Raw genomic sequence first — 55862 nt, 5'->3', positions numbered from 1 at the left:
CCAGGCGTTCCAGCAGGGCCGCGACGCGCTCGACGCTGTCGGGGTCGTCGGTGTCGGCGAGGCCGAGGAGAGTGCGGACGTGGTCCAAGTCCGTCTGGGCGGCTTTGAGGCTGTCGTACCCAGCGCGGCTGAAGGAGCGGCGGGTGCCGTCCTCGCGGGGCGGGAGTTCCTGACGTACGGAGTAGGAGCCGTGCTTGCGGCTCGCGAGCTTGGGGCAGTTGCTGCCGAGCGGTCGGCCGGTTTCGGCGTCGCGGCAGTAGCAGCGGCGGTGAGTCGAGCCCTTCATGGTGCTTCCCCCAGCAGGTTCAGAGACCGTCTGCCGGGGCGTCCTTCCAGACGATGTTGCCCTCGGCATCCATTGACCAGGTCCGTTGCGGTGCGGCTCTGCGCTCGCGCAGTTGGGGGCTGGGGCCGTCGTAGTCGTACGACTCGCCGGTGAACCACTGGAGTGCCGTGAAGGTGTCGGTCGGTTCCTCGTCGGGGAGGGCCTGCACGCGGTCCACGACGCCGACCGGATAGATCAGGCAGATCGGTGCCACGTGCAGGGCCTTGGCGAGCACCATGACCTCGACCAGGGGGAGTTGGGCACGGCGGCCGGATTCCATGTTGGCGATGACGTTGCGCGGGACGGCGTATCCGAGGTCCGCGCAGGCGCGGGCCAGGTCTTCGCCGCTCATGCCGAGCTCCTGGCGGCGGCGACGGACCTCGGCCGCCACCGTCGCCGTGACCTGGTCGGCCCACTCGGGGGCGTTGTCTTCATTCCGCCCAGCATCAGCACCGCGTTGTGTCATGGCGACACAATAGCTTGGTGCACCCTCCTGACCTGGGCTTGGAGACGGATGCGAGACCGCGTTCGCCGAGAGCTGTATGTGTGAGGAGGCAGGTATGCGTGAGAGCCGCACGACCCGGCCGGTGGTCAAGGGGATGGCCAAGGACGAGCTGCTGGCGCTGCCGACGGCGGTGGACCTGGAGACGGCGAACCGGGCACTGGGGCTGGGGCGGAGCAAGGGCTATGAGTTGGCCAAGCGCGGCCAGTACCCGTGCCGCGTTCTGCGGTTGGGCAATTCGTACCGGGTGGTGACGGCCGAGCTGCAGGCCCTGCTCGGGCTCGCGGCGTGACGTCCGTGGTCCTCGTACGCGCGCACGTTCGGCGCCGTCAAAGATCCCGTGGACTGCGGCAAACGTTCGTCGTACTGTCCGTGGTCGCTCGCGCGGCGCCAATCGCCGAGAACGAACGAGCCCCCGACGCGCCAACGCCGGAGGCTCACAACTCCCCTGTACGCCAGAAACGTTCAACCCAGGTGGGGTAGGCCGGCCAGCCTGCATCCACCGGTCGAGGAGCTACGCATGCAGCCTATGACAGCTGCTGTCCGGGACGCACCCCTTGTGGCGGCCTGGCCGCCAGTCACCGTACCCGGTCAGCCGGACCGTACAACGCGGCAGCCGCTCGCGGAACTGACCGCTGAGCCGAAGCCGTCCGCCGCCCGGTCGGCTGCGGTGACCGGGCCTCCTCCGGTCACTGACCGGCTGACGGGAACGCCCGGTCGCCTGACCGCGGTCACTGACCGAGAGCCGGTCACCGCGGTCGGTCAGCCGACCGGGCCGGTCGGTCCGCCACCGGGCGACGCGCTCTCGGAAGGCGCTGACCTGCTGACCGAGCTGCGGTCAGCGGTTGCCCGGTACGTGGTCATGCCGAGCGGCGAGGCCCTGGACGCAGTCACCTTGTGGATCGCGGCCACTCATCTGCAACCGGCGTGGCAGCACGCGCCGCGCCTGGCGGTGGTCGGCCCCGCGAAGCGGTGCGGGAAGTCCCGGCTGCTGGACGTGCTGCACGACACCGTCCACGACCCCTTCATCACGGTCAACTCGACCCCGGCGGCGATCTTCCGGTCGATCACCGAGCAGCCGCCGACGCTGCTGGTGGACGAGGCCGACACCATCTTCGGTAGCGCGAAGGTCGCGGAGAAGAACGAGGAGATGGGCGGGCTCCTCAACTCCGGGCATCAGCGCAACCGCCCCACCACGCGGGTCATCGGACCGGAGCACAAGCCGACCAAGTTCCGCACGTTCGCCATGGCGGCGCTGGCCGGGATCGGGGATCTGCCGGACACGATCATGGATCGTGCGGTGGTGGTCCGGATGAGGAGGCGGGGGCCGGGGGAGACGGTGCTGCCCTTCCGCTCCCGCCGTGACACCCCGCAGCTGCACGATCTGCGGGACCGGTTGGCGGGGTGGCTGGTGCCGCTGACCGACGCGGCGGCGTCGATGGAGCCGGTGATGCCGGTCGAGGACCGGGCGGCGGACACGTGGGAGCCGCTGGTGGCCGTCGCCGACCTCGCCGGAGGCGGGTGGCCGCAGCGCGCCAGGCAGGCGTGCCGTGTGCTGACGGCTCACGAAGAAGGCAACGATCGGGAGGCGGCGCTCGCGATCCGCATCCTGGCCGACATTCGCGCGGTGTTCGCCGCGTGCGGCGACCCGACGCTGCTGTCGACCGAGCAGCTGCTTGCCGCCCTGCACGCCGACAGCGAGGCTCCCTGGCGCGAGCACGGGTCGCACGGCCTGACCGCTCGGGGCCTGCAACTGCTGCTGAAGGACTTCGGCATCGGCGCAGCCAACCGCCGCTTCCCTGACCGCAGCCAGCGCCGTGGCTTCGCCCGAAACCAGTTCGCCGACGCCTGGGCTCGCTACTGCCCCCGGCCGGAGACGGCCCCAGGCGGCGAGCGCTGACCCGCATCCACCCGCCCCACCCGTCCCCGTGCAGGTCAGCACGGGGACGGGTCGTTTCCCCGCAACGGGTCGACCCGCATCAGGATTCCACCCGTACCTGCGCTGACCAGGAACGCAACGGGTGGGATGGGTGCGCATGATCCCGGCCGACGTCGCAGCCCACGGAAGTGAAGGACGCCGGACCAGGCGAGTGGTCAACGAGGCGGGGAGGCGGCGAGCAAGTTGTGGGGTAAGCAGCGCTTACCCAGGAAGAGCAAGTTGTGGGGTAAGGACTCCTTACCCCGGGCGGAGCAAGTTTTCGCGTACGACGGTCCTACGGCCCGTCTTACGCACGTGCCCGGTCTGGGGGACGGGGATACGAGTACCCGAGCGAGGGCGCCCGGGTCCGGGGGGAGACGACGCGACCTCTGCCCGTCCGCGTGTCGGCCGCAGGCCGCAGGCGCGAGGCACCCGAGCTGGGCTCCGCGTCAGGCCTCGGCGCGGACCAGGAGCGTGCCAATGTGGTCAGGCTCGGGGGCGTCCAGGACGCGGGCCTCGGCGGTGGCGAAGCCTGCGCGGGTGAGCAGGCGTTCCCATACGGGCGGGCGGTAGCTGTAGCGGTAGGTGAACATGGCCTTCCCGGCGAAGCCGCCCTTGTACATGCCCTGTGGGCCGTAGGCGCCCGGGATCGCGGGTGGCTGGGAGAAGACGAAGGTCCCGCCGGGATTGAGTCGGCGGCGGACGAGCGGGAAGAGCTTCGACGGGTCCGTGAACCAGGCCGCGCCGAAGATCGAGTACACCGCGTCGTAGGTCTCGGCGGTGGAGCCGAGGTAGTCCAGCACTTCGGCGCAGTGGAACTGCGCTCCTGACGGCGTCCAACGCTCAGTGATCTTCTCGACCATCACAGGAGACAGGTCCACGCCTGTGGCCTTCACGTCGTTCTGCGCCAGGTGGGCGAGAGCGCGTCCGGTGCCGCAGCCGATCTCCAGGACGCTGCCCGGGTCGCCCAGGAGCTCAGGGCCGGGGCCGTGGCCGGCGTACTGCGTCCAGCGGAAGACCGGCTCGGCTTCGTCTTTGAAGGCGGTGCGGGCGTAGGTGTCCCACAGTTCGGTCTCTGCGACGATGTCGTGTTGCGCAGGCATATATGTCCTCTGCTTGCCGAAGAAGGCGGCGCCCCGCCCCATGATGCCCGCAGGCACCGGAGGAGCGGGGCACCGTTCGGTTCAGTGGCTGTCGGGAACCTTGTTGTCGCACGGCGAGCAGTCCGTGCCGTCAATCGCCCACAGCTCGGTGTCGATGTCGAAGCCGATCGAGGCGAGGAAGTCGGCCGTGCGCAGGCACAGGCCGTCGCTGCGGCGCTCGATGAACGGGGCGTGGTGCTTGTACCGGCCGCTGTTGTACACGTCGCACAGGGCGAACCAGACGGGCGTGTCGAGGATGAGCTGGTGGACGCCGATGTCGACGAGTTTGCCGACGCCCAGGTGCACCTCGGGGTGCTCGATGCAGGCGAGGGTGTACATCACGGCGTTGCCGAGGATGCGTTCGGCCATGTCGCGGACCATGGTGTGGTCTCGCAGCAGGAGGGCGATCTCGCGGTCCCAGAGGGTCATGCCGCTGTCGAGGATGTTGACGGTCAGGTGCGCGATGTGGGGCTGGACGGCGTTGAGGAGTTCCTTCGGGTCCCGGGTGCGTAGTCCGATACCGGTGTCGATCTGGACGGCTGTGGTCATGGTGCTGTCCTCCTATTCTGGTAGTTCTGGTCCGCCAGCCAGTTGCTGGGGACCCGCACGGCGCCCTGAGAGCGTGACGTCGTGCAGTCCGGGCTCAGGGCGACCGGCAACATCCACCGGCGCCTGGGCTCGCTAGGGGCGCTCGCACAGCCGCGCCAGCGGGGAGGGGCCAGGGCGGCGGGGGCGCCGGTTAGGTGCGGTCTCCCGGGCCCGCGGTTGGCGAGCGTTGCTGGGCTGACGGGTGGTGGGTGGCCCAGTCCTCGCGGGCGGCGATGAGTGCGGGGCGTACTTTCTCGTCGAGGAAGTCGGCGTGGGTACGGAGTTTCGCGGCGATCTCGGCGAGGCCGTGAGGGTCCAGGCCGAGGATCCAGCGGCCTACGCAGACCTGGAGGTTGACGACCGGCACACGGAGGCCGGGATCCGGGTCGTAGGGATTGCAGTCGATGCTGCCTTCGAAGACCGCGTCCTCCTCCACCGCTGCCCACACATCCGGGGCGGTGATGGGCATCATCAGGCCTTCGAAGAAGTTCCGGTGGTTGATGCCGGCCAGCCGTTCCGGCAGCTGGTCCTGGGGCACATTGGTCTCGGTCGGGTCGTCCTCGGCCCAGGCGGGGAGGTAGCCGGACGTGGCCGGTCCGCTGTCTGTGGTGATCGTCCACTTACCCGGGGTGTTCCAGGGAGGAGGCGTCCTGTCGGACGGTCCGAGTTCGAACCAGACGACTTTCCCGGCGGGGTCGGGGGCGCTTCCCCAGGCGGTGGCAAGGGATTCGACCAGGAGCAGGCCGCGTCCGCCCTCCGCCTCCGGTGAGCTGTGGCGTCGGTGCGGGCGGGCAGGACTTACGTCCGTGACCTCGACCCGGACCCGTACGCCGGTCCAGCGCACGGCCACCGCGCAGGAGGAATCGGTGTGCCGGACGGCGTTCGTGATCAGCTCGGTGGACAGCAACTCCAGGTCGCCCAGGGTGTCTTCCGGCAGCGGCACGCCCCAGCCCCGCACCAACGCGACGATTTTCCGCCGGGCTTCGGGCACCGCCTCGGACTCGGCTTCGACACGGAATCCGAATAGGCTCGCGCGATGGCTGGCCATCATGTGCGGCCCTGCACGTGAAGTCGGCCGCGATGACGCGGAAGTACGGTGCTGGGCATGGTGCTTGACCTTTCAGGAGTACGGCGGACGGATTGGCAACGCACCGTTGCGTCACCAGGAGCAGCGGAGCACCCTCAGTAGACGACTGCGTGCTGCACGCAAGAGACTCCAGCGCGTGACCCCAAGTTGGAGTCAGGGGGCGGATGCGGGCCGTAGCCTCGGATCAGGCTGGTACGGAAGAAGGTGCTCGTGGCCGCTGCGGAGCGCGAACCGCGCGAGATCGTCGCGGGACTCCTCGCCGATCGTCGGCTGCTCGCCGCCTGCGCGGAGCGGGACATGGGCACGCTGTTCCGCCTGCTCAACCACCGTGGCATCAGCACGCGGCGCATCGCCGCGGCCGTCGACATCACCCAAGGCCGGCTCTACGACTACATGAACGGCAAGAGCCGGGTCGAGAAGCTGGCCATCTTCGAGCAGATCGCCGACGCCTTCCAGATTCCCGGTCACCTGCTCGGTCTGGCGAAGCGCCCTTGGGAACCTGCTGCCCCTTCATCGCCTGCTGCTGTCAGCGAGCCGCTTCCTGACGGCGACGACATGGCAGCCATGGACGCCTTCCGCACCGCCGACCGTCAGGCAGGAGGTGGGCGTCTCTACAGCGCTGTGCTCCGGCACTTACGGGACAACATCGGTCCGAGGCTGGTCGATGCCGACAGTACGGCGCAGGTGTTCGCCGTGGCCGCCGTACTTACCGAAATGGCGGGGTGGATGGCCCACGACTCGGGCCAGGACGCAGTGGCCGGGCGCCACTTCACCCGTGCCCTTCCCCTTGCTCATGCCTCCGGCGACACACCGCTCGCGGCCAGCATCGCGGCGAGCACCAGTCATCTCGCTCTCCAGACCGGCGACCCGGCCGCAGCCGTGCACTGGGCGAAGACCGGTCTCGACCTGGCGGAAGCCGGGCCGATCGTCCCGACCCTGATCGCTCGCCTCCACACCATGTCCGCCCGTGCTCTGGCTGCCGCCGGCCAGCCCACTCCGGCGCTGCGGGCACTCGGCCGCGCCGAGGAAGTTCTCGACAGCGCTTCGGAGGCGGAACGACCCTGGCTCAGCCCCTTCGACGCTGCCGCGCTGGCGCTCGAATCCGCTCTCGTACTGAGCGACCTCCGACGTCACGATGACGCTCGAACTCGTGCCGAACACGCCATCCGCCTGCGGGAGTCGAGCCGGGCGCGGTCGCTGGCCTTGAGCCGAATCACCCTGGCGGAGCTGCATCTACGGTGCGACGACGTCGAAGCTGCCGTGGCGGTCAGCCACGACGTCCTCACAGCGGACCCCAACCTCGGCTCGATCCGCGTGCTCTGCCAACTCGACGGTCTCCACACGGTGCTCGCCGTCCACCGCAGTCTTCCGCCAGTCCGCGCTCTGCTGCAGCGTTTTGACGAAACGCGTCGGGCGAGAATGCTCTTACTCGCCGACATCGTTCCCCCGCCCAGCAAAGGCGCCACCCCATGAGGCCCACCCCCGCCGACCCCGAAGCCTGGAACGCCTACCTCGCCGAAGGCAACGCCACCCAGGCCCGCAAACGCGTCTCCGCCGACGTCCTCCTCCGCGACGACCAGGGCCGCGTCCTCCTGGTGAAGCCCACCTACAAACCCGGCTGGGACCTCCCCGGCGGCATGGCCGAGGCCAACGAAGCCCCCGATGACGCGGCCCGCCGCGAACTCAATGAAGAACTGGGCCTCGACATCACCCTCCACGGCCTCCTGGTCGTCGACTGGGTCCCACCCCACGGCCCCTGGGATGACCAGCTCGCCTTCATCTTCAACGGCGGAGTTCTCACCCGGGACCAAATCGCTGAGCTCCGCCCCCACGACGGCGAACTGTCCGACACCGCCTTCGTGTCACTTCCCGAGGCCACACAGCACGTGAGTAGCCGCCTAGCCAGGAGACTTCGAGCAGCACTGGCGGCCCCGCCCATGCAACGGCCCGAATTGCTTCGCGACGGTGTGGGGGCGGTGGGGCCTTGACTGCGTCTATCGGGGCCAGTAATTCGGAGGCGACTTCGCCGGGTCGGTCAGGTCGAAACGGTGCTTGTTTGCCGGATTGAGGCCCTTGATATGCACTAACCGCTGTGCTTCTGCATCCTCCAGTTCGTGAACTATCAGCGGCATGGCGGCAATCACGGCTCCCATGGCTAGGCCAAGTCCCGCCATTCCCCTGTGGCCGTGACTGAACCGGATATGGTGCATTCCAGACTTCTTGATCGCAGCGACTTCCGACGGAATCTCCAGTTGGCGCCCGTCCTTGGTGAGGAACGCGTGAAAACCTTTGCGTGCGGCGTCGGGCAGCAGTGCGAGGTCTTTCTTGCCCGCCCATTTGATCTCGCTGACGTGACGAACCTCGTGATCAGGGAGGAGTCGCCTGAGCATTTCGAGCATCTGCACTGGGACGTTCTCGTCGATGAGAATTCGCATCAGGCAGCGCGTTGACCAGGGCTGTAGCTGTCAACGTAGAGGGCGAACGACATCGCATCGCGTGCCGCTTCTGGTGTTACCCCCGGGTAGTATTCGCCGATCTTTTCGGGCGGGACTCCGTCCTCCACCAGTTCTGCCACGGCGTCAAAGGGAACCCGGGTTCCAGTGATGACCGGTTGTCCGCCCTGCGTTTCGGGATCGACGCTGACGTTCTGCTTGGGCTGCAGCAGGTGGGGCACCACCACTCCAGGACGAGGCGCGAACTCTTGCAGAATGTCCGCCATGGTGGCGATGACTCGTTGGCCGGGATGTTTTACGAGGTCCGTCGCATGGTCTTCTCCTACGAGGACGATCGAGTCGCCGTCGGCCACGAGGGAGTAGCTCGAAAGGTGTCCGACCTCGCCGAATTTCTTCAGCGTTGCCAGGGCCTTGCGGATCTTCTGAAGAGACACGTCTTGGCGAAGGTGAGCGAAGGCGCGGAGTGCCAGCACGTCGCGGAACGAGTAAAGGGCCGGCTTGGTGGTCAGCTCTGGACGGAGTATCGGCCCGTTGCCACGGTCCTGGCGCCAGGACCGAAGCTGGCCCATGGTCGCACCGGACAGGGCTGCAGCCATGCGCGTCGAGTAAGCCATGAGGTCACGCCTCCCTTCGGTCCTTCGGCTCAGGTCTACTACCTCTTCCAAGCATCTCAGCTCAGCCTCACGCGCCGCTACCGAGCAGACGAAGCAGGTGCCTGGTACGCCCGTACGGGTGAAGGGGCGGCCAATTAACGGGCCGCTGGGAGGCACTGCGAGGGCTGGGAAGCTGTGTGCGATGGCGCCGAAAGGCTGGCCAGGCGATCCCCGTGCCATCGTGGTGCTGGGCTCTGGCTCTGATGTCCCCCGCCGTGGGCCAGGTTCAATAGCCCGTGAGCCAGCCGGGACCTGAAGGTTACTTCCGGACCCACGATCTGCTCCGGGTCGCCCGTCACGTCGAGGTCGCAGCTGCTGAATGCGTGAGCGATGCGTGAGCGGACGTGCACGCATCCAACGCTCGACGCTGGACGCGGCGGCAAGCCGGTGCCTGCTGACCCGCGGGTTTCGGATGGCTGCTTACTGCACCCCACCGCCCGGCATGCCCCGAGCAGGTCTTTTAATCCATTGGTTGTGGGTTCAAGTCCCACAGGGCCTACTGTTCAGCCCCAGGTCAGGAACACTTTGACCTGGGGCTGAGGCCGTTTTGACCCGTTTACGCCCGTGTGCTCGTGCCGCGCTCGCACGGCGCTGGCGGTCGGCCTCGGCGGTGAGGCGCTCTCACTCGTCGGCGGGGTGCTGCGCGGCCCAGTCCTCGCGGGCGGCGACGAGCGCGGGGCGTACCTTCGTGTCGAGGAGGTCGGCGTGCGCCCGTAACTTCGCGGCGACCTCGGCGAGCCCCTGGGGGTCCAGGGCCGGAATCCAACGTCCTACGGCGACATGAAGGTTGACCACCGGCATGCGGAGGCGGGCGTCCTCGTCGTACGGATTACAGTCGATGCTCCCTTCGAAAACCGCGTCTTCCTCCACTCCGTCCCATACGTCCGGAGCGGCCAGCGGCATCATGGGGCCTTCGAAGAGGCTCCGGTGGTTGATCTGCGTCAGCAGCGACGGGAGCAGATCCGGCGGCACGCCGACCTCGGTGGGGTCGTCCTCGGCCCATTCGGGAAGGTATCCGGACACCACAGCGCCGCCGTCGGTGGCGATGGTCCACGTCCCTGGCGCGGCCCACGGCGCTGGCTGTCGCCCGGCAGAGGCGTCAGGGCCGCCCACGGCGTGAGGCGATGCGGAGGAGTGCGGCTCGGTCACGGCCGCACCCTCAGGCGGCCAGGCGTCGGCCATGGTGAACGAAACGGCCGTTCCGCCGTACTGACTTGGCCGCACCTGCCAGGAATCCGACAGGGCGTCCACCAACCACAGGCCGCGGCCATGCTCCGAGTCCTCCAGAACCTCCGGGCGCTTGAGCATCTGCACCTTGAAGGGCGATCCCGGGTTGTGCACCTCGACGCGAAGGTCTGCCGTCTCGCGCCACCACTCGATTCACACGCCATGTGTCTTCTGACTCGCCGTAGAGGACCGCGTTGGTGATCAGCTCCGAGATCATCAGAACGCAGTCGTCGACGGAACACGCGAGTCCGTGGGGTTCAACGAAGTGCCGGAACCAACGACGCGCCCGGCCCACGGACTCCGGGATCGGAAAGAGCGTCATCGTCCCGTTCGGCTCCGGGCTCGTGTCGGAGCCGTGGGGATCGGCTGTGACGTCATTCATCGGGTGTACTCCTTTTGCGCATGCCGATTCGGCCAAGGCGGCGCTCGGCGCGAGTTCCGCACAAGTGGCCTTAGCCACTTAGTGGATAGTGGCATTAGCCACTTGCGGTGCGCAAGCGGTTCGGCACACACGGTGTCGTACGTCAGGTCAGTTCGTAGCCCTGCTCGAACGCCCACCGGTCCGGAGGGTATGTGGCCTCGGCGAACTCCAAGGGCCGGTCCTGCGCGTCATAGACGACGTGATGTACGACGAGAACCGCCGTCGCCGTCTCCAGCCCCAGGTCCGCGGCCTCCTCCTCTGTCGCCGCGCGGGCGCACATCCGGTCCTCCGCGTAGCTTCCCCGTCGACCCGTGGCGCGCTCGACGTACAGGAGCGTTCCTTCCCGGATGCGTTCCGGATTCAGGAGCTTCGGGGCCTGCTGTCCGACGTCGGCCGCGAACCAGGATGTGGACAGCGTGATCGGCCCGGTCTCGTTGTTGGTCACGCGCCGACGCTGGACGACTCTGTGGTCGTTCGCCAGTCCCAGTGCCGTCGCGACATGCTCCTGGGCCTGCGACCACGCGGCCAAGGTGATCACGGCGTATTCGCCGGGTGTGTAGATGTGCCCGGTCTGGCGCGCCCGTCCGTACAACTCCCTTGCTCGCCGGTTGACTTCGAGACCCCGCACGTACGTGCCCGAACCCTGCCGCTTCTCGACCAGGCCCTGGCTGCTCAGCGCCTCCAGTGAGCGGGCGGCTGTTGGGCGAGACACGTTCCACGAGGCCGCGAGCTGCCGTTCCGAGGGCACCTCGTCGCCGGGCCGCAAGTCGCCGCGCAATATCTGATCGCGGATATGGTGCGCGATCTGGAGGTACTTCGGCTGAGCCTCCTCGATCTGCGGCATCAGGTCTCCTCTTGTCCACAAGTGGCTATTACCTCTGGCCACTATAGGTGAGTGGCCAACCCTGAGGCTCGTACGCTGGCCGCATGACGCGGTTGATCGTGGCAGCCGGCGGCGGGGGCGACGCGGTCGCCGCCGCGGTGGTGGACGCCGCTCTCTACGGCGGTGACGAGCCTGCCGTGATCCTCACGTACGCGTGGGACCGCCTGATCGTCGATCCCGTGCCGGGGCCCCGCGGGGCGGCGGATTTCAGGGACCTTCGGCGGCTTACGCACAGCGTCTGGGCGGTTCCCGCCGACGCGAGGCCCGTCGCGCCCGCCGGTTCCACGCTACCGCGGCTCGCGGCGGAGCTGACCTACACGTTCGCTCTCATGGACCCGCATCGCGGCGCCGAAGGCATGACACGTCAACTGGACGAACTGATCGCGGAGTTCTCCCCGTCGACCGTCGATCTCCTGGACGTCGGGGGCGACATCCTCGCGCGCGGTGACGAGCCGGGGCTGAAGAGTCCACTCGGGGACGCGCTCTCTCTCGCGGCCTGTGCTCGGGTCGACGTGCCGATCCGCCTGCTGGTGGCCGGACCCGGTCTCGACGGGGAGATCCCGGCCGATGTCCTCCGCGACCGCCTGGGCTCCCGCGTTCTTACGCTTACGGCCGAGCAGGTCGAGCCCGTCAGCGCCGTACTGGAATGGCATCCCTCCGAGGCCACCGCCATGCTGGCCGCCACGGCCCGAGGCATTCGCGGCCTCTGCGAAGTCCGGGACTCCGGGCTGCCCGTCCCGCTCACCGACGAGGGACCGGCCGTCTACGAGGTCGACTTGGGGGAGGCGGTCGAGCGCAACGAACTGGCTCGCGCGGTCCGCGCCACGACGAGCCTGGCTGAAGCCGAGCGGCACAGCCGCGAGGTCTGCGGCTTCTCGGAGATCGACTACGAGCGTGCCAAGGTCCAACGGCTTTCCGACCGGACGTCCGTGGCGTTCGACGATGCCGCCGTCCTGGCCCGCGTCGCCCACATCGCGGCAGCGGCCCGTGCCCAGGGCGTCACTTATACGACCTTCCGCCGCCTCACCGAAGCCCTCGGACTGCCCGGCACCCAGCGCCGCGACCTCCGCGCACTCCTGATCTCCTCCCACCCGGAGGGCTACACGCCACCCCTGTGGCACTTCGGACCCCAGGGGTAAGCAACAGTCGCCGACCTCACTCGCGCCCTGCGGAGGTGACCGTCCCCATGAAGCCCAGCCCCGCCGACCCCGAAGCCTGGAACGCCTACCTCGCCGAGGGCAACGCCACGTAGGCCCGTAAACGGGTCTCCGCCGACGTCCTCCTCCGCGATGAGGAAGGCCGGGTCCTGCTCGTGAAGCCCACCTGCAAACCTGGCCGGGACCTCCCCGGCGGCATGGCCGAGGCGAACGAAGCCCCGGATGATGCGGCACGCCGCGAACTGAGGGAGGAACTGGGCCTCGACGTCACGTTCCACGGCCTTCTCGTCGTCGACTGGGTTCCCCCGCACGGCCCTTGGGACGATCACCTCGCTTCATCTTCGACGGCGGCCCACACGACGCCGATCACTCGGCCGTCCTCGGTGAAGGGCGGGGCTCGGGGCCTCGCGCCTCGGGGACTAGCGGCGGAAGGGGGAGAAGGGGATGGGGCTGCTGGACGTCGTCCCAGGGGCGGATGGAGGCAGTGGAGGGGAGGGCGCGGAGGCGTTCAGGGGCCACGTCGGGGCCGGGTCACCTGGCGGCCGGAGGCGCGTATCGCGTCGAACAGGACCGTGGAGTCGACGGGGGAAGGGTGCCCCGAGCCCGCTCCGGTACGGGGACGGGTGCGGGGTCAGGGGCCCTTGACGGAAACCGTGGGGAATCGGTAGCCGTACGGGAAGCGTCACATACCAGGCGCCCCGCCGCCCACGGCGCGGTAGCGGGCGAACGCCTCGCGCCCGTCGGGCACGAACTCCGGCCGCTGGACGAGGACTTCGAGCTCGGAGGCGGTCAGCCAGGTGTGCCAGGGGACTTCGTACGGGTCCGGCCGGATCGCCGTGGTGACGACGGTCTCGTGGAGGCCGAGCCAGTAGGGGCTGATGGCCCCCGCGCAGAGGAACTTGAGGACGAGGCGCGGCGCGGACCGCACGCCCAGCTCTTCCAACAACTCGCGGGCCGCCGCCTGTTCGTACGACTCGCCGACGTCGGCGGCGCCGCCGAGGAGCCAGTTGTACTGGCCGGGGAAGCGGGAAGAGCCGTGCGGGCGGCGGTGCACGAGGAACCGTCCGTCCGGGTCGCGGCACACGATGGTGGCGACGCGGTGCAGCCAGCCCTCACGGATCGCCTCCGCCCGGTCGACGACTGCCAGGACGCGGTCCTGTTCGTCGACCCGGTCGACCAGTTCACTCATACGACGTCACGCATACGACTTTCACGCATACGACGGCCCGCACGCGGCACGCGCTCAGCGGAGGGTGAAGACGGCCACGTCGTAGCGCTCGTCGACCGGGGCCGGGTCGTCGTACGGCTCGCGGTCGGCCGCCGCGGCGAGGCGGTCGAGGCCGGAGGAGAACTGAGCTGGCGTCAAGAGGTCGAATTTCGACTGGGGTTGGGTCGTCATACGGGCGTGGTAGTCGCGCAGGCTCCGGGTCACGGGCTGGGTGAAGGAGCGGATCTCGCGCACGTCGAAGCCGGCGGCGGTGAATGCGGCCGTGACGTCGTCCATGGCCGGGAAGCGGAGGGCGTCGGTGGCGCGCAGGGGAGGCCAGTAGTCGTAGACGACGGCGTCCAGGCGCTCCTTGAACGTGGTGCGGACGACGACCGTGCCGCCGGGGCGCAGGACGCGGGCGAGTTCGCGGGCGGCGGCGGCGCGGTCGGGGAAGTGGTGGATCACCCGGGAGAGCAGGGCGAGGTCGAAGGCGTCGTCGGCGGCGGGCAGCGATTCGGCGGTCCCGTGCGCGTACCGCACCGCCGGGTGCGGATGGTGCCGCCGGGCCTCGGACAGCATGGCCTCGGAGGCGTCCACGCCCAAGACGTTCGCGCCGTCGATCCATTGGGCCATCGCCGCCGCGAACATCCCGGTCCCTGAACCGACTTCGAGCACGTCGGGCGCGGGGCGGTCGCCGGAGGCGGAGGCGCCGGAGGCGGCGGCGGAGCCGACGTAGGAACCGATCAGGCCGACCCATGCGCGCAGGGCCTCGTCGGGCATCTCGTTGCCCGACTCGTAGGAGCGGGCGAGCCGTTCGTCGTCGTAAGCACGCTTCATGCGGAACCGTCCTCAGAGTTGGCGGGCCGCGTCGTCGTACGCGGCCTGACTCCGCTCGATCGCCGGGTTGTTGTCGACGGCCCACTCGGCCAGGGCCACGGCGGGGGCGATGAGCGTGCGGCCCCGGGGGGTCAGCTCGTACTCGACGCGGGGCGGGACCTCGGGGTAGACGGTGCGGGAGACGAGACCGTCGCGTTCGAGGTGGCGCAGGGTGCGGGTGAGCATGCGCTGGGAGATGCCGGGGACGCGCTGCTGGAGCGCGGTGAAGCGCAGGCGCTCGCCGTCGAGGGTGGCGACGACCAGCAGCGTCCACTTGTCGCCGACGCGGTCGAGGATGCCCCGGATCGCCCGGCCGCCGTCGCCGCGGATGAGGCAGGAGTGACGGTACTTCGACACCGGCGCCCTCCGTCGCGTGTCCGTGTCCGTGTCCGTGTGCGTGTGCGTGCGCATGTCCGTGTGCGTGTCCGTGTGCGTAAGGCACACCCGTGTGCCTTTTGTAAGCGTCTCCATGGTCACCGATCATGTGCTTACTTACAAGTCGTAACCATCGTAACCATCGTAACCATCGTAACCATCGTGACCATCGTGACCATGACGGAGGACGCACCCATGGAGACCGCCTACTGGATCCTCGCCGGACTGCTCGCGGCCTTCTACCTCTACGCGGGCGGCAAGAAGACCGCGCAGAGCAAGGAGCGGCTCGCGCCCATGATGGGCTGGGTCGACACCGTCCCGATGCCCGCGGTCCGCGCCATCGGCGCCGTCGAGATCCTGGGCGCCGCCGGGCTGCTGCTCCCGCCGCTCACCGGCGTCGCCCCCGTCCTCGCGCTGGTCGCCGCGCTCGGCTTCCTCGTCCTCCAGGTGCTGGCCACCGCCCTCCACCTCTCCCGCGGCGAGGCGAGGGTCACCGGCCTCAACATCGCCCTCATCGCCCTCGCGGCCGTCACCGCCTGGCTCGCCACCGCCTGGTGACCCTGGGGGCGTGCCACCGTCCCGGCCGGTGATGTTGGCGAGTTGAAGCGGGTGGGAAATGTGGGCGTCATAGTCCGGGGTTAAGGTGCGCTCACACATGATCGGGGAAAGGCGCGCGGCCTGGGGGTTCCAGGGCCGTCGGCGGCTTGCGCCCGCATGGTCGGACGGCGGGCTCCGGGGGTTCGCGCGGAGGGCGAAGGAGTATCGCGATAGCACTTCGGATATGGCTCAGCAGCGCGGGGGTGGCCACGACCCAGGTGATGGGGATGCTGCGCGACAACCCGGACGCGGTGGACGTACGGATCTACGGGACCAATGTGCTGCGGGACGCGCCGGCGCTCGCGGCGTGCGATGTGGGGGAGTCGGAGCCGCGGTACGTCGGTGACGACGAATACGCCGCCTTCGCGGTCGAGTTCTGCCGACGGCACGCGATCGACGTCCTCATCCCGCCCAGACGGCTGGCGGCGCTCGCCGGGCGGGCGGAGGAATTCGCGGCGGTCGGTACGCGGTTGATGTGTTCGCCGCCCGAGGCGGTCGACGTGCTGACGAGCAAGGGCCGTACGTACGAGGCCGCGCGGGCGGCCGGGGTGCCGGTGCCGCCGTGGCGCGTGGTGTCGGACGCCGAGGGATTCAGGTCGGCGGTAGGGGAGTTGGGGGAGACCGGGGAGCGGATTTGCGTCAAACCCGCCGGTGAGTTCTCGGCGTTCGGCTTCCGCATCCTGGAGGACCGGCCGCTGCGGCTGAAGGACCTGCTGGCCGCGCCCGTACCGCTGGCGTCGGTCGCCTCGGTGGCGGGCGCGCTGAAGCGGGCGGCGGACGAGGGCGAGACCGTACCCGAGTTCCTGGTGATGCCGTATCTGGACGGGCCCGAGGTCAGCGTGGACTGCCTGTCGGCTCCCGGCGGCGCCATGCTCACCGGCATCGCCCGCTCCAAGCAGGGGCGTTACCGGCTGCTGCTGGACGATCCCGCGCCTGTCGCCATCGCGCGGCGGCTGGTCGGGCACTTCCGGCTCGCGTATCTCTCCAACGTCCAACTCCGGTACCGCAAGGGCCGACCGGTGCTCCTTGAGGCCAACCCCCGTGCTTCGGCGGGCATTTTCCAGACCGCCTTCACCGGGGTGAACCTGCCGTGGTCGGCGGTACGGCTGCTGCTGCGCGGCGACGCGGGCGCGCTTCCGGCGCCACGGCTCGGCGGCCGGATCGCGATCACGGAGAGCGCGACGGAGATGGCGGCGGCCGTCCAACTCCCGGAGCCCGCACCGCCACTCCCAGAACCCGCGCCGCTGAACGAACCCGCATCGCTCCCAGAACCCGCGCCGCTCCCCGAGCCCGTACGCGTCCTCACCGGCATCGACGGCGCCCGCAGCGCCGCCCTGCGCACCGCCGCACGGGACACCGCCCAACCCCCGCCGCTCCTCGGCGAAACGGCCACCGCGGCCAGCTAGAACGACACCTGAGGCGTCGTCAGTCGATCGTCCCGCCCGACCCGTCCGACCGCCACAGCACACCAGGCGCCGTCTCCTTCGGCTCCTCGTACCACCCTTCCGGCCGCTGCGGCCGGGGAATCTCGCCGCCCCGCCGCAGCATCCGCCCGTCCCGTACGTGCCGCCCGAGCAGGGCGCCGCCGAAGACGACGAAGCCGACGCCGACCAGCCAGGTGACGACGGTGAGCACGGTCCCGACGGGGCCGTACGTCACGGCGTTGGAGACGATCATCGGGGCGAAGAAGAGGTGCGAGAAGAGCCGGAGGCCCGCGAGGCCGAGCATGGTGAACACGGCGCCGGGCAGCGCGGTACGGACGTCCACGCCGCCGCCGAGCAGGAAGCGCTGGCCCCAGGCGAAGAAGACGACGCCGAGGACGAAGGTGAGGACGATGCGTACGCCGCCGCGCAGCAGCCCGCTGCCCATGAGCGCGGCGCTCTGCGACTCGCAGAACAGATAGCCGGTGAGCACCGCGAGCCACACCGCGCGCCGCACGTCGCGGTGCCAGGGCCCGGACGGCAGGTCCCAGATCTTGCGGTAGCCGGTCTCGACGCTCGCCACGAAGGTGAGGCCGAAGTAGGCGAGCGAGGCCAGGCTCCACGCGCTGGTGGCGCTCAGGACGTTGCGCGGCGCCGCGAACAGGCTGCGGACGCTGTGCGAACCGTCCGCGTTCAGGCCCATGCCGTCGACGACCCACTGCGCGAAGCCGGGCCGGTTCTCCCACGGCGTCGCGGCGGCGACCACGACCAGCAGCGGCATCAGCGTGACGAAGCCGAGCGCGGCGAAGCCCATCGAACGGTGCATCAACTCTATGTGGGTGGCCTGCTTCCACAGCCGTCCCGGCGCGGACCGCTTCCAGGCAGCCGTCAGTCCAGCCATGGCCATGGTGTCACCTTCCCCCGCAGCATCACCGCTTGTGGATACCTGGCGGAGCACCCCGCGCGCAACTCGGGCCCCACAAAGCGCCGTTACGGGACACCGAATCGGGACAAGTGGCAGGGGCGGGCCCGGGGGGCGGGACCGCCGGGAGCTATTCCGGGACCGCGTCCGCCGCCACCGCGTCGTCGATGGCCTGGTGCACCTTCGACACCAGGGTGTCCGTGTCCAGCGCCGGATTCGCGGTGGCCAGCGCCTGCGCCAGGGTGTTGACGGTGGCGGTGAGCGCGCTCAGCCGCGTGATCAGCGTCCTGACGTCGGCGTTGGTGCCGCGCAGATAGCTGTACGCGTCGTGCGGGTCGACCTTGCCGTTGAGCTGGCCCTTGTAGGCCCACAAGTCCTTGGGGTCGGGCATGTCGTCCTCCGGGGTGCCGCTCGCCCACGCGCGCAGGGCGGCGGGGGAGAGATAGGCGAGATTACGGTCGATGGGGGTGCTGGTGAACTGCCAGAACAGCGGGTGCAGTCCGGACGGCGACGGCTGCGGGCGCTTCTCCGCGTCGGCGTACGACATGGCGCCCGCCGGATACGCCGGGTACCACAGGAAAGCCGAATTCGCGGGCAGGTGCTTGGCCGCGATGTCGTCGGCGGAGGTGTAGACGCCGACGCGCTGTCCGGGGAACGCCTTCTGTACGGCGGTGATCCAGGTCTGCGCGTAGGCGCGGATCTGGGCCGCGGTACGGCCCGAGTAGTTGGCGCCGTCCGAGCGGCGCTCCAGGTCCAGGACGTGCAGGAAACCGCTTCTGGCATGGGACTTCACGGCGGCGACGTAATTGGCCGCCTCCGTGGCCGCGTTCTGGTTCGGCCAGCCGAAGTGGTAGGCGCCCGGCACGAGTCCGGCGCCGATGATGCCCGCGATGTGCGTGGCGAATCTGCTGTCCTTGGTGTGCTCGCCCTCGCTCGCTTTGGCGAAGGCGAAGGTGATGCCGCTCCTGGCCAGGGACTTCCAGTCCTGATTGCCCTGGTACGACGAGACGTCGAGACCGCGAGACGTCGGCATGAGCCCTCCGGGTGGTCGTGGCGGGGCAGGCGTACAGTCCACCGTCACTCGCGGTGTCCGCGCAAGCGGAACGGGAAATGCCGCCGGACCAGAAGGCGTACGGCGCAAGGGCTCGCGCCGGGCGCACTCCGCCGGTGACGTCGCTCACCGCCCGTCACACCACACGCCTCACGTCACGTCTTGCCTCATACGTCACAGGTATGCGCGCGTCAGCCGCCCGGCCGCTCCAACAGCCCGCGCGCCGTAGCCAGTCCGTACGCCGACAGCGTGTAACCGTCCGAGATCGCGCCGTCCACCAGCATGGCGTGGAACGCCTCGGGGGTCAGCGCCAGCCGCCGGGCGATGCCCTCCTCCAGCGCGCCCTCGTCCGGCTCCTCGCTGAAGTCGTCCGCCTCGACGCGCGCGAGGTACAACTGGTCGGCGACCGCGCTCAGTCCGGAGTCCGAGGCGAAGGAGCCGAGGTGCACGACCTCGCGCACCTCGCAGCCCAGCTCCTCGCGGGCCTCGCGCCGCGCGGTCGCCTCGCCGCCCTCGCCCGCTTCGCCGAAGCCGCGCGGGATCTCCCAGTGCCAGGCGCGGGTCGCGTGCCGGAAGTGGTGCAGCAGGACGATCCGCCCGTCGCTGAGCACGGGCAGCGCGGCGGCCCCGCCGATCGCGGTGTCGCCCACCGCGCGGATGTACGTACCGAGCCGCCCGCTCCTGAACCGGACCGCGTCGCGCACCAGCCGCAGATACGGGTCCCGGTAGACCACGCCGATGTCCCCGACGTCCTCCGACAGGCCGAAGGCGACCGCCGACTCGGCCGTCTGCCGGGTCACTTCGTCCTGGTCCGCGCCGTCGAGCAGGATCTCGACGGCCGCGCCGGGCGGATTCTCGAACAACTCGGGCCGCATGGACCGCAGTTCGTCGTACGCCGCCAGCCGGGCGCGGCGCCGCTCCCGGACCCGGTCGGCCTCCCGGGCGGCGGCCCCCTCCGTACCCCCGGAAGCACCGCCGGAGCCACCCCGGGAACCGCTGCCGGAACCACCCCCGGAACCACCGCTGTCCGAGCCGCTGCCGCCCGACGTCCCGTCCTCGGCGATGCCCATCCCCGTCTCCTGCCCCGTCGTCGGTGATCGTCGCTGTGTCGGTCGTCGGCTTGTCGCCCGTCGCCCGTCGCCCGGCCCGATCATAGGTTCACAAGTACAGCGCCAGCGGCAGGCGTTCGACGCGCGCGGCGAGCCCGTCGTACGACTCGATGTCCTCCCGGTAGTGCCGGTGCAGGGTCTCGACGACGTCGAAGACGCCGGTTCCGGCCGGCCCCGGGCCCAGCACGCGGCGGCTCTCGCGCAGCAGGGCGCGCACGGTGGCGACCATCGTGGTGTCGAGGACCTTCCACAGCGGAACGCCGATCGCGCCCGCGCCGCTGACCATCAGCGACCGCATGAAGCCCAGCACGTCGCCGCCGTCCGAGCGCATGCCCTGGCCCGCGAGGCACGCGCCGAGCACGGTCAGCTTGTTGCGCGGCAGGCTCAGGTGCAGGGCGAGGTCGAACTGCGTGAGGACGTCCTCCTGGCCGAGGTTGAGCAGCGGCCCCGCGCCCTCGGCGGTGTCCACGTACGTGCCGTGCCCGGCGTAGACGAAGAACTCGGGCTTGCACTCCACGAGCGCCGCCACCCCCGACCAGTCGGCCGGGTGCCGCTGCGCGGGCCCCGGGGCCGTGGCGGGGTCGGGGAAGCCGCCGAAGACGTCACCGGCCAGCACGATGTGCTCCGGCGGCCATCCGGTGCCGACGACCTCGCGGCCCGTCGCGTGCGCGTCGGTCACCAGCAGCGCCGCCAGATCGTCGTCCCGCTCCGCCAACTGCCTTTTGAGCAGGTGCCGTCCACGGGTCACGAAGGCCGCGACGCTCACCGAGTGCGACAGCGGTACGCGCGCCGCCAGCGGCCGGTCGTCGCCGCGCTCGGCCGCGACATGCAGCGGCATCGCGAAGAGGTCGTCGGTCGGGATGAGCGTGAGATGCGTCAACGGGCCTCCGCGCGTGGCGTGTTCCCAGACCGGCGCGATCAGCAGGTCCCAGATCCGGTGGCAGGTCTCGGCGCCGGGCGCGCCCGCCTCCAGGTCGGCGGTCACCTCCCGCGCCAGCGCGGTCACGTCGTCGTACGGGACGGCGGGCAGCAGCGTCAGCAGGCCCTCGCGGCACACCATGACCCCGAGCCGGTCCCCGACGGCGGCGCCCGCACCGCCGTCGCGGCGCACCCCGTCCGGCGCCGCGTAGCTGAAGTACCGCACCACGCACGACCCTTGGTGGTTGAGGGTGTACTGCACGAGCTGGTGGGCGATGTCCTCGTCGTGCGTGGCCGAGGTGAGCGGATGCTGGAGGAACCACTCCTCGTACTCCTGCTCGCGCCGCACGATCAGCGTCCGCAGCCGCTCCGCCTCCTCGTCCGCCAGGGTGCCGGGAGCGGCCCGCCGTCCCGTACCCGGCGGCGGCTCCGATCCGGACTCCCTTGTCTCGGCGCCCGCCTGACGGGCCGTCGGCGGCGCCAGCAACGGCGGCCGGGAGGAGCCGAGCAGGTCGAGCAGTTCGCGCCCCGAGGACTCCTCGACCAGCGACAGGATCTGCTCCAGATTCTCCCGCGACCCGTCGCCCGTCTCGACCCGCGCCGCGACGGCCTGGAGGTACGCGGGCCGCATGTGCCGCGCGTAGGCCCGCTTGTAGACCGGCAGCGCGACGGCGCCGCGTACGGTCCTGGCCATGGTCAGGCGGCGGTCCAGGACGTCGGCGGGACGGCTGTCCTCGGGGAGCCGCCCGGCCACCCGCGCGTAGCCGCGCACCGTGTACGCGTAGAAGTCGACGTCCATCCCGGTCTGGCGGCCGATGCCGCTGTCGTCCCGCTCCAACTCGTCGAGCATCGACGCCAGTTCGGCCAGCCCTTCGGGGCCGCCCCTCCTGATCGCGAGATTCTGCCGGGCGATCCGGGCGCCGCGCGCCCAGGGCTGGTCGAGCAGGTCCTCGTAGTACGCGACGGCGTTCGCGGGATCGCACTGCGCGCTCAGATTCGCCGACTGGGCGACCCGGTAGGAGTCGCCGAGGGCCCGGCTGACCGCCAGCGACTCGCCGATGACGTCCAGCGCCCGGCCCGCGTCGCCGTCCTGCCGCACCGCCGTCGCCAGATTGTGCAGGGCGTTCGCGTAGCCGCGCAGGAACTCCCGGTGCCGGGGCGGCGCGTCGGGCGAGGCGGGCAGCGCGATCCCGAACTCCCGTATCCCGGCGCGGATATCGGCGCACAACGCCTCCAACTCCGGTACGAGGCCGTGCGCGTCGGTTCCTCCCTGGCGGTCGCGCGCGGTCTGGCTGCGCTCCTCGAAGGCGGCGCGCGCCTGATTGCTCCGCAGGTCGGGCAGTACCCACCACAGCCCGGCCGCCGCAGCCGCGCGCACAGCCGTACCGAAGGCGATCCTGGCCGGGGTGAAGTCGCCCAGCCGGTACCGGATACGGCCGGCGCCGTCGTACCAGCGGGCCACCGCGTAGGAGGCGAATTCGTCCGGCGCCTGCTCCAGGCGCGCCAGCAGCCCTTCCGCGTCGGCCCTGGACGCGTCGATGAACTGGAGGCCGGTCAGCGGCTCGTACGCCATGTCCGCCCGGACGATCTCGCACCAGTACGCGCCGACGCGCCGCGCGGTCGTCCGCGGGCCGCCGCCGGGGGCCGGGCTGTGCGCGTCCGCGAGCCGCAGCATGCCGACGGCGTCGGACTGGCGCATGGGGATGTCGAAGTCGACGTCGAAGCGGGCGATCAGATCCTCGACGTCCAGCGTCTCGACGAAGGCCCGGATGGCGGAGGAGGCGGATTCCCCGCCGGGGGCCGACGCGGCCTCGGGGCCGGGCTCCCGCCCTAAGGCGCCTTCTGGGGAGGGTGCTGCGGATGTCATGGGAAACCTCGGTGCCGTCGGGTGAGCCAGCGGGATGCGCCGTACGCGATCAGCCCCGACACCACGGCGCAGGGCAGTGTCACGGCGACGGGGAGCGGTCCGAGGTCGAGGTGGCGGCGGACCAGGACGGTCACCAGCCAGCACAGGGACGCGCCGACCAGCCCGGCCGCCCAACTGACCAGCCACGCGTAGGAGGTGGTCGCCCTGACGCCCGCCCAGCGCAGCACGGTCAGCGGCAGCGCCAGGGCGAGCGCGGTGAGCACGGCGATGGCGGGCGACTGGAGGAAGCGGGAGAGCGGTACGTGGTACGAGAACGACTGGACGGCGGCGAGCGCGGTGGCCGCAGCGCCCAGCACCGAGCCCTGGATGAGCGTCAGCTTCCCGCGCCGGTCGTCGAAGGCGCGGTCCACGATGGTGGTCGCCAACGCCCGTGCCGCCTCGGCGCGTTCACGGGTCGTCTCCAGATACACCTGGTCGCTCTCGGCCTGTTCGATCAGCGCGCCGGCCGCCGCGAGGTCGGCCTCGGGCCAGGACGGGCCGGGGCCCTGGCGGTGGACGACGGGCGCGTGGATACGCATGTTGGCGGCGGCGATGGCGACCGTACGGCTCAACTGCCGCAAGCCCGTGATCGTCCACGTCATGCCCTGCGCGCCGAGCTGCGTCCCGTCCAGCAGCGCCGCCGCGCGCAGCACCCGGCCGAGCGCGATCGGCTGCCCGGCGGCTGCGGGCTCCAACTCCCGCAGCAGCTCGCGCGTGTGACGGTCACTCACCTCGACTCGTACATGCACCGGCTCGTCGGCCGCGTACTGCCGTGCCTCGTACCGCAGTTTCGAGGCGTGCAGCAGATAGCGGGTCAGCGGTCGCAGTCCGCTCTCACCGTCCACGGCCCACGCCCAGGCGTCCAACTCGGCCTCCAGCGCGGCCGGGGCGAGCACGTAGAGGTGGGAGACGGCGTCGTGCGCCGGGTCCTCGTCGGGCCGCCATACGTCGAAGCCGTGGTCGGTACGGTCGAAGCCGCGCCACCAGGCGCCGTCGCCGTCGCCGCCGGAGCCCGAGGCCGTACCGCCGGAGCCTGAGCCCGTACCGCCGGAGCCCGGTCCCGGCACCGGCGGACCGTACCGGCGTATCTCCTCGCACACCGTCCGGTCGTTCACGCCGACGGTGCGCCGGCGCAATGCCTCGAAGACGCGGAATTCGCCGAGGATTCCGTCCGGCGGGGGCCCGGCGCGCGGCCGTCCGGTGCTCGCGACCGCCGTGTTCCATTCGGTCAGCAGGTCATTCCACTGTTCGAGGCCGGAATGGGTGTCATTCGGGGCGAGGAGCGCGATCAGACCGACGGTGTCGTGTTCCGCGAAGACGAAGGCGGAGTGAACGGAGGTGCCACCGCCGCGTTCGGCCGCCGCGAGGATTTCCAGGTCCTTCGTATGGCCGGGAACGGCCGGTAAACGGCCCGCCGGAAACGGAAGTCCGGTAATCGGCGATGTCATGCCGAGCGCTTGGCATGCCTTCCAGAGATCGTTGAGATAGGCGTGGGCGGATTCGTCGTCGGCGGGGCCGGCGGGGGCGAAGCAGGCGATGAGCAGGGCCGGTTTGACGATGCCGCGCATCAGGTTGCGGGTCCTGTCGCGGACGGCCCGCCGCCGGGCGAGGGGCCAGCCGAGGGCTCAGCCGAGGAGCCGGCCGAGGAGCCCGTCGAAGGGCCGGCCGCCGGGCCCCGGTCCTCCCTGCTCAGGTCAAGCGTGAGCCGCCGCACCAGGATGTTGCGCTGCTCGCGCTGCCGCTGCGGGATGAAGGACTTCACCGGGCCGGGACGCGCCAGCGCGCGCCGCGACTCCTCCAGCGCCTGGAGCGCGCCGAGCGCGTCGCGTACGCCCTCCTCGCTCCCGTCCGCCAGCGCCGTGCTCAACCCGTCCAGCGCGGCCCCCACCGCACGCCATTCCTCCGAGGTCAGCAGCCAGTCCTCAATGGCCTCGACCCGCCCGAGAACGCTCCGCACACTGAGCCGGTCCGTGATGGCCCTCCCCCTGCCCCGGGAATGCGAAAGCCCGGAAAGCCCCCCGGCACGCGCATCCGTTTCGGCGGAAGCGTATACCGGAGGGCTGACGGCGCACCCGGGAAATACCCCGAACGCGTAGGGAGTTCAGTGCCGCGCCGCCAACGCCCGATTGAGGTCGAGGACATTGACGTGCTTCTGGCCGAGAAAGCCCAGCTCGCGCCCCGACACATGGCCGGCGACCAACTCGCGTACCGCGTCGGCGGAGAGCCCCCGGGCCTTGGCGACCCGGTTCACCTGCTCGTACGCGTACGCGGGCGAGATGTCCGGGTCCAGGCCCGAGCCCGAGGCGGTCACCGCGTCGACCGGGACCGAGGCCGGATCGACCCCGTCGAAGGCGGCGACGTCCTTGCGGCGCTGCTCGATCGTCTTGACCAGGTCCGGGTTGTTGGGCCCGAGGTTGGACGCGCCGGAGGCCAGCGGGTCGTAGCCGCCGGCCGACGGCCGCGGCTGGAACCACCGGGGGTCCGGGCGGGCCGCCTCGTCGGCGTCGTCGGGGTTCTTCTTCGGCAGGTCGAAGCTCTGCCCGAGCTGCCGGGACCCGACGACGTGGCCGTTCTGCGTGACCTCGGAGCCGTTCGCCCTGCCGCTGAAGGCGACTTGGGCGACGCCCGTGACGGCCAGCGGGTAGACGACCCCCGCGATCACGGTCATCAGCAGCAGAATGCGGAGCGCCGAGAGGTGTCTGCGGACCGCGCTGGAGTGGAACGTGAACATCGTGTCGCACCGTCCTTTCGTGAAGAGATGTCGCTCGCCCGGAGGCGGCGGTCAGCGCAGTCCGGGGATGAACTGGATGATCAGGTCGATGAGTTTGATGCCGACGAACGGCAGGGCGAGGCCGCCGAGTCCGTAGACCCAGATGTTGCGGTTGAGCAGGGCGGCGGCGGACGACGGCCGGTAGCGGACACCGCGCAGCGCGAGCGGGATCAGCGCGATGATGATCAGCGCGTTGAAGATGATCGCGGAGGCGATGGCCGACTGCGGGCTGTGCAGGCCCATGACGTTGAGCTTGTCCAGGCCCGGATAGGCGACGGTGAACATCGCGGGGATGATCGCGAAGTACTTCGCCACGTCGTTGGCGATCGAGAAGGTCGTCAACGCGCCACGGGTGATGAGCAGTTGCTTGCCGATCTCGACGATCTCGATCAGCTTGGTGGGGTTGGAGTCCAGGTCCACCATGTTCCCGGCCTCCTTGGCGGCCGAGGTGCCGGTGTTCATGGCCACGCCGACGTCGGCCTGAGCCAGCGCGGGCGCGTCGTTCGTCCCGTCGCCGGTCATCGCGACGAGCTTGCCGCCCGCCTGCTCCCGTTTGATGAGCGCCATCTTGTCCTCGGGGGTGGCCTCGGCGAGGAAGTCGTCCACGCCCGCCTCCTCCGCGATGGCCTTGGCCGTCATCGGGTTGTCGCCGGTGATCATGACCGTGCGGATGCCCATCGTCCGCAGCTCCGCGAAGCGTTCGCGCATCCCGGCCTTGACGACGTCCTTGAGGTGGATCACCCCGAGCACGGTCGCGGTCGTCGTCTCGCCACCCGTCCCGCCACCCGTCCCGCCGTCGCGGCGCACGATCTCGCCGACGACCAGCGGGGTGCCGCCGCTCGCCGAGATGCCGTCCACGATCTCGCCGACCTCGGGGGTCGGCTGTCCGCCCGCGTCGCGGATCCACCGGATGACGGCGGAGGCCGCGCCCTTGCGCAACGACCGCTGGCCGCCGTCCTCGACGAGGTCGACGCCGCTCATCCGGGTCTGCGCCGTGAACGGCACGAACTCCGCGTGCGGCAGCTCCCCTTCGGCCCGCGCGCGCAGCGCGTACCGCTCCTTGGCGAGCACGACGATCGACCGGCCCTCGGGCGTCTCGTCCGACAGCGACGAGAGCTGCGCCGCGTCGGCCAGCCGGCCGATGTCGGCGCCGCCCAGCGGCAGGAACTCGGCGGCCTGCCGGTTGCCGAGGGTGATGGTGCCGGTCTTGTCGAGCAGCAGGGTGTTGACGTCGCCCGCCGCCTCGACGGCCCTGCCCGACATGGCCAGCACATTGCGCTGCACCAGCCGGTCCATGCCCGCGATGCCGATCGCCGACAGCAGCGCCCCGATGGTGGTCGGGATGAGCGCCACGACCAGCGCGACGAGGATCACGATGGACTGCTCGGCGCCCGCGTAGATCGCCATCGGCTGGAGCGTGACGACGGCCAGCAGGAACACGACGGTGAGCGAGGCCAGCAGGATGTTCAGCGCGATCTCGTTCGGCGTCTTCTGCCGTGACGCGCCCTCGACCAGGGCGATCATCCGGTCGATGAACGTCTCGCCCGGCTTGGAGGTGATCTTGACGACGATACGGTCGGACAGCACGCGGGTGCCGCCCGTCACCGCCGACCGGTCACCGCCCGACTCCCGGATGACGGGGGCCGATTCACCGGTGATCGCGGACTCGTCCACCGACGCGATGCCCTCGACGACGTCACCGTCGCCGGGGATGATCTGCCCGGCCTCGACCACCACGTGGTCCCCGAGCCGGAGTTCGGCGGCGGGCACGGGCTCCTCGGCGACGGCCCCCGTGGACCCACCGGCGGAAGTGGCCTGGCTTTCAGCGGAAGTGCCCTGCCCATGGCTCCAGTTGACCAGCCGGCGCGCCACCGTCTCGGTCTTCGTACGCCGCAGGGTCTCCGCCTGCGCCTTGCCGCGGCCCTCGGCGACGGCCTCCGCCAGATTGGCGAAGACCGCGGTCAGCCAGAGCCACGCGGTGATCACCCAGGCGAAGATGCTCGGGTCCTTGATCGCGGAGAGCGTGGTCAGCACCGCGCCCGCCTCGACCACGAACATGACCGGGTTCCTGGCCATGACGCGCGGGTCGAGCTTGCGGCACGCGTCGGGCAGCGAGATCAGCAACTGCCGGGGATCGAGCAGCCCGCCGGAGATCCGGTGCGACGGCTGCGCCGCCGCGGCGCCCCGGCCCCCCGAGGGGGACGGCGGCGTGTCAGTGGTGACGGACATCAGTGCAGACCTTCCGCGAGCGGACCCAGCGAGAGTGCGGGGAAGTAGGTGAGGCCGACGACCACGATGATCACGGCCGTGAGCAGGCCGACGAACTGCGGCCGATGGGTGGGCAGCGTGCCCGCGGTGACGGGCACCGGCTGCTGTCTCGCCAGCGAACCGGCCAGCGCCAGCACGAAGATCATCGGCAGGAAGCGGCCGAAGAGCATCGCCAGACCGAGCGCGGTGTTGTACCACTCGGTGTTGACGCTGAGGCCCGCGAACGCCGAGCCGTTGTTGTTGGCGGCGGAGGTGAAGGCGTACAGCACCTCGGAGAAGCCGTGCGGACCGGAGTTGAGCATCGCGGCGCGCTCGCCGGGCAGCGCCATCGCCGTACCGGTGCCGATCAGGACGACGGCGGGCGTGGCCAGGATGTACAGCGACGCGAATTTCATCTCGCGCGCCCCGAGCTTCTTGCCCAGGTACTCCGGCGTGCGGCCGACCATCAGCCCGGCCACGAACACCGCGATGATCGCGAGGACCAGGATGCCGTAGAGACCGGAGCCGGTACCGCCGGGCGCGATCTCGCCGAGCATCATGTTGAAGATCGTCATGCCGCCGCCGCCCGGCGAGAACGAGTCGTGGAAGGAGTTGACGGCGCCGGTCGAGGTCAGCGTGGTCGAGGCCGCGAAGAGCGTGGACGCCCAGATCCCGAACCGCTGTTCCTTGCCCTCCATCATCCCGCCGGCCGCGTGACCGGCCGAACTGCTCACGCTGTGCAGCTCGTTGACGGTGATGAGCGCGACCGACGCGGCCCAGATCAGGCCCATGACGGCGAGGATCGCGTACCCCTGGCGGTGGTCGCCGATCATCTTGCCGAAGGTGCGCGGCAGCGAGAAGGAGATCACCAACAGCAGGTAGATCTCCAGGATGTTGGAGATCCCGTTGGGGTTCTCGAAGGGGTGGGCGGAGTTGGCGTTGTAGAACCCGCCGCCGTTGGTGCCCAGTTCCTTGATGACCTCCTGCGAGGCCACCGGGCCGCCGGTGACCGACTGCTTGTCGCCGATCAGCGTGGTGATCTCGTGGATGCCGTGCAGATTCTGCACCGCGCCCGCCGCGACCAGCACGATCGCGAAGACGAACGCCATCGGCACCAGCAGCCGTACGACGATCCGCGTCAGGTCCACCCAGAAGTTGCCGACGCGGTCCGTCCTGCGGCGGGTGAAACCGCGGATGAGGGCGGCGACCACGGCGATGCCGACGGCGGCCGACACGAAATTCTGCACCGCCAGACCCGCCATCTGGACCAGGTGACCCATCGTCACCTCGGCGGAGTACGACTGCCAGTTGGTGTTCGTCACGAACGAGGCGGCGGTGTTGAACGCCTGGTCGGCCTTGACCGGCGCGAAGCCCAGCGACAGCAGCAGGTGGTTCTGGAGCCGCTGGAAGGCGTAGAGGAAGAGCACGGACACCACGGAGAACGCCAGCACGCCCCGCAGATACGCCGACCACTTCTGGTCCGCGTCGCCGTCGACGCCGCCGAGCCGGTAGATGCCGCGCTCGACGCGCAGGTGTTTGGTGGTGGTGAGGATGCGGGCCATGTAGTCGCCCAGCGGGCGGTAGGTCAGCGCCAGTGCCGCGATCAGGACGGTGATCTGGAGCCAGCCCGCGAGAGTGTCGTTCACTAGAACTTCTCCGGGAAGATCAGGGCGAGCACGAGGTAGACGAGCAGGCAGGCAGCCACGACGAGGCCGACGACGTTCTCGGCGCTCACAGCTTCTCGACCCCCTTGACCACCAGGGCGAGCACGGCGAACACCGCGATCGTCACGAGGACGAAGACAACATCGGACATGGGCGAGAACCCCGGATCGTGTGGAGAGGCGAACGGAAGGACATCGCTCATGAGACGGCCTGACCGGGGCCCGTCCTGCGCTGTTAACGCTTCCCTGGCGCGGCGGACGGCCACGTTGACACCGTCTTGACGGCGCGGGCCGTGTCCTGCCGGGTTCTGCCGGGGTGTACGGCCGCGCCGCAGGTCAGCGGGGCGGCGCGCGAACGATTACGGCAGCCGGGTGAGCCGCGGCGGTCCGGCGCCGGGGTCGTGGGGGCCCGGAGGCACGGCGGTCCGGAGGCCCGGAGGCCCCGCGTCAGCGTCGCGTCAAGACCGTGGACGGGGGCGTCAGGGCCACGTCAACGCCGGCCGCGGGGCCGCAGGGCGTCCGTAGCGTCGGAGACATGGGACACGGCGAGGCGGTCCGGACGGTGCGGTCGGGGGCTTCCCCGATGTCGGCCGGACACGTGCCCGCGGCCGGACACGTGCCCGCGGCCGGATACGGGCCCGGTTCGGCGTACGGCCGGCTGCCCGGCCATGTGCGCGTCCACCGGCCCGCGACGGCGTACGACCACGGGTGGCGCGCCGGATTCCGGGTCGCCCTCGGGCTGGCGGGCGGCCTGCTCGCGGCGCTGACCGCGGCGGACTGGGCGCTGGGCACCCTGGACCCCGTACGGGCCGCGTTCTGGACCGCGCTGGCCGCCGCCGTCTTCGGCGCCCTGTGTCCGCCCCTGGTCACCGCGGGTGACGGCTGGCTCCGGGTACGGGGCGTGCTGCGCGGCCACCGGGTCCGTACCGACCGCCTGGTCCGTATCCACCTCTTCCCCGGCCGCACCCCCCGGCTCGTCTTCATCGACGCCGACGGCGGGCGCGCCGCCTTCGCCCCGCGCGTGCTCGCGGCCAACCCTGATCTGTGGCGGCTGCTGGAGGCGGGCGGGCGGCGGTCGTACGACAGGGGGCTGCTGGTGGCGGGGCTGCCGGTGCTGGACGGCCTGGCGGCCGAGGCCGTAGGGGGCGCGGGGCGGGAGCCGGACTGGGAGCCCGGCCGGTCGGGTCGCGGCTGATCCGGGTCGCGGCTGATCTGGGGTGCGGACCCGGGACATGCGGGGCAGGCTGGTGTCATGGACACTCCGCCGATCACCGTGCACCCGCCGGGCCCCGGCGGCGGGCGGCGGGTCACCATCCGTGGCACCGACGTGGGCCGCGCCCACCGCATAGCCGACCTCGTCGAATTCCTCCGCCGCGCCGGTCTCGACGACATAGAGGTCGAGGAGACCGACCTGATCTCGTGGGTCGGCGGCGACGCGGATACGTGGTCGTAGCCGTACGGACAGTGGCGGCCGGGTAGGTTCGGACCCGGCGTAACGCCCAACGGGGGCGTCGGCGACATCCTGGAGGACCGGGCCGGTGTCAGAGCGAGTCGAGCGCAATCAGTTAATCATCGACCAATTCCGTTCCAACGGAGGCCAGTTGGGCGGCGGCGGTCTCCCGCTGCTGCTCCTCACCACCACCGGCGCCCGCACCGGCCGCCGCCTCACCTCCCCGATGGCGTACGCCACCGACGGCCCCCACCTCGTCGTCTTCGCCGCCAACGGCGGCCGCCCCACGCACCCCAACTGGCTCCACAACCTCCGCGCCCACCCCGCCGCCCACGTCGAGGTCGGCACCGAGTCCTTCGACGTCACGGCCACCATCACCGAGGGCGCGGAGCGCGACCGCCTCTGGGCGCAGCAGGTGCGCGCCGCGCCGTTCTTCGCGGACTTCCAGCAGCGCGCGGGCCGTACGATCCCGGTCATCACGCTCGCGCGCGTGCAGGCGCCCTGACGCGTCGGGGCTCACCACGGTGCGGGCCCGACGTGAGCCCAGACGAATTTCCCCACGGCGCCCGCGCCCTCCCTGTGCGCGCGGGGGAGGACGCCCCACCGGCCGTCCGTCAGCGCCTCGACCAGGTGCAGTCCCCGGCCCGACTCGTCCTGCGCGGACGCCTGGCGCACGACCGGGACCCGGTCGTCGGCGTCGTGCACCTCGATCCGCAGACCGCCGTCCGGCGTCGGCTGATAACGGGTCTCGATCAGCCGGTCGGCGCCGCGCGCGTGCCGTACGGCGTTGGTGACCAGCTCGGAGACGACCAACTCGGCCGCGTCCGCCAGGTCGCGCAGTTCCCATCGGTCGAGCACATCCCGCAGATGATGCCGCGCGGCCTGCGCCGACCTGGACGTCTTCGGCCACCGCTGCGCCGCCACCGGGACGGAAGGGGGTGCGTTCCTCATGGTGCTCGCTCCGTGATCGAGTGCTGACTTTCCGCCTCCAACACTCGGGGTGACGCTCTACGCTCGATAGAGGACAGCGCGTGACAATGCAGAAGGCACACAAGGGAGTTGCCCCATGGCCATGGCATACGGTGAATGGCTCCGCGAGCAGCGGAAGAAGGCAGCTCTCACCCAACAGGACCTGGCAGGCGTGGCGGTGATGACCCGTTCGCACATCGCTCACATCGAAGCGGGCCGACGGTGGCCGTCGGAGGACGACGCGAAGCGGCTGGACAGGGCCCTGAACACCGGTGACGTGCTCGCCAGCTTTCTGCCGGACAAGGACGGCAGGCCGGTGGGAAGCCACTTCGAGGCGGCGAAGGAGCTCGAACAACAGGCGTCTGTCATCCGCGAGTTCGCGCTGTCGTATGTACCGGGCTTCCTTCAGACGGAGGCATACGCCCACGCGGTGCTGCGTGCTGCGGCATACCCGCCGTTGAGCCGTGAGGAACGTGACAAGGCCGTCGTCACCCGGACCGAGAGGTCGCATCTGCTGGACGATCCCGTCGCGCCGGTCGTGTGGGCGCTGCTGGACGAGGCGGTCATTCGCCGTCCGATCGGCGGTCCCGACGTCATGGCTGCGCAACTCGTTCATCTCGCGGACCTGGTGGACAGTGACCGCATTCGCGTGCATGTGATGCCGTTCGGGGTGGGCGTGCACCCGCTCCTGCAAAGCATGGTGACCCTTATGTGGTTCGAGGATCAGCCGCCGATCGCCTACGTCGAGGGACTGCACACGGGCGTCGTGCACGATTCGCCGGCGATGGTCGAACGCTTCCAGGGCGCATACGATCTTGCCCTGGGCGACGCGCTGCCGTCGAGGGAGTCACTCGCCCTTCTGCGGTCTACAGCGAAGGACTACGGACATGAAGAGCACTGAAGCCATAATCCCGACCGCGTCCGCGCTCACCGGCTGGCGCAAGTCGAGCTACAGCGGTGGTGACGAGGGCAGTTGCGTCGAGGTGGCCGACGGTCACCCCCTCGTCCCGGTCCGGGACTCCAAGGACCCCCACGGCCCCGCTCTCCTCTTCCCGGCGGACGCCTGGTCGGCCTTCGTGGCCGAGGTGAAGTCCGGCCGCTTCCCGGTCTGAGCGCCGCCACGAGCCTGCGGGGCGGGTGCCTGCGCCACGCGGGCCACCCACGAACAGGCACGCCCTAGGCGTGTGATGCCCCGAACGTGCCGCCGTTCGCCGACTTGGTCGGCGCCTGCACCCGCTCGGCCGTGCATCCGGAGATGCGGGACTCCTACGCCGTGGATTACGAGAGGCGGCCGTGGCTCGACCGCGTCGCCGGGACCGTCGCCCGAGGCGTCGTCGTGCGCCGGGCCCGTATCGACGGGTTGGGCTGGCTGATGGGTTCCGCGCCGGAGGCGTCAGGCGGCGTTGACCAGGGCGAGGTAGCGGGGCCAGTCCCAGTTGGCGCCGGGGTCGGTGTGGTCGGTGCCCGGGACCTGGTAGTGGCCGATGATGTGGTCGCGGTCCTTGGGGATGCCGTACCGGTCGCATATCGCGGCGGTGAGGGCGGCCGAGGCGGAGTACATGGCGGAGGTGAAGTAGGCGGGCTGTCCCACCCAGCCCTCGTGCTCTATGCCGATGCTGCGGGTGTTGTAGCCCCAGTTGCCCGCGTGCCAGGCGATGTCGTGCTCGCGTACGCACTGGGCGATCTCGCCGTCTCCGGAGCGGACGACGTAGTGGGCGGAGACCGCGTGGGACGGGCTCTGGAAGATGCCGATGGCGTTGGTGAAACTCGCCTGCGTGACGTGGATCACCACGAGGTCGATCGGATACGACGAAGTGCGCCGGGACGCCGTGTAGTTGTGCGAGGTGGCCGGGGTCCAGACGGCGGAGGGGTGGTCGACGGCGCCGGTCGACGCGCGGCCGGTGGAAGAGGTCAGCTCCGCCGTGAGGCCGACGGCGACGGCGGCACCGAAGGCGAGGCCGCCGCGCAGCAGTCGGCGGCGGGTGCGCGCGCCCCCGTCCACGTCCACGTCCCCGACCGCGTCCACGTCCCCGCTCACGTCCCCGCCACCGTCGCCGTTCCCACCGTCGCCGGAGGCGACATCGCGCCCAAGCTGGCCGGATTCACCGACCCCGTCCAACGGCCCCGACGGGTCAGGGGTTCCGAGGTCGTCGGCGCGTGTCATCGAGGGCTCCCTTGGACGAGGTCAAGGGGGAGGACGCGGGAAGTCGGCACGGGGTTCCTTCGGTCCGGTCCGGACCGCGTGACCTGCCTCGGCGGCGCCTCGGCCACGCCGCCGGGGTCCGTTTCCGGCCGACCCGCATCACGCCATGGTCGACGCCGTACACACGTGAGCGACGCCCCGCCCTGACAGTACGTAATCGAACCGTCCCCCTGTGCATAACAACTGACACACACTCACATCACTACCCGGCCACATCCGGTGCCGGATTTACCCGTATCGCGCACCCCGTGACCGTTTGGTTCCTGACGTCAACTCTTTGATTCGGCTTGGAAAACGACCCCGGCTCTATTAACGTTCGATAACGCAGCGCGGTTGTCACCACCGCCACAGAGGCGGCACCGCGCGCTTGCCGAATCCCGTTCGCGGGAACCGGGGACCCGCCCTCTCGCTCGCCGCACCCTGGCGTACGGGAGGGGTCCAATGGGGTGAATCGGGCAGCGTTCAGGCCCGTAGGAGACCTTCCTGCTCCGAACCCGTCAGCTAACCCGGTAGGCGACAAGGAAGGAAAGGAGTGCGCCCGCGTGGCGTCCAACCAGCCTGCCTACGCTCCCGCCCCGGCGGCCCCAGCGGCCGATCCCCCCGGCGAGTGGGACGACTGGAATTCCCCCGAGGATTCCGCCGCCTCTGCCGCCGAGGGCTCGCCGGGCTCCCAGGGCCCGGCCGCGAACCGCCACCGGCTTCCGCGCCAGCGCTCCGTCGGTTCCGTGGCCCGTGGCTCGACCGTCCTCGGCGTTGCCGCGATGGCCGCTGTAGGGGCCGGGGGCGTGGCCGTCGCGGCCGACGCCGTACCCGCGCCGATAGCCGTCCCGGACGTACCGGAACTGCCCGACTCCCTTGACCTGCAAGCGAGTTCGACCGGTGTCTCGCCCGCAGGCTCCCCCGGCGTCTCGGCCCTGCCGACGGTCGGCGACTACTTCGGCGGCGCGGCGGTACGGGACGCGTCGGCTCCCGCGACCGTGGTCAGCGCCGCTGCGGATACGGCGACGGCTGCGGATACGGCGACGGCTACGGACGTGGCTCCGGCCGCCCCCGCCTCCGCACCTACCCCCGCCTCCGCACCTGCTTCCGTGCCCGCGCCCGTGCCCACCGACCCCGGCGAGGCCCTGCGCGCCCGTATCGTCCACGAGGCGACCCGGCAGCGGGACGCCGCCGCGCAGGCCGAACGCGAGGCGGCCGAGAAGGCCGCTGCCCAGCAGGCAGCCCGCGAGGCCGCCGCGCAGAAGGTACGCGAGCAGGCCGCCGCCGCGAAGGCCGCAGCCGAAGCGCGGGCCAAGGCCGATGCCGAGGCCGCCGCCAAGGCCGAGTCCGAGCGGCTGGCCCTCCTCGCGGTCTCGTACCTCAAGCCGCTCGCCTCTTACACGCTCACCGACAGCTTCGGCGAGGCCAGTTCCCTGTGGGCCAACACCCACTCCGGCCAGGACTTCGCCGCCCCCACCGGCACCCCGGTGCACGTCATCCACACCGGTACGGTCACCTCGGCCGGGTGGGCGGGCTCGTACGGCTACCGCGTGATCCTCACCCTCGATGACGGCACCGAGCTGTGGTACTGCCACCTCTCCACGATGGTCGCCACCTCGGGCAAGGTCACCACGGGCGACACCATCGGGCGCGTCGGCGCCACCGGCAACGTCACCAGCCCCCACCTCCACCTGGAGGTCCGTCCCGCCGCCGGGGCCGCCCCCATCGACCCGGCCGTCTGGCTCCGCGCCCACGACATCGCCGTCTGAGCCGTCTTGGCCATCTTGGCCATCTGCGACGGTCCCGCTCCCGCTCCACCCGAGACCGCACCTCCGGTTAACCCTGACGGCCCTGGCGCTCCCCCCCGACGCCAGGGCCGTCGGCATTCAGCCGTGCCGGTCCGGGGTCGGGGGCGGGGTCGGGGGCGGGGGCGGGGGCGGGGTCAGCGTCGCCGACAGGACGGCGATGTCCGTCTCGCCCTCGTCGGGCCGGAACTGGCGCAGAGCATCGGCCGCAGTGGTGGTGACGAGCAGGGGCTGCGCGCTGTCGTCCCGGACCATGGGCACGAAATCGGTGACGATCTCGCCGCGCAGCAGGATCAGGCGGTCGGCGTCGAGCGGATCGCGGGCGAGCCCGGCGAGGTGCGTCCGCAACTCGTCCGTGGCGTCCAGATCGGCGTCGTCCAGATCGGCTTCCAGCACCGCGTGGTGCGACAGCACGGTGACGGCCAGCCGCTCGCCGTTCCGCTCGTAACGCGCCGAGAGGTCGTCCGGCAGCAGATAGAAGACGCCCTCCTCACCCTCGTGGCCCCGGTTCAGCAGCAGACAGATCATCCGCTCCGCCGGGTCGGCCGACTCCAGGTCGAGGCCCAGGATCACTTCCGTACTGTCCGGATCGAGCGCCGGAATCGCACCGACCCATATCCGCGCGGAGCCGCCGCCCCCGCCCGCTCCCTCGCCTTCCGCCGCATCCTCGTTCATGCGCGGCATTCAAACACGCCGCTTCCAGCGGTGGTTGCCCGTCACGGCCCCGGACGCGGGTTCCGCGTCAGGGGCTTCGTCGGGGTTCGGGCACGCGGGCTCAGCGGCGGCGGCCGGTGATGGCCCAGGACGCGGCGGCCACGCCACCCGCGACCGAGAAGACGGCGGGCCAGGCGCCGACCTTGCGGGCGAGCGGGTGCGAACCCGCGAAAGCCGCCACGTAGACGGTGGTCAGCGTCGTGGCGACCGCCGGTCCCGAGCGCGCGTGCCACTCGCGGGCCGCGAGCGTGCCCGCCGCCGCGAGGGCCACACCCCCCAGGGCCCGCTTTCGCGTCCACCGCGCCACCCCGTAGCCGCCGATCAGCCCGCCCGCCGCCACCACACTCGCCGGAACCCCAGCCATCCCGTCCTCCTCCTCGCGCACCAACCCCGAAGCCCTGCCTTGCCCCCGAGGCTAACCGCCCCTCGTCCCCCGCCCCCGCGAGGGGGCCCGCGACCAGAAGCCACGATTCCGCCAGTCCGGCGTTCGAGGACGGGGGGCCGGTCCCGGCGGGTGTGCCAGAAGCCGTTAATCAGCCCGTCCGGCGTTTGAGGACTAGCCCCAGCGGCAATGAGCGCCCACCCGCCGGCCACGCCCCGCCGTCCGGCACCCGAGGGCGGGTCCGGGACGGTTCCCCGGGCGAGGCCCCCGCCGCCCCTACGCTCGGGGGATGACCGAAGCCGACGCCGACGCCGACCTCCGTACGGAGGCCCGTACCGACGGCCGTACCGGTGGCCGTACGCCCCGCGACTGGGCCGTGGACGTGGCCGCGCTCTGCTTCGCCGTACTGGTCGGCATGGTGGTGTACGGCGTCGCGGCGCAGCACGAGGACCGGCCGGTGTGGATCCAGGCGGTCGACCTGCCGCTCGGCGCGCTCGCGTGCGTGTCGCTGTGGTGGCGACGGCGCTATCCGATGGCCGTGGCGCTGCTGGCCGTACCGGCGTTGGCGCTGTCCAACAGCGTGTTCGGCGCCGGGATGGTGATCACGGCGGGCCTGGCGCTGTACGAGCCGCTGCGCCGTTCGCTGCCGGTGCTCGGCCTGTTCGTGGCCGCGTCCGTGCCGGACGCGCTGCTGCTGTCGGACCCGCACCGCACCGACTGGACGGCGGCGGCCTTCGCGGTGGCGTACTACCTCGTCTTCTTCGCCACGGGCAGCGCCCTGCGCAGCCGCCGCCAACTCCTCGTCCGGCTGCGGGAGGACGCGGTACGCGAGCGCGCCGACCACGCGCGGCGGCTCGCCGACACCCGCCGCGCCGAACGGACCGCCATCGCACGGGAGATGCACGACGTGCTGGCGCACCGCATCTCGCTGCTGTCCGTGCACGCGGGGGCGTTGGCGTACTGGACGAGGAGCGCCGGCGGCCCCGCGCTGGACGCGGCCGAGATCGCGGAGAGCGCCCGCGTCATCCGGGACAACGCCCATCAGGCGCTTGAGGAGTTGAGGGACGTGCTGCTCGTGCTGCGGACGGAGGACGAGGGCACGGCCGCGCCGCAGCCACGGCTCGCGGACGTGGCCGTACTGGTGGCCGAGGCGCGGGCGGCCGGCCAGGACGTGGAGTTCCACGACGACGTGGACCCGGCGCTCGCGCCCGACCTGCGCCCGCAGCTCCAGCGCACCGCCTATCGCGCCGTGCAGGAGGCGCTGACCAACGCCCGTAAGCACGCGGCCGGTTCGCGTGTCGTCGTACGGCTGAGCGGCGCGCCCGGCGCGGACCTCGCCGTCGAGATCACCAACCCGCTGGCGTACGAGGCGACTTCGGGGCCGCTGCGCCCGCTCCCCGGTTCCGGCACCGGTCTCGTGGGCCTCGGCGAGCGCGTCGCCCTGGACGGCGGGACCCTCGAACACGGGCGCGCTGAGGGCGTGTTCACCGTACGGGTACGGCTACCGTGGCCTGCGACATCAGCGCGTGATCCCCGGTAGCGGGGAGGGGCGAGGAGTGAGGGGCGGCGGCATGATCCGGGTACTTCTGGTCGACGACGACCCGCTGGTCCGCGCCGGGCTGAAGATGATGCTGCGCGGCGCCGAAGGCATCGAGGTCGTCGGCGAGGTGGGGGACGGCGCGGCCGTACCCGGGGCCGTACGGCAGCACGGTCCGGACGTCGTCCTCATGGACATCCGCATGCCGGTCACGGACGGCATCACCGCCACCCGCGCCCTCACCGGGCGCGACCCCGCGCCCCAGGTCATCGTGCTGACCACCTTCGGCGCCGAGGAGACCGTCCTGGAGGCGGTACGGGCGGGCGCGGCGGGCTATCTGCTCAAGCACACCGAGCCGGAGGAGATCGTCGAGGCCGTACGGCGGGCGGCGCGCGGCGAACCCGTCCTGTCGCCGTCCGCCGCCCGTGCCCTCATCGCCCACGCGGCTTCTGGGTCCTCTTCCCGTGCCGACGCCGCCCGGCAGCGGCTCGCCGTCCTGTCCGAGCGCGAGCGCGACGTCGCGCGGGCCGTCGCCGAAGGGCTCTCCAACACCGAGATCGGTGCGCGGCTGCATCTGTCGGTCGGGACGGTCAAGGCGCATCTGTCCAGCGCGCTGGGGAAGGCCGGGGTCGAGAACCGGATTCAGCTCGCGTTGCTGGCGCATGACGCGGGGGAGGAGTGAGGGGGCCGGGTCGGTCGGACGTGACGGTTCTGGCCGGTCGGACAGCGGTTCTGGCCGGTGGGCCGGTGACGGGTCTGGCCGGTCGGACGCCGGGTCTGGCCGTTCGGCCGAGGCCGTGAACGGAGCGGGTGCCTAGCGTCGGAGGTATGCCTTCCGATGACGCAGTACGGACGTCTTTGCCGCAGGCCGCCGCTCCCGCCTCGGGCGCGGGGACCGTATCCGACTCCCGGACGGTATCCGACTCCCGGACCGTATCCGCGTACCGGCCGCTGGCCGACCGGCACCCGCACGACCGGCACCCGCGCGACCCTCGCCCGCATGACCGGCACCCGCATGACCGGCACCCGCATCACCGCCTCCGGCTCGCGGTGGGCCTCTTCTTCCTGTCGCCCCTGATCGGGGAGTTCCTGCTCGGCAACCAGCCGGTCACCGCGCTGCCGTCCGTCCTGATCCTCGCGCCGATGTACGGCGGCGGCGCCGTACTGATCCGCGAGTGCGCGCGGCGCCTCGGCCGGGGCTGGCCGACGATGATCGTGCTCGCGGCGGCGTACGCGCTGGTCGAGGAGGGGCCGATCGACCAGATGCTGTGGAATCCGCACTACGGCGGGTTCGACATGGCGGGCGCGTACGCGGGGACGTACGTGCCGTTCCTCGGGACGAGCGTCGGGATGGTCGAGGACGTGCTGTCGATCCACACGGTGTGGAGCGTGTGCGTGCCGATCGCGCTCGTGGAGACCTTCGCGCGCGACTCGGCCGAGAGGCCGCGCCCGTGGCTGGGCAACATCGGTTTGCCGCTGGTCGCCGTGGCCTTCGTCGCCGACTCCCTCTTCCTCGCGGTCGCGCAGCAGCACAGCGAGCACTTCACGGCCTCGCCCGTCCAACTCCTCGGCTGCGGCGCCGTCATTCTCGTACTGATCGCGCTGGCCTTGACGCTCCCAGCCCGCCCGGCGATCCGCCCGGCCGCCCGTACGCCCCGCCCCTGGCTCGTCGGCGTCATGGCCTTCGCCGCCACGTCCCTCTACTGGGCGCGCGACGGCCTGCTCCCCTCCGGCGTCCCCGACTGGATCGACCCCGCGCTGTGGCTCCTGGCCGTCGCCGCCTTCGTATGCCTCGCGCTCCGCTGGTCCCGCAGCCCCGCCTGGTCCGCCGCCCACCGCTTCGCCCTCGCCGCGGGCGCGGTCCTCACCTACGCCTGGGTCGGCTTCACGCAGTCCCCGACCCTCGACGTCTCCCTGTCCCTCGCCCTGACGGGCAGCGCCGTCTTCGCCCTCGCCGCCCTCGTCCTCCTGGGCGCCGCCGCCCGCGCCCTCACGCGTCGCGCAACTCCCGGTCGCCCCGCCCCCAGAAACGCCGGTACACCCGCTGAGTCAGCAGCGGACCGAGAATCCACAGCACCCACGCGTTAGTTGTCGCGAAGAACACCGGAATGGACAGACCGAATCCGATGATGACCCCGTACGAACCCTCGTTCCCGTCCACCCCGGCGCCCGTCCCCGCGGGGTTCAGCGTCCTCAGGTAATACGTCAGGGTGAGCAGCGCGACATTCCCCAGCACCTGCAACAGCGCGTAGAAGCCCCACCGCAGCGCATGCGTGGCGACGGTGTCGTGACCCTCTTCGATCAGCATCTTCGTGGCGAACGGATTCAGGATGATCATCATCAGCCACACCAAGTTGATCTTCCGCAGCCGCGTGTCGACCCGCAGCGCCGTCCTGAACACCCTGTGATGCTCGCCCCACGCCATCGCGATCACCAGGAAACTGATCAAAAACGCCAGATAATGCCCATCATTGGCCCGCACCGAGTGCCAGAACTCCGACACATCGTGCCCCTCCGGCACCGGCAACTCCAGCGCGAGCAAGGTGATGGCGATCGCCACCACCGCGTCCGAGAACAGAATCAGCCGCTCCGCCGCCCGCGTCTCATGCTCCTGCTCGTTCTCCGAAATATCCGTCTCCCCACACGCTGCGACCCATCAGACCCGCACATCCCACCGAAGCGGCCCCAGTAGACCATCCCCGCCCCACCCGAGCCACCTCCACCCGCCGCCGGTCTTCCACCGCCGTGGTAGGAGCCGCCCGGTTGAGCACAGCGCCGCCAGCCGCCTGACATCCACCTGCTCCTCGTTGCGCCGCGGCAGCAGATACGCCAGCACGCCGCGTGCGACGAAGGAAAGTTGGTTGTCCTGGAGCGCCGAGTTGGTGATGACGGTGAATGCGCGCTCGTGCGCGCTACGGATGAATACGCATTGCGGAGGTGATGACTCCCGTGCCGGACCCCGGGGCGTTACAGCGCTGCCGTGGTCATCTACGTAACGATCGCCCCTGCGCCGCAATGGCCGCTCAGCGCCCGGACGGCAGCGATCGCTCTCGCACGTCGGCTATGAACGAGGACCAGAGAGACACTCGACGCAATCGCGTACTCGGAGATTCGGAGCCGTCAGGCTGTGGACGGACCGTCTAGCCCTACCCGAGGCTAGATACGGGAAGAGCGAGCGGCTGATCACGGCTCAGAACGGAACCCTGATTCATGGGGCCAAACAACGGCGATAGACACAGATGAGCATAGAGTGAGGAGATCTGGGCGCGGGCGAGTTGGCAACAGCATGGCGAGGGAAGGGTTTGGCACGATGAAGCGGCGGTAGTCGAAGAGCTGGCCGAGCGCCATCCTCACGGCTTCTCTCGTAACTGATCCCTTCGCCTCAACCAGGACATTGTCTGTGACGTCGAACAGGTCCGTGAAGAGGGGGCGTTGCTCACCCGCCGGGATGATCTTCTTCCGGGTGATCGTATGGCCCATTTCGGATAGGTAGCGCTCATAGTTGGCGGCCAGAGAGGCTTCGCGACGCTCGGCCTCACGCGGCTCGCTGCTGGGGTTGATCGCCATCCGTTCCGTGTTTTGCTGCTCGGTGGCCACGTCTGCAACGATGTCTTGCGGCACCGGTGTATGAGAAATAGTGGGGCCATGAGATGGGGCGGCCGTTACCGATCTGAGCCGGAACATGATTACGCTGCGAATATCTCCGGCGGAATCGGGTGCGTCCGTCGTGTAGAACGGCCTTTTCTTATCAATGACGAACTCACCAAGGCAGGCAACTACACTCCGAGAAACTGTCTCCCAGATGAAGAGTTTACGACCATCCTTCACGTGGTTGAGGACAGCCTTGTTCCCTCGGGTCATCTCCTGGTCGCCGACCTGTCCTTCACCGGCGTAGTAGTAGAACCGATCAACGCCCCACCCATCGAAGTATCCGTGACGATGTCCCCGGGTGGGATCAGTGAAGAGCATGACGCAGTCTGAGGTTCGGCTCGGGCTGATGCCGCCCTGTCCGCTACCGCCGTACCTGGCATGAACCTCTGTGCGTCTGAGTACCGCCCCAACGGTGACGTCCACCCTGTCCCCCATGTGCTCTGTGCCGAAGCCGTGGGAATGATAATCACACTAAAAAGGCTTGATAGCCCGCCCTTTAGCGGACTGCTGCACCGTCGTTGGGCCTGTCCGGCTCCTCAAGTTACCGGAGAGACCGTGTCAAGAGGGATGAATTGGGGCATCGACTCTTGGTCTTCCACGCGAGGACGGCGCCCTTCGAGGATCACGCCGTTGTCGGATACGGCCGGAGGTCCGTTGTGGGAAGCGACCAGGGACCGACAGTGATGGTGTCTCCGAAGGCGTAGTCGTGCTGGGCGCGATAGCGAGGGCCCTCAGGGCCAGGGCCGGGGTCGGTGAAGACCGTGAGAGTGCTCTTGCGGGGGTCGACCAGGAGGTAGTGAGCGATGCCCATCGCCGAATAGTCCCGGACCTTCTCCACGTAGTCGTTGGTGTGGTTCGAGGGGGAGACCACCTCGACGACCAGAGCCACGTCATCGGGATGGAAAGGGTCCATCGTGTCCTCGTCGAATGCCATGTTGGAGACGACGATGACGTCGGGGCGGCGCAATTTACCGAGGGAAGCGTCCTCGACCTCGCCGCCGGTATGGGCGACGAGGTCGGGTGGGAGCTGGCTGTCGAGTTGTTGGCGGATGCGGAGGGCGTTCCGTTCGTGGGGCCTTGAGGGAGACATCATCATGACGATTTGGTCGCCGCTGATCTCAAAGCCGCGCACGGTGTCCGGGGTGTGCTTGGCAAGTTCCTCGGCGACGGCGTGGATGCGCGCGTAGTCCATGCGGCCATCTTCCTATAGAAGCTCCGGGCCTGTGCGGGTAAGCGCGCCCGTCGTCCGCGACCCTCATCCGGGGATCACCGTGCGGTGGGTGGTGGACCGGAGGGTGGTGAGGGCGGAGGCGGGGATAGGGCGTGGGCCGAGGTGGGCGGTGCCGACGCCCGCGGCGACGCGGGCTTGTCGGCGACGTACGGCCGCCGGTACGTCGGTACGTTTGTACGGCCGGGCGCCTTCAGTACGGCGGCCGGGTTGCTCGGGTCCTGCTCCGCCGAGACGTTGCCGTGCGCCGTACCGGCCGCCATGAGGTCCACTTCGGCTCGCGCCGGTGCGGGGGGCGTACGACACGACGGGGGTGAGGGCGCGGGAATTACTGGTGCTTGCCGGGGCCGGGGGCGGCCCACGTGCCGGGGGCGGCCCACTGGGTGGGCGCTTGGGCGCCCCACGGCTGGGGGCCCCACATCGGGGCCTGGCGCGGGTGCGGGAAGGGCGCAGCCCAGACGGCGGGCGGGAGATGCGGCGTCGCGGCCTGGGCGAGCGGGAGTTGCACCAGGGACTTGCGCTGCCAGAGGTGATGGAGGAGTTCGGCTTCGCGCGCGGTGAAGTCCGGCGCGGGCATGCCGCGGGTGGCCGCCGCGCGCAGGAAGGCGAGGTGCGTGGCGAACGCGGTGTAGTCGCGTACCGCGCGCGCCCCGCTCTCGCCGTAGTAGCGGCGCGCGGTGTCGCGGGCCTGGCCGCGGGCCTTCATCGAGGCCAGGGCGGTCGGCTCGGGGAGCGTCAGCCAGCCCGCGGCGGCGTAGACGGGGAGGTTGGTGCGGATGGTGCGCAACTCGCGGGAGCGGGCCCAGAAGGCGAGCCAGACGACGAGGCCGAAGACCGGGATCATGACGGCCACGTAGACGGTCAGGAAACCGACCGGCGAGAGCATCGAGGAGCTGTTCCACAGGCCGTGCAGCACCATCGCGAGCAGCCAGCCGCCGAGCGGCGCGAGCCAGCGCCACACGCTGCGCGGGCGGCTGGTGGCGGCGATGGCGAATCCGATGCCGGTCATCGCCGTGAAGAGCGGGTGCGCGAAGGGCGTCATCAGGACGCGGACGAAGAAGGTCGCGGCGGTCGCGGAGTCGAGCACGGAGGAGCCGAGCGCCTTGTCCTCGCCGAAGGCCGAGCCGATGTACAGGATGTTCTCGGTGAAGGCGAAGCCGGTCGCGGCCAGCCCCGCCAGCACGATGCCGTCCACGACGGACTCGATGTGACGGCGCCGGAAGAGGAAGAGCAGCAGGAGCGCGGCGCCCTTCGCCGTCTCCTCCACCAGCGGCGCGACAAAGGTCGCACCCCACTGGTCGGTCTGCGTCGGGGTCGCGGAGAAGGTCGTGGCGATCAGCTTGGCGCCGTACTCGTTGGCGAACAGCGCGACGAGGGTCGCCGCGCACGCGCCCCAGGTGAAGGCGAAGACGACGTTCTTCCAGGGGCTCGGCGCCACGTGGTCGAGCCACAGGAACGCCCATATCAGCAGCGGCACCGGCAGGATGGCCAGCACGAGGCCGACCAGGAAGCTCTCGGTGCCTATGTGCTGGCGCACGACCGCCAGGATGATCACACCGCAGACGGCCAACGCCGTGAACAGCGCGCCCGTGCGTACCACCCGGCTCTCCCAGAAGGGACGTCGGGGCGCGTACTGCCAGGTCTCGGGGGCGGGCGCGGGCGCGAATCCGGGCGGCGGCCCGGCGGGGGCGGGCTCCGATACGCCGGGACGGGATACGCCGGGACGGGATACGCCGGGACGGGAGACGCCGGGACGGGATACGTCGGGACTGAATACGGCGGGACCAGACACGCCAGGACCCGGCGCGGCGGATCCGGGCGGCGGCGGCCCCGACGCGGGCAGGGCAGCGGCCTCCTGAGGACCGGCGGCCCCGGCAGCCGGGTGCGAAAACGTGGACACCCCTCGACAGTACGGGGGCCGGGCGGCCGTACGCGAGGGTGCGTACGCATCGGTTCGCGCAGGTGACCGCCGCTACCCGGCCTGACAGGGCGGGTCAGGGTGCGGTCGCGGGGGACGGGCCCGGGGACGGTTCCCGGAGCGCGCGCCGGTCGCGTACGCCGGACGTCCCCGCGCCCGTACGCCGGTCGCGCCCCACGCGTCTACGCCGGACGCCTCCCGCCGCCTCCCTCAGATACGGGTGAACAGCAGGTCGCGTACGACGTGCCCCTTCGCCAGCCCCTGCCGCTCGAACTTCGTCATCGGCCGGAAATCCGGCCGCGGGGCGAAACCTTCCGCCGGGTACCGGTTCGCCAGCCCCGGCTCCGCCGCCAGCACCTCCAGCATCTGCTCGGCGTACGGCTCCCAGTCCGTCGCGCAGTGCACGACCGCGCCGGGCCGCAGCAGCGGCAGCAGCATGGCCAGGAAGTCCGGCTGGATCAGCCGCCGCTTGTGGTGCTTGGCCTTCGGCCAGGGGTCGGGGAAGTACACGCGCAGCCCGGCGAGCGACGCGGGCGGCAGCATGTCCCGCAGCAGGACGACGGCGTCGCCGTTGGCCACCCGCACGTTCGTCAGGCCGAGGCGGTCGGCGAGCGACAGCAGATTCCCCTGGCCGGGGGTGTGCACATCGACGGCCAGGATGCCCGTCGCCGGGTCCGCCGCCGCCATCGCGGCGGTCGCGTCCCCCATCCCGAAGCCGATCTCCAGCACCACGGGCGGCTCGGGGTCGCCGAACAGCGCGCCCGGCTCCAGCGGCGCGCCGTCCAGCTCCACCCCCCACGCCTCCCAGTGCCGCTCGATCGCCGCGGCCTGCGCCTGCGTGATCCGTCCCCGCCGGGCATGGAACGACCTGATCCGGTGCTCCTCCCGCGACCCCGCCGGATCGGGCGCGGGCCCGCTGGGAAAGCGCTGCTGCTTGCCGACGGCGGAGGCCGCCTTTCCGGCAACGGTTTCCGGGACGGTTTCCGCGACGGCATCGGCTACGGCTACGGCATCGGCCTCGCGTACGGCGGGCGCGCTCGTACGCGTGGCGGGGGGAGTGGGTGACGTGGACACAATGCCGTCGATTCTACGGGGCGCCCGTGGACCCCCGGAGCGGCCGCCGGCGGCGTACGGGCTCACGTACCTCACGTACCGGTTCGCGGACGCGCCGCGTCAGGCCAGGTCCGGGGGCTGGCCGCGCAAAGGAGACGGCGGCCGGGACCGTACCCCAGAAACCGTCATGCCGCTCGCGGGGCTACGCGGCCCGCGGGGCTACGCGGCGCGCAGGGCCTCCAGGGCCCGGCGGGCGACCTCGCGGCCGATCGGGAGCGAGGCGGTGGCGGCGGGGGAGGGGGCGTTGAGGACGTGGACGAAGGGGGCCGTGCCGGCGAAGAGGAAGTCGTCGACGAGGGTCCCGTCGGGGAGTACGGCCTGGGCGCGGACTCCGGCAGGGGCCGGGACGAGGTCGCCGGGCCGCAGGGCGGGCAGCAGGCGGCGGGCGTCGGCGGTGAAGGCGCGCTTGGACAGCGAGCGGTGGATCTCGCCCGCCTCCTGCCGCCAGTGGCGGCGGGCGATCCGCCAGGTGCCGGGGAAGCGGGCGGTCGCGGCGAGGTCGCGCAGGCCCACGGCGCCGCGCCGGTAGCCCTCGCGGGCGAGCGCGGGCACCGCGTTCGGACCGACGTGGACGCCGCCGTGCACGTCGCGGGTCAGGTGGACGCCGAGGAAGGGGAAGTCCGGGTCGGGCACCGGGTAGACAAGACCGCGCACCAGCCCGCGGCGGACCGGGATCAGCTCGTAGAACTCGCCGCGGAACGGCACGATCCGCATGCCCGGGTCGTCCCCGGCCAGCTCCGCGATCCGGTCGCTGTGCAGCCCCGCGCAGTTGACCAGCACCTTCGTACGGATCTCGGGGCGCGGGCGGCCCTCGGCGTCGGTGCCGCGGACGGCGACCAGGCCGTCGGCGCGGCGCTCGATCGTACGGACCCGCTCGCCGTAGCGGACCCGGCAGCCCGCGTCCCCCGCCAGCCGGGCCAGGGCGGCGGCGACCTCGCGGAAGTCGCAGATGCCGGTGGTGGCGACGTGGATGGCGGCCAGCCCCGCGACCTTCGGTTCGTACTCGGCGATCTGGGCCGGGCCCAACTCCCTTACCGGGATGCCGTGTTCGCGGCCCCGCTGGACCAGGGCGTGCAGGCGCGGGAGTTCGGCCTGGGCGGTGGCGACGATGAGCTTGCCGGTGGTCTCGTGCGGGATGCCGTGCTCGGCGCAGAATTTGCCGATCTCGGCCGAACCCGCCAGCGCGTACTGGGCTTTGAGGGAGCCGGGCCGGTAGTAGATGCCGCTGTGGATCACCCCGCTGTTGCGGCCGGTCTGGTGGCGCGCGGGGCCCGGTTCCTTCTCCAGGACGGTGACGCGGATGCCGGGGGAGGCGCGGGTGAGCGCGTAGGCGGTGGAGAGGCCGATGATGCCCGCGCCCACGACGAGGACGTCCTCCGGACGGGAGGCGGGTGATGTGCTGCGGGTCATGACGCCTCCTGCCTCTGGGCCCTCATTGCCGGGTGGGGCGGTCCTCAAACGCCGGACGGGCTGATTTTGCTTCTGCTCTCCGCCCGGACGGGCTGATGTCGCTTCCGCTCTCCGCCCGGACGGGCTCTTCTATGCCGGCTCTATGCCGGCTCTATGCCGGCGCCGCCAGTAAGGGCCGCGCCCGCTCCCGCAGCTCCAGCACCCGCGGCTCGTCGTTGTACGGCTCCAGGCGGTGCAGCAGGTCGCGGACGTACTCCGTGGTGCGGGCCGAGGAGATCCGGCCCGCGACCTCGACGGCCTTGGTGCCCGCGGCGCACGCGGCGTCCAGGTTTCCGGACTCCAGTTCGGCGACGGCGGAGACGACCAGGCGCAGGCCGTGGGAGCGGACGAACTCCTCGGTGGGCCGGGCGAGGGCCTGTTCGGTGAAGCGCTGCACCTGGCGCGGGACGCGAAGGTCGCGGTAGCACTCGGCGGCGTCGGCGGCGAGCCGGTCGTAGGAGTAGAAGCCGAGCCACTGCGGGTCGGCGTCGCCCTCGCGGGAACGCTCCAGCAGGGCCTCCGCGGCGGCCAGTGAGGCCCCGCAGGCGGCGGCCTCGCCCGCCTTGGCGTGCGCGCGGGCCTCCACGAGATGGAAGAAACTCATCGTGCGGGCGGTCGCCAGACCGCGGTTGCGCTCCAGCGCGGCCTGGGCGAGGTCGACGCCCTCGTCGGAGAAGTTGCGGTACGTGGCCTGGAGCGACATCGAGGCGAGCACGTAACCGCCGAGCGGTACGTCGGCGGCGGCGCGGGCCATCCGAAGCGCCTGGATGTAATACCGCTGGGCGGCCTCCTGTTGGCCGGTGTCGAAGGCCATCCACCCGGCGAGACGGGTGAGTTCGGCGGTCGCGCCGAACAGCGCGCGGCCCACGTCGTCGCTGTAGGAACCGAGCAGCAGGGGCGCCGCCTCGACCCGCAGGCACTCCGGGACCATGCCCGAACGCCAGTCGCCGCCACCGTACTTGGAGTCCCAGCGGCGGGCGTCCTCGGCGGCCTCGCGGAGCTTGGTCACGTCGTTGTGACCGACGTGGTTCATGCCCGGCGCGGGCGCGTCGCGGGCCACAGTGGCGTCCGCGGGGGTGATCAACCAGCGCGACGCGGGGGTCACGTAAGCGCTCACTGCGAAAGATCCGGCCAAGCTCTGCCAGATGCCCGTGCCGCCGGGTCCGCGCCGGCCGGCAAGATCCAACCGCCACAGATCGGTGGCCGATTTCACCGCCTCGCCCACATCGCGCGGGAAGGCCAGACCGACCTCGGGCGCCGGGTCCGCGTCGGCCAGACCGATCTCGTGCAGCGGCACGGGACGGCCGAGCTTGGCGCCTATCGCCGCCGCGATCAGATGCGGCGCGGCGCCCTGCGGGACCATGCCCTTGGCCACCCACCGGGCGACCGACGTCTTGTCATAACGCAGGGTCAGGCCGCGTTGGGCGCCCAAGTCGTTGACCCTGCGGGCCAGTCCGGCGTTGCTGATGCCCGCCAGAGCGAGAAGGGTGCCGAGCTTCTCGTTCGGCCCGCGGTGTTCTCTGTTCACTGCGGTTCACCTCGTGATGCCGCTGGGGGGCAGGCCGGCCGGCCTGGTCTTGTCGTGGGGTACGGGGTCACCTTCCCCTGGAGCCCGATTCAGCCACCGCGGTGACCGCTCGGCGGCCGGTGCGGCGCATGCGCCGGACACCCGAGCCGCGCGTACGTGTGCGAACCGGGTACACCCAGCGTAGTTCGCCGCATCCCGACCGTTAAGAGTCTCGTCCCGGATGGCGAGATTCCTGCCCCTTACTCGCCATCTCATTGGACCGTGCTCCCGGTATATGTGGCCGTGCGCCCGGCCGTGCGCTCTGTGCCGTCCGGGACGGCGGCGCTTGCATAGGGTCCGTGGGTCGGCCCGCGGCCCCGGCAGGCGGCTATGGCGGTGGTACGGCGGGCCAGGGGGTTCCGCTGCCACAATCCCCGCGGGCGGCGGACCGGCCCGGGAGGTGCGTAAGCGCCCTCCCGGGCCGTGGACCTCCCCTTGCGCCGAAGCCTCCCCGCGACGGCGCGCCCGCGCCCGGCCGCGCCTTCGCCGCCCGACGTCCGCGGGAGGTGCTCCACCAGCGGTCCACACCTGCTCCACACCTTCTCCACGGCCCTCACCACTGTCTCCTTCACCACATCCGCCGGCCTCGCCCGCGCCGGAACGCGCCCTTAATGTCCCGCATGCCGACCTCGAACGGTCCTCAACCGGTCCCTGGTCGTGTACTTGGCTTTCCGGCATATCAACTGCGGCATGTGCCGCAGACTTTGGCGCGAATCAGACGTTTCGGCTGATGCGTGTTTCACACTCGCCTCGCGGCTGCCTTCAGCGCGCGACCCGGCGCTCCTTGGTGCACCCATGCGCCGCTTTGCGCGCCTTCACGTGGCAGCATGGTCTTTCGGACGTCAGACGTGGCAGCGAAGCGGTAGAGCAGTGGGGCGGCGGCAGAGCGGCCCCCCGCGTACCGGCTGTCCACAGCCTGTGGAGGCGGCGATGCGGTGGTTGGTGGGGTGGAGCAGTGCCACCGCGGGTCCCGTTCCCGGCAGCAGGACCCGTACGCTCCTGCCCGTCGGTGCCCAACTCCTGTGGTCTGAGCCGGATCCGCTGTGGGCCGTCGGTGACTGGCGGCCCGACGAGGTCCGGGTCGTCCAGGCCGATCCGGGCGGCGCCGCCGCGTACGCCTTCGGCGGCGGCAACGGCGCGGCGTACGGCGCCGCGGGCGCGGCCCACGGGGACGGATACGGCGACACGTACGGCGGGGCGGGCGCCGCGTACGGCGACGGGGGCGCGTACCGCAACGGCGGCCGGGGCGACGGCGGTTCGAACGGCTCCCACGGCGGCTCCCACGGCTCCCGCGGCAACGGCTCCCATGGCAACGGGCACGGCGGGGGCGCCCCGCACACCGTCGCCCGGCTCGCCGTACTCGGCCGATGCGGCGCCAGCGACGCCGAGTTGCGGCTCGGCCTGGTCGCCGCGCGCGGCGGCGCGCTGCGCCATCTGACGGCCTGGTCGGGCAGTTACACCGCCGTACTCCAACTCGGCCGCCGCATCACCGTGTTGGGCGACCTCGCCGGGGCCAGGCCGGTCTTCCACACCCACTGGGCGGGCGGTACGGCGTACGCGACCGCCGCCCTCCCGCTCGCCGACCTCATCGAGGCCGGGCTCGACGTCACCCACCTCGCCGCGCTCCTCGCCTGCCCCGACTCGCCCGAAGCGCTCGGCGACGGCACCCCGTACCTCGGCGTCCGCCGCGTCCCGCCCGGCCACGCGCTCATCCTGCGCGACGGCGCCCCGGAGATCAGCGGCTACGAACAGACCGCCTCGCTGGCCGTCGGTCACCAGCCCACCAACAGCGCCGACGCCACCGCGGCCGTCGAGGGCATACGGGACGCGCTCGTCGACGCCGTACGCGCCCGGCTCTCCCAGGCCCGCTTCGTCCCCGACCCCGGGGACGGGCCCGCGCCCGGCATCGGCGCCGACCTCTCCGGCGGCAGCGCCTCGGCCACGCTCGCGCTGCTCGCCGCGGGACTGCCGGGCAACCCCGGCATGCTGCCCGGCGCACCGGGCTCGCTGGCGGGAGAGCGGCTGCTCGCGGTCACCTTCAACGACCTCGCGGGCGGCGGACCGCCGGGGTCCTCCGGCGGCGGGCCCTGGGGTGCCGGGTCTTCGGGCGGCGGGTCTTCGGGCGGCGGACTCCACTCCAGGGAAGCGCAGTTGGAACGGGCGCGGATCATGGGCGCCGACCCGCGGCTGCGGCACGTCGTCGTCCCCGGCGGCCCCGAGGCACTGCCGTACGCCGACCTCGGCGGCGGCGCGCTCACCGACGAGCCCGCCCCCTCCCTCATCGACGCCGAACGCAACCGGCGGCGGCTCGCCGCCGGCGGCGCCGACCACCTCATCGGATACGGCGCCCGGCAGGTCCTCGACGCGCATCCCGCGCGGCTCGCCGACCTCCTGATGGACCGGCGTCGCCGCCACCTCGTACGGCCGGTGGCCGCGCTCACCCGGGCCGACGGGGTGCTCGGGCACCCCGCGCTCGTGCCCTTCACCGTGCCGGTCACCGTCTACCGGGCCGCCCGGCGGCTCGCCCGGACCCCTTATCAACAGGGTGTGGAGGACGCGGCGGCGCGGCTCCAGCGCTACGAGTTCGGCTCCGCGGGCAGTGGGCCGCTGGCCGCGTCCCTCGCCGCGATGACCTGGGTACGGCCAGGGCCGGCCGCCCGCTGGCTCACCGGGGAGGCGCTGGCCGAGGTGTCGGTCCGCCTCCAGGACGCCGCGCGGCGGCCGTGGCCGATGGACCGGCCGGGGGAGCGGCGCGCCCGCGCCGTGCTGGCCCGTACCGCCGGGGACTTCCGCGCCTTCGAGCAGGCCGCGGCCGTCCCCAGCCAGCGGCTGCACGCGCCCTTCCTCGACAACCAGGTCGTCCGGGCCTGCCGGGCGCTGCCTGGCGCCCTGCGCGTACGGCCCGGCGCTCGGGCCGACGTCCTGCGCGACGTCCTCGAAGGCGCCGGGGTCCGCGACCTGCCGCCGGGGTGGGGCGCCAACTCCCACTCCACCGCTGCGGCGGCGGCCCGCACCGGGTTGCGCTCCGCGCTGGACGACCTTCTGGACCTTTTTGACGCGCCGCTGCTCGCTGATGCCGGGCTCATTGACGCCCGCGTGGTGCGCTCCGCGCTGGTCGCTGTCGCGGACGGGAGTGGGGTGGCGGCGGACCTCGACGGATTGGGGGACCTTGTCGCCACCGAGGTCTGGCTGCGGCGGCTGCTCGCGCGGCGGGGGTCGTGCTGGACCGATCCCGCCACCCCCACCGATCCTCGCGCCCTCTCCTCCGGGGTCCAGCGGCTCTCTCTCTGACCTCGCCTTCTCTTCTTCTTTTCCTGTTTTCTTTCCCGCCCGCCCACCCGTGCGGGTGCTTTGTTCGTCTGCGGGTGCCGCTTGTGCCTGGTCGGTGCCGGTCCGGGGTACCTCCTCGAAATCCGTATCACCTGGCCCTGCGTATCCGGTGCCGTTCCTGTCAACGTATTTCTGCGGGGGCACCCCGGCCCGTCCCCTTCCGGTACGTCGGCGTCCGCATGTCCGGTGGGGGTTGCCGGGGTGGGGGGTGGGTGGGGTGCTTGGGGAAGGGCCCGAGCTTTCCGAGTCACCGGGCGGGGGCACCGGCGCAGGACGGTCCGCCGAAAGGAACCCCCGACCCCCTCAGCCACAGCGGACAGGCACCCGCCGCCGTACCCCAAACCCGCCCACCCCCACCGGACCGTCGGACGCCGCCGTACCCGAGAGCCCGCCCACCCCCTCCCGCCGGACAGGCACCCGCCGCCGTACCCCAACCCCCCACCCCCTCCCCCTCAGCGGACAGGCACCCGCCGACGTACCCGAGCCCACCCCCTCCTCCCGCCCACCCCCTCCCGCCGGACAGGCACCCGCCGCCGTACCCCACCCCCCCACCTCCTCCCACCGGACAGGCGGACGCCGCCGTACCCCAAACCCGCCCACCCGCTCCCGCCCACCCCACCGGACCGTCGGACGCCGCCGTACCCGAGCCCACCCACCCCCTCCCCCCTCAGCCCCCACCGGACAGGCGGACGCCGACGTACCCGGAGGGGACGGGCCGGGGTGCCCCCGCAGAAATACGTTGACAGGAACGGCACTGGATGCGAGGGGCCAGGTGTTACGGATTTCGAGGAGGTACCCCGGGCCGGGACCGACCAGGCACAAGCGGCACCCGCAGACGGAGAAAGCACTCGCACGGGTGGGCGGGCGGGCAAGACAAGACAAGACAAGACAAGACACAGCAAGGGCGGCCAGCCCTGTCAGTGGGGTGACGCAGAATGGTCCCCGGGAGAAGGGAGGTCGACATGACGGTATGGGACGACGTCGTCGGCCAGCACCGCGTAGTCGCGGAGCTGTCCGCGGCGGCGGCAGACGCAAACGCCTTGGTGACGGCCCACGAAGAAGGCCGCCCACAACCCGCGGCGTCCAGAATGACGCACGCCTGGCTCTTCACCGGCCCCCCGGGATCGGGCCGATCCACCGCCGCCAGAGCCTTCGCCGCCGCACTCCAGTGCGTCAGCCCCGACCGAGCCCTCGGCGCCCCCCCCGGCTGCGGCTTCTGCGACGGCTGCCACACCACAGCCCTCGGCACCCACGCCGACGTGGAATTCGTCCGCACGGACCTCCTCTCCATCGGCGTCAAAGAAACCCGTGACCTGGTGCGCCGCGCCGCGCTGTCCCCGGCCGGAGGCCGCTGGCAGGTCATCGTCATGGAGGACGCGGACCGCCTGACGGAAGGCGCGGGCAACGTACTGCTGAAGGCCGTCGAGGAGCCCGCCCCCCGCACGGTGTGGCTGCTGTGCGCGCCGTCGGTGGAGGACGCGCTGCCGACGATCCGTTCGCGGTGCAGGCTGCTGAGCCTGCGTACGCCGTCGGCCGAGGCGGTCGCGGACGTACTGATGCGGCGCGACGGCATCGACCCGGCGCTGGCGGAGCGGGTCGCGCGGGCGACGCAGGGCCACATAGGGCGTGCGAGACGGCTGGCGACGGACGAGTCGGCACGGTCCCGCCGCACGGCGGTCCTGCGCGTACCGCTGCGGGTCGCGGACATCGGCGGGTGCCTGCGCGCGGCGCAGGAGTTGGTGGACGCGGCGCAGGAGGACGCCAAGGCGGTCGCGGAGGAGGTCGACGGCAAGGAGACCGAGGAGATGCGGGCGGCCCTCGGCGCGGCGGCGGGCGCGGGCAGCCGGATGCCGCGCGGCACGGCGGGCGCGATGAAGGAGCTGGCGGACCGGCAGAAGCGGCGTTCGACGCGTACGCAGCGCGACACCCTCGACCTCGCGCTCACCGACCTCGCCGGGTTCTACCGCGACGTGCTGTCGGTGCAGCTCGGCTCGGCGGTCGGCATCGCGAACACCGAGGTCCGCGAGGGCATCGAGCAGATCGCGTCGTCGTCCCGGCCGGAGAACAGCCTGCGCAGGATCGAGGCCGTGCTCGCCTGCCGCGACGCCCTGGACCGTAACGTCGCCCCGCTGCTCGCGGTGGAGGCCATGACCCTGGCGCTACGAGCGGGCTGAGGGCCGGGCCCCGCCTCGGGGCACGCTCCCGGAAGGGCACCCCCGACCACGTCACCACGTCACCACGTTGGTGCGTTCGGGTGATCCCGCCCCCGCCCCCGTAACGTCTCCCACCCCACGGCCCGCAGCCGTTGCAAGGTGCAGACAGCGTTCCCGCGCTTCCGCCGCCGTACGGAATCACCCACCGCCTTGGGGGGCATCCCACCCCGAGGACCCGACCCGACCCGGCCTGGCCCGACCCGGCCCGACCCGGCCCAAGGACCAGCCCCCGTACCCGGCCGCACCGTCCCAGCGGGAGCGCACCCGCACCCGAGGGGTTCCGCCGTGGCCGACGTCGTCCTGTCCGTCCTGCTGCTCGCGGCGACCGCCGCCGCCGTACTGCTGGCTCACCGCGCCCTGCGGCACTGGTGGTCAGAGCGCGCCGGGCGGCCGTACGAACTCCCCGCCGACCGCCTCGGCACCGCCCTGCGCGCGGGTGCGGCAGGGGTCGCGGCGCTCACCGCCCTGGCGCTCGCCGTGCCGCTGCTCAGCGACTCCCGCGACACCGGCCGCGCCGACCTGGCCCCCGCCGGAGAGTCGTCGGCCGAGGCCGCGGCCACCGTGCCGCCCGCCCCCAGCCGTACCCCCGCCCCCGCCCCGCCGGCGCCCGAGATGCGTACGGTCGGCCACCCGGCGGGCGGCACCCTGATGGAGCTGCGCGACGGCATCCGCGTCTGGCTGCCGCCGCGTTACGCGTCGGCGGGCGCGGCGAGCCTCGTGTACCCCGTCGTCCTCGCGCACCTGCCCGCCAGCGGCGCCCCCGACCTCTTCGAGGGCTTCGCCGTACAGGCCAAACGCGGCCTGGCCAATCCGTTCCTGCTGGTCATGCCGCGCGACTGCGGTCAGGACCCGGTCGCCGTCCTGGCGGAGGCCGCCCGCCACTTCCGCGCGCTGCCGGCGAGTGGCGCGCACGCCGTCATCGGCCTCGGCGCGCAG

At 71.4% G+C, this 55862-nt stretch carries 52 protein-coding genes, 3 pseudogenes and 1 riboswitch (1 of these 56 running past the window's edge); of the genes and pseudogenes, 20 read left to right on the top strand and 35 right to left on the bottom strand.

Annotated elements, in window-relative coordinates:
- Positions 1-286, bottom strand: partial view of a tyrosine recombinase XerC gene (xerC, locus tag BGM09_RS23570; RefSeq protein WP_188283673.1) — the 5' end (the start) only. 1247 nt of this gene lie to the left of the window's left edge; 286 of the gene's 1533 nt are visible here — the first part of the coding sequence; the start codon lies at positions 284-286; the stop codon falls past the left edge of the window.
- Positions 287-305: 19 nt separating this feature from the next.
- On the bottom strand, positions 306-677 hold the full coding sequence (locus BGM09_RS23565; RefSeq protein WP_188283672.1) for a hypothetical protein: 372 nt from the start codon (positions 675-677) through the stop codon (positions 306-308).
- Between the two features lie 208 nt (positions 678-885).
- Between BGM09_RS23565 and BGM09_RS23560 the strand changes: the two genes are divergently transcribed.
- Both BGM09_RS23560 and BGM09_RS23555 read left to right on the top strand, forming a co-directional pair.
- Positions 886-1119 (top strand): hypothetical protein, encoded by a 234-nt coding sequence (locus tag BGM09_RS23560; RefSeq protein WP_188283671.1) that lies wholly within the window; start codon positions 886-888, stop codon positions 1117-1119.
- A 228-nt stretch (positions 1120-1347) separates the two neighbouring features.
- Positions 1348-2727, top strand: a complete 1380-nt coding sequence (locus BGM09_RS23555; RefSeq protein ID WP_317452860.1) for a DUF3631 domain-containing protein — start codon at positions 1348-1350, stop codon at positions 2725-2727.
- A gap of 467 nt (positions 2728-3194) precedes the next feature.
- On the opposite strand, the gene BGM09_RS23550 is transcribed toward BGM09_RS23555, so the two are convergent.
- The 3 genes from BGM09_RS23550 to BGM09_RS23540 form a co-directional block, all read right to left on the bottom strand.
- Complete coding sequence (locus tag BGM09_RS23550; protein WP_188283670.1) at positions 3195-3848, bottom strand: class I SAM-dependent methyltransferase; 654 nt, start codon at positions 3846-3848, stop codon at positions 3195-3197.
- An 81-nt stretch (positions 3849-3929) separates the two neighbouring features.
- Positions 3930-4436: a hypothetical protein gene (locus BGM09_RS23545; protein ID WP_188283669.1), complete on the bottom strand. Its 507-nt coding sequence runs from the start codon at positions 4434-4436 to the stop codon at positions 3930-3932.
- A 190-nt stretch (positions 4437-4626) separates the two neighbouring features.
- On the bottom strand, positions 4627-5523 hold the full coding sequence (locus BGM09_RS23540) for an ATP-binding protein (RefSeq protein WP_188283687.1): 897 nt from the start codon (positions 5521-5523) through the stop codon (positions 4627-4629).
- Between the two features lie 249 nt (positions 5524-5772).
- On the opposite strand from BGM09_RS23540, the gene BGM09_RS23535 reads away from it, so the two are divergent.
- Positions 5773-7035, top strand: a complete 1263-nt coding sequence (locus tag BGM09_RS23535; protein ID WP_317452859.1) for a helix-turn-helix transcriptional regulator — start codon at positions 5773-5775, stop codon at positions 7033-7035.
- Complete coding sequence (locus BGM09_RS23530) at positions 7032-7550, top strand: NUDIX domain-containing protein (protein WP_188283668.1); 519 nt, start codon at positions 7032-7034, stop codon at positions 7548-7550. The genes BGM09_RS23535 and BGM09_RS23530 overlap by 4 nt, the downstream gene beginning before the upstream one ends.
- Before the next feature lie 6 nt (positions 7551-7556).
- Here the strand turns inward: BGM09_RS23530 and BGM09_RS23525 are convergent, their stop codons facing one another.
- From BGM09_RS23525 to BGM09_RS23510, 5 genes and pseudogenes are all read right to left on the bottom strand, one after another.
- Positions 7557-7997, bottom strand: coding sequence for a DUF5615 family PIN-like protein (locus BGM09_RS23525; RefSeq protein ID WP_188283667.1), 441 nt, complete (start codon positions 7995-7997; stop codon positions 7557-7559).
- A complete protein-coding gene (locus BGM09_RS23520) occupies positions 7997-8629 on the bottom strand; it encodes a DUF433 domain-containing protein (RefSeq protein ID WP_223187486.1) in 633 nt (210 codons plus the stop codon). The genes BGM09_RS23525 and BGM09_RS23520 overlap by 1 nt, the downstream gene beginning before the upstream one ends.
- A gap of 660 nt (positions 8630-9289) precedes the next feature.
- Positions 9290-9850: a DUF6907 domain-containing protein gene (locus BGM09_RS39210; protein WP_411158363.1), complete on the bottom strand. Its 561-nt coding sequence runs from the start codon at positions 9848-9850 to the stop codon at positions 9290-9292.
- Positions 9833-10217 (bottom strand): annotated as a pseudogene (locus BGM09_RS23515) (ATP-binding protein); the annotation flags it as partial. The pseudogene BGM09_RS23515 and the gene BGM09_RS39210, both read right to left, overlap by 18 nt.
- A 202-nt stretch (positions 10218-10419) precedes the next feature.
- A complete protein-coding gene (locus tag BGM09_RS23510) occupies positions 10420-11160 on the bottom strand; it encodes a GntR family transcriptional regulator (RefSeq protein ID WP_188283666.1) in 741 nt (246 codons plus the stop codon).
- Positions 11161-11243: 83 nt separating this feature from the next.
- Between BGM09_RS23510 and BGM09_RS23505 the strand changes: the two genes are divergently transcribed.
- Both BGM09_RS23505 and BGM09_RS37955 read left to right on the top strand, forming a co-directional pair.
- Positions 11244-12338, top strand: a complete 1095-nt coding sequence (locus tag BGM09_RS23505; protein WP_188283665.1) for a DUF1152 domain-containing protein — start codon at positions 11244-11246, stop codon at positions 12336-12338.
- A gap of 47 nt (positions 12339-12385) precedes the next feature.
- Positions 12386-12729, top strand: a pseudogene (locus tag BGM09_RS37955) (NUDIX domain-containing protein); the annotation flags it as partial.
- Between the two features lie 309 nt (positions 12730-13038).
- Here the strand turns inward: BGM09_RS37955 and BGM09_RS23495 are convergent.
- From BGM09_RS23495 to BGM09_RS23485, 3 genes are read right to left on the bottom strand one after another with little or no spacing between them, the layout of a single operon-like run.
- Positions 13039-13545 (bottom strand): NUDIX hydrolase, encoded by a 507-nt coding sequence (locus tag BGM09_RS23495; protein WP_188283664.1) that lies wholly within the window; start codon positions 13543-13545, stop codon positions 13039-13041.
- 54 nt (positions 13546-13599) lie between these two features.
- Positions 13600-14400 (bottom strand): class I SAM-dependent methyltransferase, encoded by an 801-nt coding sequence (locus BGM09_RS23490; RefSeq protein WP_188283663.1) that lies wholly within the window; start codon positions 14398-14400, stop codon positions 13600-13602.
- 12 nt (positions 14401-14412) lie between these two features.
- Positions 14413-14796 carry a winged helix-turn-helix transcriptional regulator gene (locus BGM09_RS23485; RefSeq protein ID WP_188283662.1) on the bottom strand — a complete coding sequence of 128 codons (384 nt, stop codon included), beginning with the start codon at positions 14794-14796 and terminating at the stop codon, positions 14413-14415.
- 213 nt (positions 14797-15009) lie between these two features.
- Between BGM09_RS23485 and BGM09_RS23480 the strand changes: the two genes are divergently transcribed.
- A complete protein-coding gene (locus BGM09_RS23480) occupies positions 15010-15372 on the top strand; it encodes a DoxX family protein (RefSeq protein WP_188283684.1) in 363 nt (120 codons plus the stop codon).
- 242 nt (positions 15373-15614) lie between these two features.
- Positions 15615-16817, top strand: coding sequence for an ATP-grasp domain-containing protein (locus BGM09_RS23475; protein ID WP_317452858.1), 1203 nt, complete (start codon positions 15615-15617; stop codon positions 16815-16817).
- 19 nt (positions 16818-16836) lie between these two features.
- On the opposite strand, the gene BGM09_RS23470 is transcribed toward BGM09_RS23475, so the two are convergent.
- The 11 genes from BGM09_RS23470 to BGM09_RS38575 all read right to left on the bottom strand — a co-directional run bounded on the left by BGM09_RS23470 (position 16837) and on the right by BGM09_RS38575 (position 29621).
- On the bottom strand, positions 16837-17739 hold the full coding sequence (locus BGM09_RS23470) for a YhjD/YihY/BrkB family envelope integrity protein (RefSeq protein ID WP_188283661.1): 903 nt from the start codon (positions 17737-17739) through the stop codon (positions 16837-16839).
- 145 nt (positions 17740-17884) lie between these two features.
- Positions 17885-18787 (bottom strand): glycoside hydrolase family 25 protein, encoded by a 903-nt coding sequence (locus tag BGM09_RS23465; protein WP_188283660.1) that lies wholly within the window; start codon positions 18785-18787, stop codon positions 17885-17887.
- Between the two features lie 209 nt (positions 18788-18996).
- A complete protein-coding gene (locus tag BGM09_RS23460) occupies positions 18997-19875 on the bottom strand; it encodes an NUDIX hydrolase (protein ID WP_188283659.1) in 879 nt (292 codons plus the stop codon).
- Positions 19876-19963: 88 nt separating this feature from the next.
- A complete protein-coding gene (locus BGM09_RS23455; RefSeq protein WP_188283658.1) occupies positions 19964-22699 on the bottom strand; it encodes a CHAT domain-containing protein in 2736 nt (911 codons plus the stop codon).
- Positions 22696-24306, bottom strand: coding sequence for a CATRA conflict system CASPASE/TPR repeat-associated protein (locus BGM09_RS23450; RefSeq protein ID WP_188283657.1), 1611 nt, complete (start codon positions 24304-24306; stop codon positions 22696-22698). The genes BGM09_RS23455 and BGM09_RS23450 overlap by 4 nt, the downstream gene beginning before the upstream one ends.
- Positions 24306-24695 (bottom strand): CATRA system-associated protein, encoded by a 390-nt coding sequence (locus BGM09_RS23445; protein ID WP_188283656.1) that lies wholly within the window; start codon positions 24693-24695, stop codon positions 24306-24308. The genes BGM09_RS23450 and BGM09_RS23445 overlap by 1 nt, the downstream gene beginning before the upstream one ends.
- A gap of 144 nt (positions 24696-24839) precedes the next feature.
- Positions 24840-25469: a potassium-transporting ATPase subunit KdpC gene (gene kdpC / locus BGM09_RS23440; RefSeq protein ID WP_188283655.1), complete on the bottom strand. Its 630-nt coding sequence runs from the start codon at positions 25467-25469 to the stop codon at positions 24840-24842.
- 51 nt (positions 25470-25520) lie between these two features.
- A complete protein-coding gene (gene kdpB / locus BGM09_RS23435; RefSeq protein ID WP_188283654.1) occupies positions 25521-27737 on the bottom strand; it encodes a potassium-transporting ATPase subunit KdpB in 2217 nt (738 codons plus the stop codon).
- A complete protein-coding gene (gene kdpA, locus BGM09_RS23430) occupies positions 27737-29401 on the bottom strand; it encodes a potassium-transporting ATPase subunit KdpA (RefSeq protein WP_188283653.1) in 1665 nt (554 codons plus the stop codon). Before kdpA ends, kdpB begins: the two co-directional genes overlap by 1 nt.
- On the bottom strand, positions 29401-29490 hold the full coding sequence (gene kdpF / locus BGM09_RS23425; RefSeq protein WP_188283652.1) for a K(+)-transporting ATPase subunit F: 90 nt from the start codon (positions 29488-29490) through the stop codon (positions 29401-29403). The genes kdpA and kdpF overlap by 1 nt, the downstream gene beginning before the upstream one ends.
- Positions 29487-29621 (bottom strand): hypothetical protein, encoded by a 135-nt coding sequence (locus BGM09_RS38575; protein WP_262928406.1) that lies wholly within the window; start codon positions 29619-29621, stop codon positions 29487-29489. The genes kdpF and BGM09_RS38575 overlap by 4 nt, the downstream gene beginning before the upstream one ends.
- A gap of 332 nt (positions 29622-29953) precedes the next feature.
- On the opposite strand from BGM09_RS38575, the gene BGM09_RS23420 reads away from it, so the two are divergent.
- The 3 genes from BGM09_RS23420 (at position 29954) to BGM09_RS23410 (ending at position 31373) form a co-directional block, all read left to right on the top strand.
- Entirely contained in the window at positions 29954-30613 is a 660-nt protein-coding gene (locus BGM09_RS23420; protein WP_188283651.1) for a hypothetical protein, read from the top strand.
- A gap of 57 nt (positions 30614-30670) precedes the next feature.
- Positions 30671-30871 carry a hypothetical protein gene (locus tag BGM09_RS23415; RefSeq protein ID WP_188283650.1) on the top strand — a complete coding sequence of 67 codons (201 nt, stop codon included), beginning with the start codon at positions 30671-30673 and terminating at the stop codon, positions 30869-30871.
- A gap of 85 nt (positions 30872-30956) precedes the next feature.
- Positions 30957-31373: a nitroreductase/quinone reductase family protein gene (locus BGM09_RS23410; protein WP_188283649.1), complete on the top strand. Its 417-nt coding sequence runs from the start codon at positions 30957-30959 to the stop codon at positions 31371-31373.
- Positions 31374-31384: 11 nt separating this feature from the next.
- Here BGM09_RS23410 and BGM09_RS23405 read toward each other — a convergent pair whose 3' ends face one another.
- The gene (locus BGM09_RS23405) at positions 31385-31819 is read right to left on the bottom strand and encodes an ATP-binding protein (RefSeq protein ID WP_188283648.1); all 435 of its coding nucleotides are present in this window, start codon (positions 31817-31819) and stop codon (positions 31385-31387) included.
- Positions 31820-31934: 115 nt separating this feature from the next.
- On the opposite strand from BGM09_RS23405, the gene BGM09_RS23400 reads away from it, so the two are divergent.
- Complete coding sequence (locus BGM09_RS23400; protein ID WP_188283647.1) at positions 31935-32738, top strand: helix-turn-helix domain-containing protein; 804 nt, start codon at positions 31935-31937, stop codon at positions 32736-32738.
- On the top strand, positions 32725-32949 hold the full coding sequence (locus BGM09_RS23395) for a DUF397 domain-containing protein (protein WP_188283646.1): 225 nt from the start codon (positions 32725-32727) through the stop codon (positions 32947-32949). The genes BGM09_RS23400 and BGM09_RS23395 overlap by 14 nt, the downstream gene beginning before the upstream one ends.
- 281 nt (positions 32950-33230) lie before the next feature.
- Here BGM09_RS23395 and BGM09_RS23390 read toward each other — a convergent pair whose 3' ends face one another.
- Positions 33231-33845, bottom strand: coding sequence for an N-acetylmuramoyl-L-alanine amidase (locus BGM09_RS23390; RefSeq protein WP_317452861.1), 615 nt, complete (start codon positions 33843-33845; stop codon positions 33231-33233).
- 553 nt (positions 33846-34398) lie between these two features.
- Positions 34399-34571: riboswitch (cyclic di-AMP (ydaO/yuaA leader) on the top strand.
- An 11-nt stretch (positions 34572-34582) separates the two neighbouring features.
- On the opposite strand from BGM09_RS23390, the gene BGM09_RS23385 reads away from it, so the two are divergent.
- On the top strand, positions 34583-35788 hold the full coding sequence (locus tag BGM09_RS23385) for a M23 family metallopeptidase (protein ID WP_317452857.1): 1206 nt from the start codon (positions 34583-34585) through the stop codon (positions 35786-35788).
- 117 nt (positions 35789-35905) lie between these two features.
- On the opposite strand, the gene BGM09_RS23380 is transcribed toward BGM09_RS23385, so the two are convergent.
- A complete protein-coding gene (locus BGM09_RS23380) occupies positions 35906-36499 on the bottom strand; it encodes a hypothetical protein (protein WP_188283644.1) in 594 nt (197 codons plus the stop codon).
- 100 nt (positions 36500-36599) lie between these two features.
- On the bottom strand, positions 36600-36902 hold the full coding sequence (locus BGM09_RS23375) for a hypothetical protein (protein ID WP_188283643.1): 303 nt from the start codon (positions 36900-36902) through the stop codon (positions 36600-36602).
- A gap of 307 nt (positions 36903-37209) precedes the next feature.
- Between BGM09_RS23375 and BGM09_RS23370 the strand changes: the two genes are divergently transcribed.
- From BGM09_RS23370 to BGM09_RS23360, 3 genes are all read left to right on the top strand, one after another.
- Positions 37210-38460 (top strand): sensor histidine kinase, encoded by a 1251-nt coding sequence (locus BGM09_RS23370; protein WP_188283642.1) that lies wholly within the window; start codon positions 37210-37212, stop codon positions 38458-38460.
- Positions 38461-38491: 31 nt separating this feature from the next.
- Positions 38492-39139 carry a response regulator transcription factor gene (locus tag BGM09_RS23365; RefSeq protein WP_188283641.1) on the top strand — a complete coding sequence of 216 codons (648 nt, stop codon included), beginning with the start codon at positions 38492-38494 and terminating at the stop codon, positions 39137-39139.
- A 146-nt stretch (positions 39140-39285) separates the two neighbouring features.
- A complete protein-coding gene (locus BGM09_RS23360) occupies positions 39286-40545 on the top strand; it encodes a hypothetical protein (RefSeq protein WP_223187485.1) in 1260 nt (419 codons plus the stop codon).
- On the opposite strand, the gene BGM09_RS23355 is transcribed toward BGM09_RS23360, so the two are convergent.
- The 7 genes from BGM09_RS23355 to BGM09_RS23325 form a co-directional block, all read right to left on the bottom strand.
- On the bottom strand, positions 40448-41035 hold the full coding sequence (locus BGM09_RS23355; RefSeq protein ID WP_223187490.1) for a TMEM175 family protein: 588 nt from the start codon (positions 41033-41035) through the stop codon (positions 40448-40450). The genes BGM09_RS23360 and BGM09_RS23355 overlap by 98 nt on opposite strands.
- Positions 41036-41640: 605 nt before the next feature.
- Positions 41641-42426 carry a restriction endonuclease gene (locus BGM09_RS23350; protein ID WP_223187484.1) on the bottom strand — a complete coding sequence of 262 codons (786 nt, stop codon included), beginning with the start codon at positions 42424-42426 and terminating at the stop codon, positions 41641-41643.
- Between the two features lie 304 nt (positions 42427-42730).
- Positions 42731-43300, bottom strand: coding sequence for a Uma2 family endonuclease (locus tag BGM09_RS23345; protein ID WP_188283638.1), 570 nt, complete (start codon positions 43298-43300; stop codon positions 42731-42733).
- 364 nt (positions 43301-43664) lie between these two features.
- Positions 43665-44936, bottom strand: a complete 1272-nt coding sequence (locus BGM09_RS23340) for a PrsW family glutamic-type intramembrane protease (RefSeq protein ID WP_317452856.1) — start codon at positions 44934-44936, stop codon at positions 43665-43667.
- Positions 44937-45464: 528 nt separating this feature from the next.
- The gene (gene trmB, locus BGM09_RS23335) at positions 45465-46328 is read right to left on the bottom strand and encodes a tRNA (guanosine(46)-N7)-methyltransferase TrmB (RefSeq protein ID WP_188283636.1); all 864 of its coding nucleotides are present in this window, start codon (positions 46326-46328) and stop codon (positions 45465-45467) included.
- Positions 46329-46526: 198 nt separating this feature from the next.
- Positions 46527-47777, bottom strand: a complete 1251-nt coding sequence (gene lhgO, locus BGM09_RS23330; protein ID WP_188283635.1) for an L-2-hydroxyglutarate oxidase — start codon at positions 47775-47777, stop codon at positions 46527-46529.
- Positions 47778-47928: 151 nt separating this feature from the next.
- Positions 47929-49344: an MFS transporter gene (locus BGM09_RS23325; RefSeq protein ID WP_188283634.1), complete on the bottom strand. Its 1416-nt coding sequence runs from the start codon at positions 49342-49344 to the stop codon at positions 47929-47931.
- A gap of 969 nt (positions 49345-50313) precedes the next feature.
- On the opposite strand from BGM09_RS23325, the gene BGM09_RS23320 reads away from it, so the two are divergent.
- From BGM09_RS23320 to BGM09_RS23310, 3 genes and pseudogenes are all read left to right on the top strand, one after another.
- Entirely contained in the window at positions 50314-52674 is a 2361-nt protein-coding gene (locus BGM09_RS23320; protein WP_188283633.1) for an asparagine synthase-related protein, read from the top strand.
- A 1001-nt stretch (positions 52675-53675) separates the two neighbouring features.
- Positions 53676-54887: a DNA polymerase III subunit delta' gene (locus BGM09_RS23315; RefSeq protein ID WP_188283632.1), complete on the top strand. Its 1212-nt coding sequence runs from the start codon at positions 53676-53678 to the stop codon at positions 54885-54887.
- 324 nt (positions 54888-55211) lie between these two features.
- Positions 55212-55862, top strand: a pseudogene (locus BGM09_RS23310) (hypothetical protein); the annotation flags it as partial.

The organism is Streptomyces sp. CBMA29, assembly GCF_014596445.1.
In the GTDB taxonomy this organism is placed as follows: domain Bacteria; phylum Actinomycetota; class Actinomycetes; order Streptomycetales; family Streptomycetaceae; genus Actinacidiphila.
Note: the sequence above shows the minus strand (reverse complement) of the source record. Positions and strands in the feature narration are given on the sequence as shown.

Excerpts from the sequence above, each read along its gene's own strand:
- BGM09_RS23565 (WP_188283672.1), bottom strand. The coding sequence starts at position 677 with ATGAGCGGCGAAGACCTGGCCCGCGCCTGCGCGGACCTCGGATACGCC.
- BGM09_RS23560 (WP_188283671.1), top strand. The coding sequence starts at position 886 with ATGCGTGAGAGCCGCACGACCCGGCCGGTGGTCAAGGGGATGGCCAAG.
- BGM09_RS23555 (WP_317452860.1), top strand. The coding sequence starts at position 1,348 with ATGCAGCCTATGACAGCTGCTGTCCGGGACGCACCCCTTGTGGCGGCC.
- BGM09_RS23550 (WP_188283670.1), bottom strand. The coding sequence starts at position 3,848 with ATGCCTGCGCAACACGACATCGTCGCAGAGACCGAACTGTGGGACACC.
- BGM09_RS23545 (WP_188283669.1), bottom strand. The coding sequence starts at position 4,436 with ATGACCACAGCCGTCCAGATCGACACCGGTATCGGACTACGCACCCGG.
- BGM09_RS23540 (WP_188283687.1), bottom strand. The coding sequence starts at position 5,523 with ATGGCCAGCCATCGCGCGAGCCTATTCGGATTCCGTGTCGAAGCCGAG.
- BGM09_RS23530 (WP_188283668.1), top strand. The coding sequence starts at position 7,032 with ATGAGGCCCACCCCCGCCGACCCCGAAGCCTGGAACGCCTACCTCGCC.
- BGM09_RS23525 (WP_188283667.1), bottom strand. The coding sequence starts at position 7,997 with ATGCGAATTCTCATCGACGAGAACGTCCCAGTGCAGATGCTCGAAATG.
- BGM09_RS23520 (WP_223187486.1), bottom strand. The coding sequence starts at position 8,629 with ATGGCTTACTCGACGCGCATGGCTGCAGCCCTGTCCGGTGCGACCATG.
- BGM09_RS39210 (WP_411158363.1), bottom strand. The coding sequence starts at position 9,850 with ATGGCCGACGCCTGGCCGCCTGAGGGTGCGGCCGTGACCGAGCCGCAC.
- BGM09_RS23510 (WP_188283666.1), bottom strand. The coding sequence starts at position 11,160 with ATGCCGCAGATCGAGGAGGCTCAGCCGAAGTACCTCCAGATCGCGCAC.
- BGM09_RS23505 (WP_188283665.1), top strand. The coding sequence starts at position 11,244 with ATGACGCGGTTGATCGTGGCAGCCGGCGGCGGGGGCGACGCGGTCGCC.
- BGM09_RS23495 (WP_188283664.1), bottom strand. The coding sequence starts at position 13,545 with ATGAGTGAACTGGTCGACCGGGTCGACGAACAGGACCGCGTCCTGGCA.
- BGM09_RS23490 (WP_188283663.1), bottom strand. The coding sequence starts at position 14,400 with ATGAAGCGTGCTTACGACGACGAACGGCTCGCCCGCTCCTACGAGTCG.
- BGM09_RS23480 (WP_188283684.1), top strand. The coding sequence starts at position 15,010 with ATGGAGACCGCCTACTGGATCCTCGCCGGACTGCTCGCGGCCTTCTAC.
- BGM09_RS23470 (WP_188283661.1), bottom strand. The coding sequence starts at position 17,739 with ATGGCCATGGCTGGACTGACGGCTGCCTGGAAGCGGTCCGCGCCGGGA.
- BGM09_RS23465 (WP_188283660.1), bottom strand. The coding sequence starts at position 18,787 with ATGCCGACGTCTCGCGGTCTCGACGTCTCGTCGTACCAGGGCAATCAG.
- BGM09_RS23460 (WP_188283659.1), bottom strand. The coding sequence starts at position 19,875 with ATGGGCATCGCCGAGGACGGGACGTCGGGCGGCAGCGGCTCGGACAGC.
- BGM09_RS23455 (WP_188283658.1), bottom strand. The coding sequence starts at position 22,699 with ATGACATCCGCAGCACCCTCCCCAGAAGGCGCCTTAGGGCGGGAGCCC.
- BGM09_RS23450 (WP_188283657.1), bottom strand. The coding sequence starts at position 24,306 with ATGCGCGGCATCGTCAAACCGGCCCTGCTCATCGCCTGCTTCGCCCCC.
- kdpC (WP_188283655.1), bottom strand. The coding sequence starts at position 25,469 with ATGTTCACGTTCCACTCCAGCGCGGTCCGCAGACACCTCTCGGCGCTC.
- kdpB (WP_188283654.1), bottom strand. The coding sequence starts at position 27,737 with ATGTCCGTCACCACTGACACGCCGCCGTCCCCCTCGGGGGGCCGGGGC.
- BGM09_RS38575 (WP_262928406.1), bottom strand. The coding sequence starts at position 29,621 with ATGAGCGATGTCCTTCCGTTCGCCTCTCCACACGATCCGGGGTTCTCG.
- BGM09_RS23420 (WP_188283651.1), top strand. The coding sequence starts at position 29,954 with ATGGGACACGGCGAGGCGGTCCGGACGGTGCGGTCGGGGGCTTCCCCG.
- BGM09_RS23415 (WP_188283650.1), top strand. The coding sequence starts at position 30,671 with ATGGACACTCCGCCGATCACCGTGCACCCGCCGGGCCCCGGCGGCGGG.
- BGM09_RS23405 (WP_188283648.1), bottom strand. The coding sequence starts at position 31,819 with ATGAGGAACGCACCCCCTTCCGTCCCGGTGGCGGCGCAGCGGTGGCCG.
- BGM09_RS23400 (WP_188283647.1), top strand. The coding sequence starts at position 31,935 with ATGGCCATGGCATACGGTGAATGGCTCCGCGAGCAGCGGAAGAAGGCA.
- BGM09_RS23395 (WP_188283646.1), top strand. The coding sequence starts at position 32,725 with ATGAAGAGCACTGAAGCCATAATCCCGACCGCGTCCGCGCTCACCGGC.
- BGM09_RS23380 (WP_188283644.1), bottom strand. The coding sequence starts at position 36,499 with ATGAACGAGGATGCGGCGGAAGGCGAGGGAGCGGGCGGGGGCGGCGGC.
- BGM09_RS23375 (WP_188283643.1), bottom strand. The coding sequence starts at position 36,902 with ATGGCTGGGGTTCCGGCGAGTGTGGTGGCGGCGGGCGGGCTGATCGGC.
- BGM09_RS23370 (WP_188283642.1), top strand. The coding sequence starts at position 37,210 with ATGACCGAAGCCGACGCCGACGCCGACCTCCGTACGGAGGCCCGTACC.
- BGM09_RS23365 (WP_188283641.1), top strand. The coding sequence starts at position 38,492 with ATGATCCGGGTACTTCTGGTCGACGACGACCCGCTGGTCCGCGCCGGG.
- BGM09_RS23360 (WP_223187485.1), top strand. The coding sequence starts at position 39,286 with ATGCCTTCCGATGACGCAGTACGGACGTCTTTGCCGCAGGCCGCCGCT.
- BGM09_RS23350 (WP_223187484.1), bottom strand. The coding sequence starts at position 42,426 with ATGCTCTTCACTGATCCCACCCGGGGACATCGTCACGGATACTTCGAT.
- BGM09_RS23345 (WP_188283638.1), bottom strand. The coding sequence starts at position 43,300 with ATGGACTACGCGCGCATCCACGCCGTCGCCGAGGAACTTGCCAAGCAC.
- lhgO (WP_188283635.1), bottom strand. The coding sequence starts at position 47,777 with ATGACCCGCAGCACATCACCCGCCTCCCGTCCGGAGGACGTCCTCGTC.
- BGM09_RS23320 (WP_188283633.1), top strand. The coding sequence starts at position 50,314 with ATGCGGTGGTTGGTGGGGTGGAGCAGTGCCACCGCGGGTCCCGTTCCC.
- BGM09_RS23315 (WP_188283632.1), top strand. The coding sequence starts at position 53,676 with ATGACGGTATGGGACGACGTCGTCGGCCAGCACCGCGTAGTCGCGGAG.